33 protein-coding genes and 1 pseudogene (2 of these 34 running past the window's edge) are annotated in these 57,671 nt (G+C 73.7%); 10 read left to right on the forward strand and 24 right to left on the reverse strand.

Going from position 1 to position 57,671, the window contains the following annotated elements; translation table 11 throughout:
• Positions 1-769: the 3' portion of a non-ribosomal peptide synthetase gene (locus ACY34K_RS12805; protein WP_462746377.1), read on the forward strand. Its footprint begins 1,061 nt before the window's first position; the window shows 769 of its 1,830 coding nt (coding positions 1,062-1,830); the start codon falls outside the window, past its left edge; its stop codon occupies positions 767-769.
• Complete coding sequence (locus tag ACY34K_RS12810) at positions 762-1,568, forward strand: hypothetical protein (protein ID WP_462746379.1); 807 nt, start codon at positions 762-764, stop codon at positions 1,566-1,568. Before ACY34K_RS12805 ends, ACY34K_RS12810 begins: the two co-directional genes overlap by 8 nt.
• Here the strand turns inward: ACY34K_RS12810 and ACY34K_RS12815 are convergent.
• On the reverse strand, positions 1,546-2,298 hold the full coding sequence (locus ACY34K_RS12815) for a thioesterase II family protein (RefSeq protein WP_462746380.1): 753 nt from the start codon (positions 2,296-2,298) through the stop codon (positions 1,546-1,548). The genes ACY34K_RS12810 and ACY34K_RS12815 overlap by 23 nt on opposite strands.
• Positions 2,299-2,427: 129 nt before the next feature.
• On the opposite strand from ACY34K_RS12815, the gene ACY34K_RS12820 reads away from it, so the two are divergent.
• Together ACY34K_RS12820 and ACY34K_RS12825 are read left to right on the forward strand one after the other, a co-directional pair.
• The gene (locus ACY34K_RS12820; protein WP_462746382.1) at positions 2,428-4,797 is read left to right on the forward strand and encodes a cytochrome P450; all 2,370 of its coding nucleotides are present in this window, start codon (positions 2,428-2,430) and stop codon (positions 4,795-4,797) included.
• Between the two features lie 25 nt (positions 4,798-4,822).
• Positions 4,823-6,148: an MFS transporter gene (locus ACY34K_RS12825; protein ID WP_462746384.1), complete on the forward strand. Its 1,326-nt coding sequence runs from the start codon at positions 4,823-4,825 to the stop codon at positions 6,146-6,148.
• Positions 6,149-6,237: 89 nt separating this feature from the next.
• Here the strand turns inward: ACY34K_RS12825 and sbnB are convergent, their stop codons facing one another.
• The 15 genes from sbnB to ACY34K_RS12900 all read right to left on the reverse strand — a co-directional run bounded on the left by sbnB (position 6,238) and on the right by ACY34K_RS12900 (position 42,328).
• Positions 6,238-7,263: a 2,3-diaminopropionate biosynthesis protein SbnB gene (gene sbnB, locus ACY34K_RS12830; RefSeq protein WP_462746385.1), complete on the reverse strand. Its 1,026-nt coding sequence runs from the start codon at positions 7,261-7,263 to the stop codon at positions 6,238-6,240.
• Between the two features lie 4 nt (positions 7,264-7,267).
• Complete coding sequence (locus ACY34K_RS12835) at positions 7,268-8,416, reverse strand: pyridoxal-phosphate dependent enzyme (protein WP_462746387.1); 1,149 nt, start codon at positions 8,414-8,416, stop codon at positions 7,268-7,270.
• A complete protein-coding gene (locus ACY34K_RS12840) occupies positions 8,413-9,969 on the reverse strand; it encodes a condensation domain-containing protein (protein ID WP_462746388.1) in 1,557 nt (518 codons plus the stop codon). Before ACY34K_RS12840 ends, ACY34K_RS12835 begins: the two co-directional genes overlap by 4 nt.
• Positions 9,969-20,360, reverse strand: a complete 10,392-nt coding sequence (locus tag ACY34K_RS12845) for an amino acid adenylation domain-containing protein (RefSeq protein WP_462746389.1) — start codon at positions 20,358-20,360, stop codon at positions 9,969-9,971. Before ACY34K_RS12845 ends, ACY34K_RS12840 begins: the two co-directional genes overlap by 1 nt.
• Positions 20,357-24,772 (reverse strand): type I polyketide synthase, encoded by a 4,416-nt coding sequence (locus tag ACY34K_RS12850; protein WP_462746390.1) that lies wholly within the window; start codon positions 24,770-24,772, stop codon positions 20,357-20,359. Before ACY34K_RS12850 ends, ACY34K_RS12845 begins: the two co-directional genes overlap by 4 nt.
• Positions 24,765-28,211: a non-ribosomal peptide synthetase gene (locus ACY34K_RS12855; RefSeq protein WP_462746391.1), complete on the reverse strand. Its 3,447-nt coding sequence runs from the start codon at positions 28,209-28,211 to the stop codon at positions 24,765-24,767. Before ACY34K_RS12855 ends, ACY34K_RS12850 begins: the two co-directional genes overlap by 8 nt.
• A 3-nt stretch (positions 28,212-28,214) precedes the next feature.
• Positions 28,215-33,860 carry a type I polyketide synthase gene (locus ACY34K_RS12860; protein ID WP_462746392.1) on the reverse strand — a complete coding sequence of 1,882 codons (5,646 nt, stop codon included), beginning with the start codon at positions 33,858-33,860 and terminating at the stop codon, positions 28,215-28,217.
• A complete protein-coding gene (locus ACY34K_RS12865) occupies positions 33,857-34,219 on the reverse strand; it encodes a hypothetical protein (RefSeq protein WP_462746393.1) in 363 nt (120 codons plus the stop codon). Before ACY34K_RS12865 ends, ACY34K_RS12860 begins: the two co-directional genes overlap by 4 nt.
• A 64-nt stretch (positions 34,220-34,283) precedes the next feature.
• Positions 34,284-35,084 carry an SDR family NAD(P)-dependent oxidoreductase gene (locus ACY34K_RS12870; protein WP_462746394.1) on the reverse strand — a complete coding sequence of 267 codons (801 nt, stop codon included), beginning with the start codon at positions 35,082-35,084 and terminating at the stop codon, positions 34,284-34,286.
• Between the two features lie 5 nt (positions 35,085-35,089).
• Positions 35,090-36,460 (reverse strand): class I adenylate-forming enzyme family protein, encoded by a 1,371-nt coding sequence (locus ACY34K_RS12875; RefSeq protein ID WP_462746395.1) that lies wholly within the window; start codon positions 36,458-36,460, stop codon positions 35,090-35,092.
• A 26-nt stretch (positions 36,461-36,486) separates the two neighbouring features.
• Entirely contained in the window at positions 36,487-38,604 is a 2,118-nt protein-coding gene (locus tag ACY34K_RS12880) for a non-ribosomal peptide synthetase (RefSeq protein WP_462746396.1), read from the reverse strand.
• Position 38,605: 1 nt separating this feature from the next.
• Complete coding sequence (locus ACY34K_RS12885) at positions 38,606-39,799, reverse strand: acyl-CoA dehydrogenase family protein (protein ID WP_462746397.1); 1,194 nt, start codon at positions 39,797-39,799, stop codon at positions 38,606-38,608.
• A gap of 35 nt (positions 39,800-39,834) precedes the next feature.
• Positions 39,835-40,101, reverse strand: a complete 267-nt coding sequence (locus ACY34K_RS12890; protein ID WP_462746398.1) for an acyl carrier protein — start codon at positions 40,099-40,101, stop codon at positions 39,835-39,837.
• 15 nt (positions 40,102-40,116) lie between these two features.
• The gene (locus ACY34K_RS12895) at positions 40,117-40,980 is read right to left on the reverse strand and encodes a 3-hydroxyacyl-CoA dehydrogenase family protein (RefSeq protein WP_462746399.1); all 864 of its coding nucleotides are present in this window, start codon (positions 40,978-40,980) and stop codon (positions 40,117-40,119) included.
• Between the two features lie 118 nt (positions 40,981-41,098).
• Complete coding sequence (locus ACY34K_RS12900) at positions 41,099-42,328, reverse strand: ACP S-malonyltransferase (protein ID WP_462746400.1); 1,230 nt, start codon at positions 42,326-42,328, stop codon at positions 41,099-41,101.
• A gap of 395 nt (positions 42,329-42,723) precedes the next feature.
• Here ACY34K_RS12900 and ACY34K_RS12905 point away from each other — a divergent pair.
• Together ACY34K_RS12905 and ACY34K_RS12910 are read left to right on the forward strand one after the other, a co-directional pair.
• Positions 42,724-43,925, forward strand: a pseudogene (locus ACY34K_RS12905) (DUF885 domain-containing protein).
• A gap of 83 nt (positions 43,926-44,008) precedes the next feature.
• Complete coding sequence (locus ACY34K_RS12910; protein ID WP_462746401.1) at positions 44,009-44,365, forward strand: DUF1844 domain-containing protein; 357 nt, start codon at positions 44,009-44,011, stop codon at positions 44,363-44,365.
• Between the two features lie 2 nt (positions 44,366-44,367).
• Here ACY34K_RS12910 and ACY34K_RS12915 read toward each other — a convergent pair whose 3' ends face one another.
• From ACY34K_RS12915 to ACY34K_RS12925, 3 genes are read right to left on the reverse strand one after another with little or no spacing between them, the layout of a single operon-like run.
• Positions 44,368-45,099: an SseB family protein gene (locus ACY34K_RS12915; RefSeq protein ID WP_462746402.1), complete on the reverse strand. Its 732-nt coding sequence runs from the start codon at positions 45,097-45,099 to the stop codon at positions 44,368-44,370.
• A gap of 20 nt (positions 45,100-45,119) precedes the next feature.
• Positions 45,120-46,307 carry a type VII secretion-associated serine protease mycosin gene (mycP, locus tag ACY34K_RS12920; protein WP_462746403.1) on the reverse strand — a complete coding sequence of 396 codons (1,188 nt, stop codon included), beginning with the start codon at positions 46,305-46,307 and terminating at the stop codon, positions 45,120-45,122.
• Complete coding sequence (locus ACY34K_RS12925) at positions 46,304-47,167, reverse strand: hypothetical protein (protein WP_462746538.1); 864 nt, start codon at positions 47,165-47,167, stop codon at positions 46,304-46,306. The genes mycP and ACY34K_RS12925 overlap by 4 nt, the downstream gene beginning before the upstream one ends.
• A gap of 801 nt (positions 47,168-47,968) precedes the next feature.
• On the opposite strand from ACY34K_RS12925, the gene ACY34K_RS12930 reads away from it, so the two are divergent.
• Entirely contained in the window at positions 47,969-49,171 is a 1,203-nt protein-coding gene (locus ACY34K_RS12930; protein ID WP_462746404.1) for an amino acid deaminase/aldolase, read from the forward strand.
• 24 nt (positions 49,172-49,195) lie between these two features.
• On the opposite strand, the gene ACY34K_RS12935 is transcribed toward ACY34K_RS12930, so the two are convergent.
• From ACY34K_RS12935 to ACY34K_RS12950, 4 genes are all read right to left on the reverse strand, one after another.
• Positions 49,196-50,110 carry a DUF2510 domain-containing protein gene (locus ACY34K_RS12935; RefSeq protein ID WP_462746405.1) on the reverse strand — a complete coding sequence of 305 codons (915 nt, stop codon included), beginning with the start codon at positions 50,108-50,110 and terminating at the stop codon, positions 49,196-49,198.
• A gap of 161 nt (positions 50,111-50,271) precedes the next feature.
• Positions 50,272-51,063, reverse strand: a complete 792-nt coding sequence (locus ACY34K_RS12940) for a 3-oxoacyl-ACP reductase (protein ID WP_462746406.1) — start codon at positions 51,061-51,063, stop codon at positions 50,272-50,274.
• 5 nt (positions 51,064-51,068) lie between these two features.
• Positions 51,069-52,442 (reverse strand): aldehyde dehydrogenase family protein, encoded by a 1,374-nt coding sequence (locus tag ACY34K_RS12945; RefSeq protein WP_462746408.1) that lies wholly within the window; start codon positions 52,440-52,442, stop codon positions 51,069-51,071.
• A gap of 7 nt (positions 52,443-52,449) precedes the next feature.
• Entirely contained in the window at positions 52,450-53,814 is a 1,365-nt protein-coding gene (locus ACY34K_RS12950; RefSeq protein ID WP_462746410.1) for a glutamine synthetase family protein, read from the reverse strand.
• Between the two features lie 57 nt (positions 53,815-53,871).
• Here ACY34K_RS12950 and ACY34K_RS12955 point away from each other — a divergent pair, with 57 nt between their 5' ends.
• From ACY34K_RS12955 to ACY34K_RS12965, 3 genes are all read left to right on the forward strand, one after another.
• Positions 53,872-54,630, forward strand: coding sequence for a FadR/GntR family transcriptional regulator (locus ACY34K_RS12955; RefSeq protein ID WP_462746411.1), 759 nt, complete (start codon positions 53,872-53,874; stop codon positions 54,628-54,630).
• A gap of 139 nt (positions 54,631-54,769) precedes the next feature.
• Positions 54,770-56,209, forward strand: coding sequence for an ethanolamine permease (gene eat / locus ACY34K_RS12960; protein ID WP_462746412.1), 1,440 nt, complete (start codon positions 54,770-54,772; stop codon positions 56,207-56,209).
• A gap of 22 nt (positions 56,210-56,231) precedes the next feature.
• Positions 56,232-56,906, forward strand: a complete 675-nt coding sequence (locus tag ACY34K_RS12965; protein WP_462746413.1) for a gamma-glutamyl-gamma-aminobutyrate hydrolase family protein — start codon at positions 56,232-56,234, stop codon at positions 56,904-56,906.
• A gap of 118 nt (positions 56,907-57,024) precedes the next feature.
• Here the strand turns inward: ACY34K_RS12965 and ACY34K_RS12970 are convergent, their stop codons facing one another.
• Positions 57,025-57,671: the 3' portion of a LysR family transcriptional regulator gene (locus ACY34K_RS12970; RefSeq protein WP_462746414.1), read on the reverse strand. The gene runs 259 nt beyond the window's last position; the window shows 647 of its 906 coding nt (coding positions 260-906); its start codon lies off the right edge, out of view; the stop codon is at positions 57,025-57,027.

Consider the following 57,671-nt stretch of genomic DNA (forward strand, 5'->3'; position numbering starts at 1 on the left):
CTCGGGGCCGCAGCTGGCCGACGGCTACCTCGGCAACGAGGCGCTCACGAACGAACGTTTCGTCACTGTGGACGGAGAGCGGGTCCACCTCACCGGCGACAGCGGTCTCGTCGGTCCGGACGGCGCCATCCGCTGCCTCGGACGCCTCGACGACCAGGTGCAGATCGACGGCTTCCGGGTGGAGCTCGGGGAAGTGGAGGCCGCCGTCGGCCGCGCCCCGCACGTGAGCCAGTGCTGCGCCTTCGCCGTCACGGAGGCCGACGGAACGACCACGCTGCACGCCGCCGTGGTCCTGGACCCGGCCGCCGGGACCGTCGACGTGGCGGCCACCGTCACGCCCTGGCTGGAGCGCACACTGGCCCCGCACATGCGGCCGCGGCTGCATGTGCGGGCGGGCCTGCCGCTCGCGGCGACCGGCAAGGCGGACGCCCGCGCGGTGCGGGACGAGATCCTCGCCGACCGCGAGCGGACCGAGCGGGACCGGGCCGGACACCGCGACGCCGCGGCCGGCCCGGCCGGGGAGGCGGAGACGGTCCAGGACGCGGTGGCCCGCTTCTGGCGCGAGCTGCTCGGAGTGGACTCGGTGGCGCCCGACGACGACTTCTTCGCGATCGGCGGGAACTCCCTCCGGGCCGTCAAGTTCGTGCTGCGCGTGCGCCGCGAGCTCAAGGCCGAGCTGCCGATGACGCAGTTCTTCGGCGGCTCCACCCTGCGCCTGTGCAGCGAGCGCATCGAGGCCCTCCGGGAAGCCCCGGGTTCCGATGGCTGAGCTCGACCGGGTCGTCAGCGCCTGGGAGGGTGTGCGGCCGGGAGCGGGCGGACGCGTTCCGGCCGCCGTCGGCGGGGACTTCGCGCCGGCGACCCTGCTGGACGCCTACCGGCTGGGGCTCTTCTGCCAGCCCACCGGGGACGAGGCGCAGATCTGGCTGAACCGGGAGATCTACGGACCGGATGTGGCGGGCGGGGCGATTCCCCTCCTGCCCACACCGGCCGGCAGCGATCCGTACGGCCTGCTGTGGTGGGCGCCGGCGCTGCGTGCGCTGATCCCGGTCGACGACTTCCGGCTGGGCCGCCGCGGGGCCAGGCACCACCGGCGGAACCCCGAGGTCACGAGCCGGGTCGACACCGCCTTCGCGGAGGTGGTCGAGCGGTGCCGCAAGGACCGGGAACCGGTCTGGCTGACCGATCCCCTGGTGGGCTCGCTGACCGGGCTGCACCGGGCCGGGGCGGTGCGCAGCCTGGAGATCCTGCGGGCCGGTGAACTCGTCGCCGGGCTTTTCGGGTACGCCTTCCCGAGGGTTTTCGTCGTGGATTCCGCTTTTCAGGCCGAGGAGCACGGGCTCAAGGCGCTCTATCTTGATCTCGCGCTGCGCGCCCGGGCCGCCGGTATGGAGTTCATCGACCTCCAGGTCGACGCCGAACACAAACGCAGACTCGGTGCGACGCTGTTCGAGCGGAATTTCTATCAGGGGCTGCTGGAGGACGCACGGGGCACTCTGGCAACCGAGCCGCGCACCCTCTCGCAGAACCTCGACGAATACCTCGCTACCGAGGCAGGTGCGAGATGACGAGCCGCACCACGGATTCCCTTTCGTCGGCCAGGAAGAAATGCCCTCCCGGAAACAGCCGGACCGCCGCTTCGCCATTCGTCACATCTCCCCAGGAATACACCGAATCGAGCCGCACGCTGCGATCAGCGGTTCCGGTGAGCGCGCTGACCGGGCAATTCACCGACGTCGCCTCGCGGGGTCCGTACGTCTCGGCGACGCGAAAGTCGGAGCGCAGTCCGGGGAGAATGATTTCACGCAGGTCATGGATTTCAAGAACCGCTTCGTCCATTCCGCCGAAGGCGAGCACGGCTTCCCAGAATTCATCGTCGCCCCGGGTCCAGACCGTACCGCCGCGAACGGCGTGCGGCGCCGCGCTGCCGGATACGAAGAGATGAGCGGGTTCCCGGCCGACGGCTTCCGTACGCAACGCGACCTCGTAGGCGACGAGGGCTCCGAGGCTGTGCCCGAACAGCACGAAGGGCAGGTCGGGGCGGTCGCCCAGGGCCTCCACCACGGCGTCGGCGAGTTCGTCCGCATCGCGGGCGGGTTCTTCGGTGATGCGCTCGATACCGCCGGGATAACGCGCCACGACCAGCTCGACATCATCCGGTATCAGCTCGCGCCAAGGGCGGTAAAAGGAGGTGCTTCCCCCCGCGTGCGGAAAACAGACCAGGCGCACTCGGGGCTCGGCCGGGCCGTGGATGACGCACAGTCGGCGATCCGAGTCGATCGCACCCGTAGGTCCCATTTGCGCTCCCTCTCATTCCAGGACACCCGGGCGGGCCAACCCCGCCCCGCCTCTGACGGGGTCCATACAACCATGCGCCCCGATTTATGTGCCACCTCCCACTTGCGCGATTCTTGAAGGGTCATTCCCGTGCGGGCAGCACCAGACCATCCCGTTGTCGTTCCCCTGTCGCCCACCCACAGTGACACCGGAACCGCATTTCCCGTCGTACTGTGTCCGCATGCGGTGAGCGGCAGCGCGTCCGTGTACGGGCTTCTCGCGGCGAAATTGAAGAACGAATTCTCCGTCGTTGCGTTCCAGTCCGCCGGATTGACGGAAGGCGGGGCTCCGCACACCTCCGTCGAGGAAATGGCGGAAGAGTACATCGCCGGCATGAAAAGCGAGTCGCTGCCCGAGTCGATCGGGCTGCTCGGATGGTCGATGGGCGGGGTCGTCGCCTATGAGATGGCCCGTCGGCTGGTCTCCGCCGGGCACCGTGTGCGGCTCGTCATGGTGGACAGTGAATTCCCCGAACCCTTCTCCGCGGAACCGGCGGAGAGCGAGTTCCTGGAGTGGTTCGCCGAGGACACGCTCGGGTCGCTCGGTCTGGGGCTCGGCGCCTGGCCGTCGGACCTGTCGGTGGACGGGGCCCTCACGCTGCTCCTCCAGCGGCTGGGGTTCGCCGAGGGCACACCCGCGGAAGGCCTCCTGGACGACTTCCGCCGCCGGTTCCGGATCTTCCGGCGGAACCTGCTCGCCGCGACCGGCTACCGGCCGCGCCCGCTGGAGGCGGATGTACTGCTGATCCGGGCGGCCGACGACGATCTGCCCCTGGCCGGCTGGCGGCAGGTGGTGCGCGGCACCCTGACCGACCGGGCCGTCCCCGGCGACCACTACGGGGTGATGGGCGCGGGCGCGGTCGCCACCGTGGCCGGGCTGGCCAGGGCGCACCTCACCGCGCCGGCCGGGGCGGTCGGGGCGGCGGGAGCTGTCGGGGCGGTCGGGGCGGTCGGGGCGGTCGGGGCGACGGTGGCAGAGGGGGCGGCCAACGCGGCGGGGGCGGCCGCACCGCGGACAGCGGCCACCCCGCGGACAACGGCCGCACCGCGGACAGCGGCCACCCCGCGGACAACGGCCGCACCGCGGACAGCGGCCACCCCGCGGACAACGGCCGCACCGGGGACGGCGGTCCCGGCCGCTCACGGCTGCCCCGTCCACGCGACCCACCGGCCCGCGGCCGGGGCGCCCGGCACGGCCCGGGCGGAGAGCCCCGGCCCCACCCCCCGCCCCACCGACCGCGCCGCGAACGCCGCCGCCGACGCGGCCTTCCTGGAGCTGCAGACCCCCGTCGGGCTGCGCGATCCGTACCCCTGCTACGACCGGCTGCGCTCCACCGCCGCGGTGCACCGCAGCTCGTACGGGCCGGTCCTCGTCACCGGGTACACCGCGGCCGGGCAGGCACTGCGCTCCGCCGACCTCGCCGTCGAGGACGCCGCCTGGATGGATGTGCACGACCCGCAGTGGCGGTCCAGCCCCACCAGCGTGGTGATGGGCGAGTCGTTGCTGCACCGCAACCCGCCGGACCACACCCGGCTGCGCCGCCTGGTCAACGGGGCGTTCGTGCAGCGGCGGGTCCAGGCGCTCAGCGGCCGGATCGAGGACCTGGTGGCCGAGCGGCTCGACGCGCTGGCGGAGCAGGGCGCGGGCGGTGCGGTCGTCGATCTGCACGAGGTGCTGGCGCACCCGCTGCCGGTGGCGGTCATCGGGGAGATGCTCGGGGTCCCGGCCGCCGACCGGGACTGGCTGCGCCGGTCCACGGCGGCCGTCTCCGTCGTGTTCGACATCTTCACCTCCGACGACGACTACGCCCGCTCGGACGACGCGATCCGTACGCTCACGCCGTACTTCGAGGAGCTGATCGACGAGCGCCGCGCCGCGCCCAGGAACGACATGATCTCCGCGTTGCTCGCCTCCCACGACGGCGCGGGCACACTGGCGCGGGACGAACTGCTGCAGATCGTCCTGCTGTTGTTCATCGCGGGCTTCGAGACCACGGTCAATCTGCTGACCAACGGCGTGGCCGAGCTGTTGCGCCACCCGGACCAGTTGGCGCTGCTGCGCTCCGACCCGGGTCTCACGGGCGCCGCGGTCGAGGAGACGCTGCGGTTCCAGTCGCCCGTGCAGGCCACCGTCCGGCACGCCGTCCGGGACACCGAGATCGGCGGGGTGCCGGTCCCGGCCGCCGCGCCGGTGGTGGTGTTCATGGGAGCGGCCAACCGGGATCCGGCGCACTTCGAGGCACCCGACCGGTTCCGGATCGACCGGGTGGGCCCGAAGAACATGACGTTCGGCGGCGGCATCCACTACTGCCTCGGCGCCTCACTGGCGCGTCTGGAGGCGGCGATCGTCTTCCGTGCGCTGCCGGCCCGCTTTCCCCGCCTGGCCCTGGCCGGTGACCCCGGCCTCCGGCCGATCTTCAACCTCCGCGGCTATTCGACCCTGCCCGTCACGATCGGCTGACCGGCCGGAAGGACGCATCCGACACATGCGCAAGAAATCCGTACTCTCGTCGACCGGGTTCTACCGGCTGTGGGCGGCCGAGTCGATCTCGCTGACCGGTGCTCAGATCACCACGTTCGCACTGCCGCTGGTGGCGGCGATCAACCTCAACGCCTCGCCGTGGGAGATGAGTCTCCTCGTGGCCGCCGCGGGGCTGTCCAGCCTGACGGTCGGTCTGTCCGTCGGTGTGTTCGCGGACAAGTACGAGCGCACCGGGCTCATGCACATCGCCAACATGGCCCGGCTGGCGGTGCTGCTCACGGTGCCGCTGCTCTACTGGGCGGACGCGCTGAGCGTCTGGGTCCTGGCGCTGGTGACGTATGTGATCAGCGCGCTGACCCTGCTCTTCGACAGCGCGATGACGCCGTACATCCCCCGGCTGGTCGGCCGGGACAAGGTGGGACCCGCCAACTCGTGGCTGGAGGCGAGCGAGGCGGTCGGTGACGTCGGCGGTCCCGGGCTGGCCGGTGTGCTCGTCCAGACCCTGGGCGCCCCGGTGGCCGTGCTGATCGACGCGTGCAGCTATGTCGTCAGCAGCGCCGCGCTGCTGGGCCTGCCCAAGGCGCACCCGAGGGACAACGAGGGCGCGGACAGCGCCGACGAGACGCACATGGCCGCCATCCGCAGCGGACTGCGGCTGCTGCGGCGGGACCGCTACCAGTGGCCGATCGCCGTCACCTCGGTGTTCTTCAACTTCTTCTGTTCGATGTTCATGGCCACATACATGCTGTACGCGCTCCGGGTGGTGGGGCTCAGCCCGGCGCTGCTCGGTGTGATGACCATGCTGGGCGGGGCCGCGGGTCTGGCGGCCGCCGTGGTGAACCAGCGGATCATCGCCCGGTTCGGCATCGGACCGACGCTGATCATGGGGTACGCGCTGCCGGGCATCACCGCCCTGCCGGTCGGCTTCGTCCACCACTTCGACCTGCCGGTGACGCTGACGCTGATCGGTGTCTCGCAGTTCTCGTGGGTCTTCGGCATCGTCGTGATGCACATCTGCGTCGCCACCATGCGACAGACGATGATCCCCGAGCACCTGCAGGGCCGGATCATCTCGTCGGCCCGGTTCATGGGCTGGGGTGTCGAGCCGCTCGGCGCGCTGGCCGGCGGTGCGCTGGCCACGACCGCGCTGTTCGGCCTGCCGGGGACCATCTTCGCCTCGACCGTCGGGTTGCTGCTGGCGGCCCTGTGGCCGCTGTTCTCGCCGGTGCGCGGGCTGCGCACGGTGGACGACGAGACGCCCGCGGACGCCGGGGGCGCCACGCCGACGGACACGGAGGACGAGAAGCCGGCGGCGCCCGCGGGCGCCTGACGCGCGCCCGGGCCGGACCCGGGCATGCGGGAGGCCCGCACCCCACCACGGGGTGCGGGCCTCCTGTGCCGCGTACCGCCGGCGCGGTCCTAGGGCGCGGGTGTTCCCCCGGCGAGGCCGAAGAAGTCGTCCGCGGTGATCGCGAGCCCGAGGCGGTCCGCCTCGTGGTGGATGAACCGGGCCAGGGCCAGGTCCAGGACGCCGAGGCCGAACGGCGAGAAGACGCGCGGGCGCTCCGGGTCCGGCTGGATGCGGCCCTCGATGAGGTCGGAGATGGTCCCGGCGACGAAGTCCCGGTCGCCGGTGGCCTGTTCGGCCAGGTGCGGTGAGGTGTTGGCCTTCATGCAGTGCTCGACGTCGTCCAGGACGTTCTGGGCGGCGAGGACGACGGGGACGCCCAGGTCCCGCAGGGAGACGTTGAGGACGGTCTGGCCGGCCGTGAACAGACCGGGATCGGTCAGCCAGGGCGTGGCGGCGGTGGTGGCGAGCGCGACGAGCCCCGAGCCGCGGATCGCGTCCTCGGCCGAGGCGGTCACGGCCTCGGCCTCCACGCCGAGGGCGGTGAGCTCGTCGCGGAACGCCTCCGCGCGGGCCGGGACCATGTCGTGGACGCGGTAGCGCCCCGGCTTCCAGCCGGTCTGCCGCAGGTACTCCACGATCTGCCGGGCGATCGGTCCGGCGCCGATGACGGCCACCGCGTCGGGGGTCTTGTCGGGGTGCAGCAGGTGGGCGGCGAGGGCGGCCGACGCGGCCGTCCGGTTGGCGCTGATCGCGGAGCCCTCGATACAGGCGAACGGAAAGCCCGTCTTCATGTCGTTGAGGATCACGACGGCGGACGCGCGGGGCAGTCCGGTGTTCTTGTGGTTGCCGGGGAAGCTGGCGATCCACTTGATCCCGGCGACTTCGTCCTCGTCCTCGATGCGGGCCGGCAGGGCGATGATGCGGGCGTCGGGCCGCTCGGGGAAGCGCAGGAAGTAGCTGTCGGGGTTGGTGGTCCGGCCGTGGCCGTGCTGCCGGTACGTCTCCGAGACGAGGTCCATGACGTCCTGGTGGCGTCCGTTCAGCACCCGCGCCACCGCGGTGGCGCCGATCAGCTGGAACTCAGGTGCCTTCAAGTGTTCACTCCATCCATGGAACGGGGTCGTGCGCGGCGGGGGCCGCCGCGGTGCGGTGCTCGGGCCGCCGGGCCTCCAGGACTTCCCGGAGGGGGCCGCACAGCGGCGGGCCCGGGAGGCCCGGGGCCGGCAGGCCGGGGCCCCCGGGCTCCGGGCCGGCGGGTTCGGGGCCGGCGGGTTCGGGGCCGGCGAGGTCGGGGCCGGCGAGGTCGGGGAAGTTGCCGGCCAGCCATTGCGGGTCGTACACCGTGTCCAGGTACTTGTCGCCGAGGTCCGCGGAGACGCCCACCACGACGCTGGTCTCCTGGAAGGTGTCGGCGTCCTGGGTGATGGCGTGCAGGACGTGGCCGGTCGAGCAGCCGACGAGCAGCCCGCGCTCGGACAGGACCTGGTGGCAGCGGCGGACCGCGTCCCGCTCGGCGATGTGCACGATGCGGTGGACGCGGGTGGCGTCCGCGATCTCCGGGGGCCGGCTGGTGCCGACGCCCGGGAGGGTGCGGCGGCCGGGCCGGCCGGTGCCGAAGGTGACCGAGCCCTCCGGTTCGACGGCGACGAGTTCGGTCTTGGGCGACCGCTCGGCGAACCTCCGGGCGATGCCCATCATGGTTCCGGTGGTGCCGGTGCCGACGTACAGATGGGTCACGTCGGGCACGGACCGCAGGATGTCGTCCGCCGTCCACTCGGCGTGCGCGGCCACGTTGGCCTGGTTGGCGTACTGGTTGAGCCAGACGCGGTCCCCGTCGGCGCCGACGAGCCTGCGCACCAGGTCGAGCCTGGTGCGCAGGTAGCCGCCCTGGGAGTCCTTGGCGGTGACGGTCTCGATCCGCCCGCCGTACGCCCGGATCGCCTTGACGTTCGCGGGCGAGGCGTTGGGGTCCATGACGCAGATGAACCCGTAGCCGCGCATCCGGCAGATCAGGGCGAGGGCGACGCCGAGATTGCCCGAGGAGGATTCGACGATCGTCGACCGTCCGGGGAAGAGCCGCCCCTCCCGCTCCAGCAGATCCACCATGAACAGGGCCGACTTCAGCTTGATCGAGCCGGTGATGTTGAAGCCTTCCAGCTTCAGCAGGGTCCGCCGGGCCGTTGTGAAGCCGGTGAGGTCGAAGAAGACGTCGGGGAAGTGGAGGTCGAGGGGGTTGGCAGTGATCACGTGGCGGCCTCCGGGGGCCTGGCGAGCGCGCCGAGGGGAGTGTCGGGGGCCTCGGTGACCGTGTCGATGAGGAAGGCCAGGTCCCCGACGATCCGTTCGACCGTCCGCTGCTCCAGCAGGGCGGTGGTGCAGTCCAGTTCCAGACGCAGGCCGTCCGGGGCCTCCAGGACGCTCAGGGTGAGGTCCAGCCGGCAGGTGAGGCAGGGCAGCTCGGGCAGGGCGGCGCGCGGGTCGCCCGCCACCCCGGTGAAGCCGCCGTCCGCCCAGGGGCCCGGGGCCGCGGGATCGGCCGTGACCATGTTGAAGAAGCCGTCGACGAGGGGGTCCTCGCTGACGTTGCGCCGGGCCGAGGCCCGCTCCACGATCGCGTCGTAAGGGTACTGGCTGTGGTCGAGACCGGCGAGGATGCCGTCGCGCACGGACTTGGCGAAGGCGGTGAAGGGCAGGGCCGGTTCGGGGAAGCTGCGCACCGGGACCGTGTTGACGAAGAGCCCCACCTCGTCGTCGAGGCCGGCGTCGGCCCGTACGTCGACGGGGAAGCCGATCACGACCTCGCCCTGGCCGGTGAACCGGTGCACGGCCAGGTGGTACACGGCCTGCAGGAACATGGCGGTCGTCAGCCCCTGCGACCGGCAGAAGGCGCGCAGGGCGGCCGTCCGCGCCGCCCCGAACTCCACGTAGGCGCGGCGGGAGTCGGTTCCGAACAGCTCCGGGTGGAGCTGGGCGGGAGCGAGGTCCACGCGCGCGTCGGAGGCGAAGACACCGTCCCAGTACTCGCCCGCACGGCGCAGGTCCGGTCCGTCCAGCCGGCTCTGCCGGACGGCGAAGTCCTTGTAGCCGGGGCCGAGGGCTTCGAGGGGCTCGCCGCGGTGGGCGCGGACGAAGTCGCGGGCGAAGACGGGCCGGGACGCGGCGTCGAAGACCAGGTGGTGCTTGTCGGTGAGGAGGTAGTGCAGGTCGGCGCGGACTTCCACGAGGCGGGCCCGCAGCAGCGGCGGGCGTTCCAGGTCGAAGGGGCGGACGAAGTCCCCGGTGTCCCCGTTCTCCTCGGGACGGAACGCGGGGTCGCGCACGTGCTCCAGCCGCAGGCGCACCTCCTCGTGGACGGTGGCCGCGGGCTCCTCGCCGTCCAGGTCGAAGCTCGTGCGGAAGCCTTCGTGCCGACGGATCAGGGCGTTGAGGGCGCCCTCGATGTGCGCGGGGTCCACCGGCCCGTCCAGCCGCACCACGTCCAGGATCTGGTAGGTGACGGACTCGGGGTAGAGCAGCTGGGTGTAGTAGAGCCGCTGCTGCCCGTGGGAGAGCGGGTACGAGGCGGCGGGCGGGGCGGGCGGGATGCGGGAGACGGCCCCGCGCGCCGTTCCCGCCCCGGCCTCGGTCACCATCCGCAGCAGGTCCTGCTTGTGCTCCCGTACGAGGGCGAGCAGGGCGTCGTCCACGCTGCCCCGGGGGGCGTCCAGTACGAGCCGGCCGTTGTCGGCCCGCAGCTGGACGCCCGCGGAGCGCAGCCGCGACATCAGCCGGGCGAGATCCACGTTCGAGGTGCCCCTCATCAGATGTAGAACTCCTCGTGGTCGCCCTCCGCGGCGGCGGTGGCGCCACCGGTCTCGAGCCACCTCAGGTTGTCGATGTGCTCGGCCAGACCGCGGGCGGTCGGCGTCGGGAAGAAGTCCATCAGCCGGACCTCGACACCGAACGCCTCACGCACCTCGGCCATGAGGGCCACGGCCTTGAGGGAGTGACCGCCCGCCTCGAAGAAGTTGTCGTCGAGGCCCGGGGCGTCCGTGGCCAGCGAACGGGCCCAGATGTCGAGCACCTTGCGCTGGGTCTGCGTCCTGGCCTCCGCCGGCCCGGTCGCCGGGGCGGCGTGGGGCTGCTCCGCGGGAGTGGGGAGCGGCAGGGCGCCCCGGTCGAGCTTGCCGCTGGCGTTCAGCGGGAGCCGCTCCAGGACCACGTAGGCGTGCGGCTGGAGGTAGGACGGCAGCCGGTCACGCAGGTGGGCGCGGGCGGCCTCGGCGACCGACTCGTCGCCGGACACCAGGTAGGCGCACAGCCGCGTCTCGCCGTCCGCGGCGCGGGCGACGACCCGGGCGTCGGTGACACCGGGGCAGCCGCGCAGCGCCTCCTCGATCTCGGCGGGTTCCACGCGGAAGCCGCGGATCTTGAGCTGGTCGTCGGTGCGGCCCATGAACTCCAGTGCTCCGCCGGGGAGCCGGCGGGCCAGGTCGCCCGTGCGGTACATGCGCTCGCCCGCGACGAACGGGTCGGGCCGGAACGGCCCGTCCGCGGCGTCCTCGGCGCCGAGGTAGCCGCGCGCCACGCCGTTTCCGGCGATGCACAGCTCGCCCGCGATGCCGTCGGGTGCCGGTTCGCCGTGCGGCATCAGCAGATACACGCGGGTGTCGTCGACGGGCGTGCCGATCGGGACGGAGACCGCGTCCTCCTCGACCGTGTCGACACGGTGGGCCGTGGCGTAGACGGTGCCCTCGGTGGGGCCGTAGGCGTTGATCAGCCGGCCGGGGCCGCAGCGCTCCACGATCCGGCGGGCGTGGTCGGCCGAGAGCCGTTCACCGGCCACCACCAGGGTGCCGATGGGGTCGAGGCACTCGGGCGCCAGGTCGGCCAGCAGGTGGAAGTGGCCGGTGCTGAAGAACGCCAGGCCGACCTCCTCGGCCTTGACGAGCCGGTGCAGGCTTTCCCGGTCCAGCAGTTCCTCGTGCGAGGGGCAGACCAGCGTCGCGCCGCCCAGGAGGGCGGTGTACATGCTGGCCGCGGAGACGTCGAAGCCCCAGCTGGTGGCCTGGAGGACCTTCTGGCCCTCCCGGACGGGCACGTACCGCGGGTTCAGCGTGATGCGGCGCAGGCCGGCGTGCTCGACGAGGACACCTTTGGGCCGGCCGGTGGAGCCGGAGGTGAACATGATGTACGCGAGGTCTGCGGGGCCGCCCACCGGCTCGGGGCGCTCCGCGCTCTGCCCGGCGATCCGGGCGTCGTCGGGGGTGATGAGCGCGAGCCCGTCGGGCAGGGCGGACGCGTCGGCGAGGTCGCTGATGAGCACACCCGCCCCGGCGGAGCCGAGCAGCTCGGTCACGCGGGCGAGCGGCGTGGACCGGTCGAACGGCACGTAGGCGCCGCCGGACTTCAGCACGGCGAGCATCGCGGTGACGGTGTCGTGCGCCGAGTCGAGGAGGATGCCGACGGGCTGCTCGCGCCGCACGCCGCCTTCGGCGCGCATCAGGTGGGCGAGGCGGTTGGCCCGCTCGTCGAGTGCGGCGTAGGTGAGCCGGACGCCGCCGCTGACGACGGCGGTGCGCTCCGGGGAGCGGTCGGCCGCGGCCTCGAACAGGGCGTGCAGGGTGGGGCCTTCGGTGCGGTCGGGGAAGTCCGCCGCGGGGCCCGCCGTGCCGGTGGTGAGCTCGGCCCGCTCCTCGTCGGTGATCAGCCGGTGCTCGGCCATCGGGGCGTCCGGGGCGGCCAGGGCCTGCTCCAGCAGCCGGGTGTAGTGGCGGCCCATCTGCTCGATGGTGTCCTCGTCGAAGACGTCGACCGCGTACTCCTGGATGACCTCGACGGAGTCCTCGCGCTCGTAGGCGGAGAACGTCATGTCCATCTTGGCGACGCCGATGCTGACCGGTTCCGGGGTGCCGATGGCACCGTCCATCTCGAACCAGGACTCGGCCAGGTCGGTGAAGACGAACATGAAGTCGAAGAGCGGGTTGCGGCTGGGGTCGCGCGGCAGGTTCAGCTCGCGGACCAGCTCCTCGAACGGGTAGGCCTGGTGCTGGAGCCCGTCGATGACGGCGGAGCGGACCTCACCGACGTACTCGCCGAAGGTCTTGCCCGCAGCGGGGGTGGTGCGCAGCGGGAGCGAGTTGCCGAACATGCCGATGATGTCGGCGCACGCAGGGTGGTAACGGCCGTCGACCGGCGTGCCGACCACCAGCTCCTCCTGGCCGGTGTACTTGGACAGGAGCAGGTTGAAGGCGCTCAGCAGCACCATGTACGGCGTGACGCGGTGGGTCTTGCAGTGTTCGCGGAGCCGGGCGGTCAGGTCGGTGCCCAGGGAGAAGGAGTGCCTCCGGCCCTTCATCTCCAGCACCGCCGGGCGGGGCCGCAGCGGGAAGGCCACGGGGCTCGGCGGGTTCTGGAACCGCTCCAGCCAGTAGGCGCGGTCGCCGGCGTAGGCCTGGGAGGTGCGGTAGAGCTGCTCCCACTCGGCGAAGTCCTTGTAGGTCAGCTGCGCGGGTTCCAGCGTCTCGCCCCGGTAGGCGGCGGACAGGTCGCGGAAGAGGACGCCCATGGAGCCCTCGTCGAGCACGATGTGCGGCAGGTCGAGCAGGACGACGTACTCCTCGCGGCCGGGCCGCTTGGCGAGGCCGGCGCGGATCGGCGGGCCGACGCGCAGATCGTGGGGCTCGGCCCAGGCGTCGACCAGGTCCTCCAGCGACTCGTCGGTGACGCCGAGGTCGGACAGCTCCACGTCGGCGGCGGGCGGGATCCGCTGGAGGAGCCGGCCGTTCTCCATGTGGAAGGTGGTGCGCAGGATGTCGTGCTTGGCCACCACGGCGTTCACGGCCCGGCGCAGCCGGTCGTGCTCCACGCCGCCGCGGACGATGTAGGCCATGGGGATGTTGTAGAGCCGGCTCTCGGGGTCCAGCGTCCACAGGAAGTACATCCGCTCCTCGGACGCCGACGCCCAGTAGGCGTCCTTGTCCCGGCTGCGCGGGATGGGCGCCAGCGGGTCGAAGACCCGGGCGGCCACGGCGTCCGCGAACTCCCGGAGGGTCGGGCGCTCGAAGATGGTGATGCCGGGCAGTTCGATGCCGAACGCCTCGCGGACGAGCTGGATGAGCCGGACGGCGGAGATGGAGTTGCCGCCGAGCTCGAAGAAGTCGTCGTCCATGCCGATGTCGGAGTGACCGAAGAGGGTGCGGGCGCAGCGCAGGACGGCCTCGTCCACGTGGTGGCGGGGCGGGGTGGCCGCCTGGCGGCGTCCGGTGTGGGCGCGCGGCTCCTCCAGTGCCTTGCGGTCGACCTTGCCGCTGTCGTTCAGCGGCAGGGCGTCCATCAGCACGATGTGCGCGGGAACCATGTAGTCGGGCAGCTGGGCGCGCAGGTCGGTGCGCAGCCGCTCGGGGACGAGGTCGGTGCCCTGTGCGGCGACGACGTAGGCGACGAGGTGGGAACCGCCTCCGTCGGGCTCGGGGAAGTCCTTGACGACGGCGTCGGCGACGTGCGGCAGGGCGTGCATCGTGCGCTCGATCTCGCCCAGTTCCACCCGCTGGCCGCGGACCTTCACCTGGTGGTCGTTGCGGCCGAGGATCTCTATCTGGCCGTCCTCGCGCCAGCGGGCCATGTCGCCGGTGCGGTAGACCCGGCCGGGCCGCTCCGGTTCGACCGGGTTGTGGTCGAGGAAGGCGTGGGCACCCGTGGGGGTGTCGGTGAGGTAGCCGCGGCCGACCGGTACGCCGGCGACGAGCAGCTCGCCGCGCACGCCCGGCGGCAGCAGCTGGAAGTCGTCGCCCACGATGTAGACGGAGGCGTTGCGGATGGGCTTCCCCGTCGGCGTGAGGTCGCCGTCCGGTACGGGGGTGACGGGGTGCAGGACGTCGTCGGCGGTCTCGGTGGCTCCGTAGGCGTTGGACATCACGATCCCGGGGAACCGCTCGTACCAGCGGGCGACGAGCGCGGGCTTGAGCGGCTCGGCCTGCAGGACCACGTGGTGCAGGGCGGCGAACATGCCGTCGCGGCCGCCGAGGTCGAGCTCGTCGAGCATCATCGCCAGGTAGCTGGGGACGAGTTCCAGCACCGTGACGCCGTCGCGGTCGATGTGGCGGATGAAGGCGGCCGGGTCCTCGACGACGCTGTCGGGATAGACGCGGACGGTGCCGCCGGTGAGCAGCGGTGCCACGAACTGCCACACGGAGATGTCGAAGGAGCTGGGCGCGTTCTGCGCGAGGACGGCCTCGCCGTCGACGCGGTAGTCCTCGATCTTGGCGAGGACGTGGTTGAGCATCGCCCGCTGCTCGATGACGATGCCCTTGGGCTCGCCGGTCGAGCCGGAGGAGAACATGATGTACGCGGCCGCGTCCATCGGGCGCGGCAGGGCGGCCGGGGCCGGGTCGCGGTCGCGCGACGCCTCGGCGAGCAGTTCGGAGAAGCGCAGCCAGGTGACCGTGCCCTCGGGCCGCTCGGGCTCGTGGGCGGCCTCGGAGACGACCGCGGCGGCGTTGCTCAGGCGCAGCACCTTCTCGTGGCGCTGGAGCGGGTGCCTGGGCTCCAGCGGAACGTAGGCGGCCCCGCACTTCCACAGCGCGAGGATCGTCACCAGGAAGTCCTCGGAACGGGGCAGCCGGATGCCGACCACGGTCTCGGGGCCGATGTCCAGCCGGCGGCGCAGGGCGGCGGCCAGCCCGCCGGCGCGCTCGTCGAGTTCGGCGTACGTGAGGGCGCGGTCCTCGCACACCACGGCGGTGCGGTCGGGGGTGCGGGCGGTCTGCTCCTCGATCAGCTCGCCGACGGTGCGCGAACCGAGCTCGGTCTCCGGGCCGCGGCCCCAGCGCAGCAGCCGGGCCCGCTCCTCGGCGTCGAGGAGGTCGAGCGCGGACAGCGACTGGCCGCTGTCGGCGGTCATCTCGACGAGGAGGTTGCGGAAGAGCGCGGGCAGCTGTTCGGTGACGGCCTCGGAGAGCGACTCCAGCTGGGTGTCGAAGTCGCAGCGGTACCCGGCGCCGGTGTCGGTGACGGTGACGGTGAGCGGGTAGATGGCGTGCCGGACGGGGGTCACCCCGGCCTCGGTCATCCGCAGGCCGTCCATCACCGGCAGGGTGACCTCGCGGTCGAAGGCCAGCACGGTGCGGAAGACGCGGCCGGCGCGGCCGGGCCGGGCGGCGCCGCGGTCCAGGGCGTGGACCGTCTCCGCGAACGGGTGCGCCTCGTGTTCCATGGCGTCGAGGATCTGGCCCTGGATCTCGTCGACGGCGGTGCCGATCTGCGCGGCGCCGTCGACCGAGAAGCGCAGGGGCAGCAGGTTGGTGCAGTAGCCGATGGTGTCCGTGAACTCCGGCGTGCGCGCCGCCGACGGGACGAGGAGCATCACGTCGCGCTGGTCGAGGAGGCGCTGCAGGAGCGCGCCCCAGGCGGTGACCAGGTAGGCGAAGACGGTCACGCCCTGGGCGGCGGCCTCCCGCCTGAGGGTTTGCAGCAGCTCTCCCTCCAGCTGCATGGTGCGGCGCTCGCTGCGGAAGGTCGGCAGGGCGTGCTGGGCGGCTGCCGGGAGCTCGATCTCGGGAGCGTCCCGGGTGAGGTCCGCCCAGTGGCGGCGGTGGTCGGCGGCCTCGGGAGCGGCGGCCGTCCGTGCCTGGTGGGCCAGGAAGTCGCGCAGCTGCGGTACGGGGGCGAGCCCGGCGTCCCTGCCGGTGCGGGCGGCGTTGTAGAGAGCGGCCAGGTCGCCGAGCGCGGGCACCGTGGACCAGCCGTCGGCGGCCAGGTGGTGCACGGAGAGGTGCAGGAGGTGGCGCTCGGGAGCGGTGCGGACCACGGTGACCCGGAACAGCGGGCCGTTCAGCAGGTCGAAGTGGCGGCCGGCCAGTTCGCCGGCGAGGGTGCGGAGGGCCTCGTCGTCGGCGGCCTCCTCGAAGTGGAGCACCGCGTCGAGCGGGACGTCGGCGGCGGCGCGCACCAGGATGGTCTCGCCGTCGGCGCTCATGGTCATGCGCAGCGACTCGTGGCGGGCGAGCAGCCCGCTGACGGCGGTGCGCAGGGCGGCCTCGTCGAGCGGGCCGTCGAGCCAGAAGTCGGCGTTCAGGTTGTAGGCGAGGGAGCCGCCGTCGTTGAGGTTGGCCAATGCCCAGAGCTGCTTGTGGGCTCGGCTCGCCGGAAAGGAGACGGCCCCGGCGGGGGTGCCGGCCGGCGCGGAGGCGGCGGGGGCGGAGGCCGCGGGCGCGAGGGCCGGGAGCGGGGCGCCGGAGGCCGCGGAGCTCAGCGGCGGAAGCAGTTTGTGCTCGCGCAGTTCACCGACGGAGTCGCTGATCGCCTGCCGGACCCTGGTCAGGTCGTCGTCGTCGTGCGACGTGGACAGGAAGCAGCAGCGCCACTCCCAGATGTACACGCCCTTGTGCAGGAGGTTGTAGAAGAACAGGTCCATGTTCGCGTCGTGCTCGAACCGGAACAGGGACGTGAAGCGGTCGACGGTGATGGGGACTTCGAGGGCCTTGAAGTCAGCGTTCAGGGCGTCCGTGAAGCGGGCGGTCTTCTCGGCGAGGCCGGCCTGGAGGGCGGGGCCCTTCGCCTTCAGCTCGTCGAGGACGGTCTTGGCCGCCACCATCGACAGCGGGTGCTGGCAGAACGTACCGCCGAAGAAGGTGGACTCGACGGTGGGGAAGGAGTCGTCCCCGAAGTGCCAGACACCGCCGTCGATGGCGTCCATCACGCCGCCCCGGCCGGCCACCACGCCGAGGGGCAGGCCGCCGCCGATGACCTTGCCGTAGGTGCAGATGTCGGCCTGGATGTCGTACAGGCCCTGGATGCCGCCGGGGTGGGTGCGGAAGCCGGTGACCATCTCGTCGAAGATCAGCTTGGCGCCGTGCTTGTGGGTGAGGCGGCGCAGCGCCCGCAGGAACTCGGGCTGCTGGTCGCCGGGGTGGCGCGTGGTGACGGGCTCGACCATGACGGCGGCGAGTTCGCTGCCGTGGCGGTCGATGAAGGTGAGCGCCTCCTCCGTGCCGAACTCCAGGACGTAGACGTCCTCGATGCTGCGCTGGGTGACACCGGTGGCGATGGGCTTGGTCCGCAGGTCGCCGTCGACCCAGGTCGGGGCGGCGAGCACGCCGTCGGAGTGCCCGTGGTAGCTGGTGGAGAAGATGACGATCTTGTCGCGCCCGGTGGCGGCGCGGGCCAGCCGCACCGCGTTCATCACGGCCTCGCTGCCCGTGTTGACGAAGGCGACGCGGTCCATGCCCGTCAGTTCGAGGATGGAGGCGGCCACCTCCTCGGCCAGCTCGGTGCGCGGGCCGAGGCCGAAGCCGACGTCCATGCGCTCGCGCAGGGCGCTCACGATCGGCTCGTGCTGGTGGCCGAAGAGGTGGACACCGAAGCCCATGGTGAGGTCAACGTACTCATTGCCGTCGAGGTCCCACAGGCGGGCCTTGCGGCCCTGCTCGGCCACGATGGGGTAGAGCAGTTCCTTGGTGGACATGCGGAAGCCGATGGTGGACCGGCTGTCGGCGATCACGGGGCGGAACTTCTGCGCGTAGTCCTTGGACTTGCGGGTGCGCTCGGAGAACCGCTTGATGAAGCCGTCCAGGTACTCCTTGCGGGCCACGGTGTCGGCCGGGAGGTTGGCGGCGGCACGCATCCGGGGCGCGAGCGGCACCTTGGGGGTGGGTGCGGCGCCCCCGGCGGCCGGGGCAGGGGCCGGGACGACTGCGGGAGCCGCGGGAGCCGGGACGGCCGCGGGAGCCGCAGGGGCCTGCTCGGCCGGGGGCGCGACAGCCGCGGCGGGAGCGCCGGTGTGGCTGCCCTGGAGGAGATCCAGCTGACGGCTCATCAATTTCAGTTGCTCGGCCGCGATCCGCTCGATCACCGACACGGGCGCGCCCGGCACCGCGTCCCGGGCCGCGGCGGGCACGGGTGCGACCGGTACGGCGACGGGTGGCACAGGCGCGGCCGGAGCGGGGACGACCGGCGCCACGGGGGCGGGCGCCACGGCAACGGGCGGCGCAGCGGCGGGCGCGGGGGCCGGCGCCGCGGCCACGGGGGCGGCGGCAGCGGGCGCGGCGGGGGCCGCCTCTGCGGGCTGGGCACCACCCGCGCCCGGCAGGCGCTGCGGGTCCGCGTTCTCGCCCAGGTAGTCGGCCAGTTCGTCCAGCGTCTGGAACTCCCGGAAGAACTGACGCATCGACAGTTTGCAGCCGTACCGCTCCTCCAGTGGCTGGAGGATGCTCAGCAGCAGCAGCGAGTCCGCGCCCATCTCCAGGAAGGGGACGTGGGCGTCCAGGTCGTCCGGCTCCATCTTGAAGCGGGCGGCGACGATGGTCCGCAGCTCGGCGAGAAGAAGGTCCTTCATGGTGTCGTCCTCAGTCGGTTCGTCTGCGGGCATCGGCTCGGACCGTTCGGCGACCGGCGCGGCGGGCTGGGGAAGTGCGGCGGCCGGCGCGGCGGGCTCGGGCCGGGCGGCCGTCACGGCCCGAGCCGCCGTCACGGCCGGCTCGTCCACCGGACCGGTGTCGGGCCAGTGGCGCTTGCGGATCATGGGATGGGTGGGCAGGGGCAGCCGGCGGCGCGTCTCCCCCGCGTACAGCGCGTCGAAGGCGACGGTCCGGCCGGCGAGCCAGCGGCTGCCGAGTTCGGCGAGCGGTCCGGTCCCGGCGTACGGAACGGTGACCCGGCTCTCGCCGGACGGGACCGCCTCGCCCTCGCCGTAGCGGCCCTCGGCGATGGCCGCCGCGGCCGCCTCCCCGTCGGCCGCCACCAGCATCCGCCGGTAGCGGTAGGACTGGCGGCCGCTCTGGAGGGTGTGGGCCACGTCCGCGGGCGCGGCCTCGGGGTGGTCCTCCAGGTAGCGGCGCAGGTTGTCGGTGGCGAGGTCGAGCGCCTCGGGGCTGCGGGCCGACCACACGAAGAGGTGTTCGGCGCCGGCGGTCGGACCGCTGACGGGCTCCGGTGCCTCCTCCACGATCACGTGCGCGTTGGTGCCGCCGATGCCGAGGGAGTTCACCCCGGCGATGCGGCGGCCCCGCACGGGCTCCCACTCCATCGCCTGCGCGGCGACGAAGAAGGGGCTGCCGAGGAAATCGATCTCGGGGTTGGGCCGGTCGAAGTGGAGGCTCGCGGGGATGCGGCGGTGGCCGAGTGCCAGCACCGTCTTGATGAGCGCGGTGACGCCCGACGCCGAGTCCAGGTGGCCGACGTTGGACTTGACCGAGCCGATCGCGCACACGGCGCGCCGGTCGGTCCCGAACGCCTGGGTGAGCGCCTTGAACTCGACGCCGTCGCCCAGTGGCGTCCCCGCGCCGTGCGTCTCCACGTACGAGATGTCCCCGGCGCTCACGTCAGCGGCGGCCAGGGCCTCGCGCACCGCCCGCGCCTGGCCGTCGACGCCGGGCGCGGTGTAACCGGCGCGCTGCGCGCCGTCGTTGTTCACCACGGAGGCGCGGATGACTCCCAGCACGGTGTCCCCGTCCTCCAGGGCGTCCTCCAGGCGCCGCAGGACGACGACGGCGGCGCCGTCTCCGAAGATCAGTCCCCTGCCGTCGGCGTCGAAGGACCGGCAGCGGCCGTCCGGCGACAGCGTGCCGCCCGCCCGGTGGAGGTAGCCGGTGTGCTGCGGCAGGCGCAGGGCGACGCCGCCGGCGAGGGCGATGTCGCACTCGCCGTCGAGCAGTTGCTGGCACGCCAGGTGGACCGCCACCAGGGAGGTGGAGCAGTAGGTCTGCACGGTCAGCGCCGGCCCGGTGCAGTCGAGCCGGTAGGCGACCTTGGTGGCGAGCGCGTCGGGCTCGTTGCCCGCCTTGACGAACGAGTCCGTCACGTTGTCGTACTCGGGACGGTCGAGAAGGTCCTGGTAGCCGCTGCGGCGGGTGCCCGCCACGACGCCCACGGGCCCGTCGAAGGTGCCGGGCCCGTGCCCGGAGCGTTCCAGCGCCTCGTGGCAGATCTCCATGAAGATCCGCTGCTGCGGGTCGGTGAGTTCGGCCTCGCGGCCGGTGCAGCCGAAGAAGGACGCGTCGAAGTACTCGACGTCGCGCAGGTGGGCGCCGCGCTTGACGTAGTCCGGGTGGGCGAGCGAGTCCGGGTCGACACCGGCTCGGATCAGCTCGGCGTCGGTGTAGGTGCGTACCGTCTCCCGCCCCTCGTCGAGCACGCGCCACAGCTCTTCCACACTGTCGGCGCCGGGAAAGCGCCCGGCCATCCCGATGATCGCCACACTGGGGTGCTCACTCACGCGTCCCGGTCCCTTCTGCTGTCGCGGCGGGCGGAACGCCTGCGGGAGCGCAGGTCCGCCCGCTGTTCCGCCTTCGCCATCGAGTCGTCGGCGGGGGTCTCCCCGCCGGACGTGACACCCGCGTCGGCCCGGATCCGGGCCGCGAGGTGGTCCACGGTGGGTGCCGCCAGCACATCGGTGGCCTGCAGCGGGATGCCCAGTCGCGCTTCGATCCTGAGCGCGAGTTCGACGACGAGCAGCGAGTCGCCGCCCATGTCGAAGATGCTGCGGTCGTACTGGTCGACCTCGGTCCTCAGCACGTCGCCCCAGACCTCGGCCAGCCGCCGCTCCAGCCCGGGTCCGAGGTCGGGTGCGCCGGCGGCGGGTGCCGCGGGGGCGCTGTCCGGGGCGTCGCCCAGTGGCGCGGCCCAGCGGCGCCTGCGGGCGTCGAGGTCGACGGTGGAGACCGCGACCCGGCGCTCCGCGGTGTGCCGGAGCACCAGGTCGAAGGCGGCGACGCCCTCGTCCGGCCGCAGGGCGAGGGAGCGCAGTTCCTGCCGTGCCGCACCGCCGGCGGCGGGTGAGGCCGGGCCGGAGTCCGTGCCCTCGGCCGAGGGGACGTCCCAGCCCTCCCAGTCGACGCTGAGCCGGCGCTCGCGGCCGAGGGCCAGGGTGTCGAGGAAGGTGTTGGCGGCCGCGTACGCCGCGTATCCCATGCCGCCGACGACCGACGACAGCGAGGAGACCATGCAGCCGAAGTCCGGTTCCCGGCCGGCGAACACGTCCTCCAGGACGAGGGCGCCGAGGACCTTGGGCGCGAGGGTGGCGCGCCAGTCGTCCCGGCCGGTGGCGCCGATCCACTGGACGGCGTCGGTGAGCGGGACGCCGGCGGCGTGGAACCAGCCGTCCACCCGGCCGAACCTGCGGGTCGCCTCCGCCACCACCGCGGCCATGGCGGTGCGGTCGGTGACGTCCGCGGCGGCGGTCATCACCCCGCCCGCGTCCCGGGCGAGTTCGCTCAGGGCGGTGACCCTGGCGTACTGCGGGTGGTCGGGGGTGTGGGCGGCGAGCCAGCGGTCGTACGCGTCCGGTTCGGGCACGGCCGTACGTCCCGTGAGGACGAGCCGGGCGCCGTACCGCCGCGCGAGATGGCCGGCGAGGGCGAGCCCGATGGCGCCGAGGCCGCCGGTGATCAGGTAGACACCGCCGTCCTTCAGGGCGACGGGGCCTTCGGCCGCCCGCTCGGGGGCGATCCGTGCGAAGGACTGCGTCCAGCGGTGGCCCCTGCGCAGGGCGACGAAGGTGTCGCCGGCCGCGGGCGCGGCGCCGAGTTCGGCGAGCAGGGTGCCGGCGTCCAGCGGCCCCTCTCCCGGGTCGAGGGCGTCGCAGCTGATGCCGGCGTACTCCTGGGGGATCACCCGGACGGCCGCCGTCACGGTGGAGGTGGCCGGGGCGAGCGGCTCGCCGCCCAGGACGTCGAAGAGGTGGCGGGCGACGACGGAGAGGCGGGTGGTTCCGGTGCGCTTGGCCCGGCCGAGGGCCGCCGCGGTGTCCAGCAGGCCGTACAGGCCACGCTGGTGGGCCCGCTCGGTCTGCTCGGGGGTGGGCAGGCGGCCGTCGCCGGCGGGGGCCGCCTCGTCGTCCAGCGACCAGAGGTGCACGATCCGGTCGGGCAGCGAGCCGTGCTCCGCCAGCCGGGTGAACAGGGAGCGGTAGCCGTCGGCGTCGGCCGGGTCGAGGGTGTAGGTGTGCGGGCCGGTGCGCTCGTAGCGGTCCCCGGCCCGTACGGACACCGCTTCGACGCCCTGCGCGGCGAGGGCGGCGCGCAGGCGTTCGCCGAGGCCCGACCGGTCCTCGAAGAGCAGCCAGGGCGAGCCGGTGGCGGGGGTGGCGTGGACGGCCGTGCGGACCGCGCCGGCGCGCTGCCAGGACTCCGTGTGGAGCCATTCCTCGGGCCGTTCCGCCCGGCGGGGCGCGGTGTCGGCCGGGGCGTCGGGCTGGCGCAGGAGCCGCCGGCGGTCCAGCGGGTGGGTGGGCAGCGGCACGCGGCGCCGGGTTCCGCCCCACCACTCCGACCAGTCCACGTCGGCGCCGGCCGACCACAGGGCCGCCGCGGTGTCGAGGAGCCGGGCGGGCAGGTCGCCGGGGGCCGCCCCGGTGCCGGGCAGCGCCAGGAGGCGGCTCTGGAGGCGTCCGTGGGCGTGGATCGCCTCGGTCTCGTGGGCGTCCGGGGCCATCGCGAGGACCACGCCCCCCGGCCCGGGGTCGGCGGCGGCGACGGCTTCGGCGAGGCGGGTGCCGGCCGTCAGGGCGTCGTCGGTCCAGTGCCGGGCGTCGGTGCCGGCGGGGTCCAGTTCCTGGCCGCGCACGGCGGAGAAGAAGGGCACCGAACCGGGACCGATCCGCAGCTCCGGGAGCTGTCCCCGCCCGCCGCCCGCACCGGCGGCGTCCGGCGGCCCGGCGCGCAGGGCCAGTCGGGCGAGGACTCCGGCGAGCGGGAGCACGCCGGTGGCGCAGGCGGCGGCCAGTTCCCCGGTGCCGGCGCCGGCGACCGAGCCGGGCCGGAGCCCGGACCTGGTCCACAGGGCGGCCAGCGTGTACGAGGACAGGAAGGAGGACAGCTCCCGCAGCCCGGGCTCGGGCCGCCCGCTGAGCGCGCCGGACACGACGGCCGCGGCGTGCTCCGGGGTGAGGCCGCTCTCGGTCAGCAGCCGTTCGGCACGGTCCAGCCGGGCCCTCACCGGGCCGCCGTCCTGGGCGAGCCAGGCCAGCGGCGTGCAGCCGCCGCCCAGTACGAGCGTGACGGGCGGGGCGAACTCGGCGGCCCGGTCGTGGGGCAGCCCGGCGGCGGCCCGCAGCTGGGCCGCGACCTGGCCGTGGGTCGTGCCGCGCACGGCGTACCGGTGCGGGAAGGAGCGCCGTCCGGTGCGCAGGGTGTGGGCGACGTCCGCGAGCGGCGGGGCGTCCGGGGCTTCGAGCCGGTCGGCCAGCGCGGTGAGGGCGGTGTTCAGCGCCTTCGGGGTGGTGGCGCTCACCGGGACGAGCTCGGGCAGTTCCGTGGCCGGCCGGGGCGGGGGCGCGATGGCCGGGGCCTCTTCCAGGACCGCGTGGGCGTTGGTGCCGCCCATGCCGAAGGAGCTGACGCCGGCGCGGCGCGGGCCGTGGACGGCGGGCCAGTCCAGCAGCTTGTCGTTGATGTAGAAGGGGCTGTCGTCGAGGCCGAGTTCGGGCAGCGGCCGGGTGAAGTGCGGATGGGGCGGGATCTTGCCGTGGTGGAGGGCGAGGACCGCCTTGATGAAGCCCGCGATGCCGGCGGCGCCGGCCAGGTGGCCGATGTTGGCCTTGACCGAGCCGAGGGCGCAGAAGGCGGTGTCCGGTGTGCCGGCGCCGAACACGTCGCGCAGTGCGGCGAATTCGACCGGGTCGCCGAGCGCGGTCCCGGTGCCGTGGGCCTCGAGGAGGCCGATGCTGCGGCTGTCGACCTCGGCCACGGCGTGCGCCTCGCTGATCGCGTCGCGCTGCCCGGCCGTACCGGGCGCGGTGAAGCCGACCTTGCGCGCGCCGTCGTTGTTGACGGCGGTGCCCTTGACCACGGCGAGGATGCGGTCGCCGTCCTCGATCGCGTCGCTCAGCCGCTTGAGCGCGGCGATGCCGACCCCGTCACCGAACGCCGTGCCCGAGGCCTCCGCGTCGAAGGGGCGGCAGCGGCCGTCGGGCGAGAACATCAGCCCGTCCTGGTACAGGTAGCCGGGCCGCGGGGCGACGTGCACGGACACCCCGCCGGCCAGCGCGATGTCGCACTCCCCCGCCACCAGGCTCTGTACGGCGAGGTGGACGGCGACCAGCGAGGTCGAGCAGCCGGTCTGGACGTTGACGCTCGGGCCGGTGAGCCCGAGCTTGTAGGACACCCGCGTGGGCAGGTAGTCCTTGTCGTTGGTGAGCATGAGCTCGGTGCCTTCGAGCGACAGCAGGTCGACGGTCCGGCCCAGCACGTTGGTGAGGTAGGTGTTCATGGACGACCCGGCGAACACGCCGACGACGGGCTGTCCGTCCGGGTCCCCGGCGTAGCCGGTCGTCTCCAGCAGTTCCCAGGCGGTCTCCAGGAAGAGGCGCTGCTGAGGGTCGATCAGCTCGCCCTCGCGGGCGCTGTAGCCGAAGAACTCGTGGTCGAAGTCGTAGGGGTGGTCGAGGCCGCCGCGGGTGCGCACGTACCGCTCGTCGCCGAGCAGCGCCTCCGGTACGCCGGCGGCGCGCAGCTCCTCGTCGGTGTGGAACGTCACGCAGTCGTCGCCGGCGCTCAGCCGCCGCCAGAACTCGTCGCAGTCGCGGGCGCCGGGGAAGCGGCCGTGCACCCCGATCACGGCGACGTCGCCGGGACGCACGCCGTCGGCACCGTCCTCGAACGCCTCGGAGTGGTCCGTCTGCTCAGTCATCGTCTTCGCCTCCGGCGGTGTCGGTACGTCGGGCCCGGTGGCCGCGGCGCAGTGCCGCGCGGTTCACGTCTCGGTTGGCCGCCCGCCGGCGGGCGGCGCGGTCCCGCCCGCCGCGGTCGGTCTCCTCCGTCGCCGGCCGGCCCTCGCCCGGCTGCGCCGCCGGGGCCAGCCGGGCGGCCTGGCTGGCCACGGAGGGGTGGCCGAAGAGCTCGGAGACGGTGATCCGCCGCGCCTCGGGGATGTCCAGCAGCCGCCGGTGTACCTGGAGCAGGAGCAGCGAGGTGCCGCCGATGTCGAAGAAGTTGTCCAGGGCCCCGATGTCGTCCCGGCGCAGGACGTCGCGCCAGACGGCGGCCACGGCCTGTTCGAACCGGTTGCCGGGGGGCCGGGCGCCGGCGGGCGCCTCGCCGTTGCCGCGGGTGGCGGCCGACCGGGCCCGCGCCTCCGCCACGCCGCGGGCCAGTTCGCCCCGATCCACCTTCTGGTTGGGGTTGAGGGGCATGGAGTCCACGAACACGAAGGACGTGGGGACCATGTACGGCGGCAGGGCGTCGTGCAGGCGGGTCCTCAGCTGTGCCTCCGCGGGTGGGGCCGCCGGGTCCGCCGGCGCCACGCATGCGGTCAGCCGGCGTCCGGCGCCGCTGCCGTCGCCCTCCACCAGGACGATGGAGCGGTCGACGCCGTCCTGCCGGTCGAGGACCGCCTCGATCTCCTCCAGTTCGATGCGGTAGCCGCTGATCTTCACCTGGTTGTCGACCCGGCCGAGGATCTCGACGAGTCCGTCGGCGGTGACGCGGGCGAGGTCGCCCGAGCGGTACATGCGACCGCCGCCGCCCGCGAACGGGTCCGGGAGGTAGCGCTCGGCGAGCAGCTCGGGCCGGTCCAGGTAGCCGCGGGCCACCGCCTGTCCGCCGATGTAGAGCTCCCCGGGCACCTCCGCCGGGACCGGCCGGCGCCGGGCGTCGAGGATGTAGACGGAGGCGTTGGCGAGCGGTGTGCCGACGGGCACCGACGTGCCGGTGCAGTGCTCGGGGCGCACGTCGTGGGCGGTGACGCACACGGTGGTCTCGGCGGGGCCGTACAGGTTCCAGAGGGTTCCGCACCAGGGCAGGGCCGAGCGGGCGAGGTCCGCGGGGAGCAGTTCGCCGCAGGCGAAGGTGTGCCGGAGCACCAGCCCGGCGCTGCCCGAGGCCGCCACCTCGGAGGCGAGCCCGTGGAGCGCGGAGGGTGTCTGGTTGAGGTGGGTCACCGCCTCGTCGACGAGCAGCCGGCGGAAGGCGTCGGGGGCCCGGGCGACGTGGGCGGGGACGACGACCAGGCGGGCACCGGAGAGCAGGGAGCCCCACAGTTCCCACACGGAGACGTCGAAGGCGGTGGAGTGGAACAGGGTCCATACGGCGTCGGGGTCCGGGGTGACGTGCTCGCGCATCGCCTCCACCAGGCTCAGGACGTTGCGGTGCTCGACGTCGATGCCCTTGGGGACGCCGGTGGAGCCGGAGGTGTAGACGGTGTAGAGCAGGTCGCCGGCGGTCGGGCGCACCGGAGCGCCGGTGGCCGCGCCGGGCTCCTTCGCGGTGGGCGGCTCGCCGTCCACGTGGAGGACCCGTACGCTCTCGCCGGCCTGTGTGAGGAGGCCGGCGAGAGACCGGGTGGTCAGGACCACGGACGCGCCACAGTCGCCGAAGAGGAACGCGAGCCGGGCCGGCGGGTGGTGAGGGTCGAGCGGGACGTAGGCCGCCCCGGCCTTGAGGGTGCCGATCAGCGCGACGAGCGTCTCGACGGACGGTTCGATCAGGAGGGCCACCCGGTCGCCGTGCCGCACCCCGTGCGCCCGCAGCGCGGCGGCCCACGCGGTGCCCAGGGCGTCGAGCTCGCGGTAGGTCAGTTCGCGCCCGCCGCAGCGCACGGCGACGCGGTCGGCGTGGGCGAGGGCGGATTCCTCGAACCGCCGCAGAAGGCTGTCGTCTTCGGCGACGACCGGTTCGGGCGCCGCGCCCGCGGCCCGCGGGGCCCCGGGCTCGGCGACCAGCGGGAGCTGGGCCACGGCGCGCGACGGGTCGTCGAGTGCGGCACCGAGCAGGACGGAGAAGTTCTCGATCAGGCGGCGCATGGCCGTCGCGGAGAACAGCGCCGGGCGGTACTTGAGCGTGCCCAGCAGGCGCTCGCCGTCCTCGACCATCTCCAGCTGGAGGTCGAGCTGGCCCTCCTGCTGCGGCAGCCGCCACGGGCTCAGCTCCAGGTCCGCCCAGGGGACCGGGGGCCGGTCGCCCGCCTCGTCGCCCCAGTGGAGCGCCGCGAGGCCGGGGAAGACCGCGGGCTTCTGGTACACGAACATGCTCTGGAAGACCGGGTTGACGCCGGGGGTGCGGCGCGGCGCCAGCTCCTGCACCAGCCGCTCGAAGGGGTAGTCCTGGTACTCCAGCGCCTCGGTGACCGTGGTCCGGGTCCGCCGGACCAGTCCGGCGAAGGACTGCTCGCCGCTCAGGTCGGCACGGAGCACCACCGGGTCGGTGAAGTAGCCGGCGCAGCCGAGGAACCGCGGTTCGGTGCGCCCTGCGACGGGCACGCCGACGAGGACGTCGTCCTGTCCGGTGTAGCGGGCGATCAGCGCCTGGAACGCCGCCAGCTGCACGATGTAGGGGGTGGTGTTCTCCTGCCGGGCGAACGCCACGAGCCGCTTGGTGAGTTCGTCGTCGAGGGTGAAGTACTCGGAGGCTCCCGGCTCGGCCGCGGCCTGCGGGTCGGTGCGGAAGGCGGGCCACCGGGTGGTCTCCAGTTCCCCGGAGAGCCGCGCGTGCCAGTAGGCGGCGGCGCCCGGTCCCCGTTCGTCCGCGAGGTAGTCGCGCTGCCAGGTGACGAAGGAGTGGTACGGGGTGTTGCCGGCGGGCAGGCGGCCCTCGCCCCGGCCGCGTTCGGCGAGGTAGAGGGTGCCCAGTTCGTCCAGCAGGAGCTCCAGGGTGCGGAAGTCCGCGACCAGGTGGTGGATCACGAGGAGCAGTACGGCCCGGTCGGGGGCGGTGCGGAACACCTCGGCCCGGACCGGCGGTCCCTTCACCGTGTCGAAGGGCTGCCGGTAGGAGGCGCGCACGGCCTGCCGCAGCCGCTCCGGCGACCAGCCGGTGGCGTCGGTCTCGGCCCAGCCCGGCTCCAGCCAGCCGTGCACGATCTGCCGTGTGTCCCCCTCGCGTTCGGCGAAGGTGGTGCGCAGCGCCTCGTGGCGGCCCGCCAGTGAGCGCAGCGCGTCGCGCAGGCCCGCGGGGTCGAGGGGGCCCGCGACGCGGGCCGCGAAGGAGATGTTGTACGAGGCTCCGTCCGGGTCCATCCGGTTGAGCAGCCACATGGAGCGCTGCCCGTACGAGAGGGGGTGTTCGGTGCGGAGGGACGCGGCGCGGCGGCGGAGTTCGGCTTCGATCCGCTTGCGCAGGGATAGGTCGGCCATGTCTCAGCTCTCCTGTTCCGGTACGGCGAGCAGGGTCGCGAGGGCTTCGAGTTCGGCGTCGTCGAGCCGGTGCACGGACGCCAGCAGGTCGGCGGCGGCGTCGGCGGTGATCCGGTCGTCGCCGGTGCGGCCGGTGTCGCCGGCCGCCGCGGTGTCCGTCCGGTGCGGTCCGGCGTCCGCGGTGCCGGTGGCGGTGCCGGTGCCGGTGGCCCGGTTCAGCCCGTCGTGCAGGGCCTCTTCGATGCGGCGTACCGGCTCGTCCTGGAGGAGCAGGGTGAGCGGCAGGTCGACGCCCAGGTCGGAGCGGACCTGACTGCGGATCTCGATGGCGATCATCGAGTCCACGCCGAGCGCGGTGAGCGGGGTGTCGGTCCCGGCCGCCGACACGTCGGTGCCGACGCGCTGGGCGAACACCTGGGCGAGGTACGCGGCGGCCAGGGTGCGGCGCCTTTCCTCCGGCGCCGTCTCCCAGTCGCGCAGCAGCCGGTCGGCGGCCGCCGGCTGTCCGCCGGTGCCGCCCGCGCCGGGCGCGGTGTGGCCGTGTGCGCCGGCCGGGCGGTTGGCGGGGAGCCGGTCGGGCGCGAAGCGGGACAGGTGGACGTCCCAGTCGAGTTCGAAGACGCCGTGCACCGGATCGTGGCCGCCGGCCAGGAGCCGCCCGACGGCCGTGAACACCCGGCGGGGATCGACCAGGGTGAAGCCGGAGGCGGCCATGCGGTCGCGCAGCCGCCGGTCGAGCCGGGCGGTCATACCGGCCGTGACGGGGCCCCAGGCGATGCTGAGGGCGGGCAGGCCGCCGGAGCGCCGGTGGTGGGCGAGGGCGTCGAGGTAGGCGTTGGCGGCGGCGTAGTGGGCCTGCCCGGCGGAGCCGAGCAGGGCGGCGGTCGAGGAGTACAGGACGAAGTGGTCCAGGTCCTCGCCGGCGGTGGCGAGGTGGAGGTTCCAGGCGCCGGCGACCTTGGGTGCCAGGACGCGCTCGAAGGCGTCCCAGGAGAGCCCGGAGAGGGTGGCGTCCTCGACGACCCCGGCGGAGTGGAACACGCCGCGCAGCGGGACCCCGCGTTCCCGGATCCGTGCCACCAGCTCGTCGGCGGCGGCGCGGTCGGAGATGTCGGCGGTGTGGACGGTGACGCTCGCGCCCGCGGCCTCCAGCCCGGCGATGACGCCGAGGGCCGTCTCGTCGGCGGGCCGCCGTCCGGTGAGGACGAGGTGGCGGGCACCGTGCTCGGTGAGCCAGCGGGCCGTGCCGAGACCGAGCGCGCCCAGTCCGCCGGTGATCAGGTAGGTGCCGTCGGGGCGTGCGCGGAACTCCGCCTCGGGGGTGGTGCGGTGCACCTCGACGCCGGGCACGTGGACGCGCCCGTCGCGCAGCACGGCCTCGGTGCCGGCGCCGCCGGTGAGCGCGTCCCGCAGACCGTCCGGGCCCGCGCCGGGCGCCGGGTCGAGGTCGACCAGCCGGACGGCGGTGTCCGGCAGTTCGTGGGCGGCGCTGCGGCCGGTGCCCCACAGGGTGAACTGCTGGGGGTGCGGCGCCGGCCCGACGGCGTCGCCGGACACGGCGCCCCGGGTGAGGATCGTGAGGACGGCGGGCGCCGGCCGGCCGGTGCGGTCGACGGCCTGGAGCAGCGCCGGGACACTGCCGAGGGCGCGGCGCAGCAGGGCGGTGTCCGGTACGGCGGTGGTCAGGTCGAGTCCCGCACAGTGCACGACACCGACCGGTGCGCCGTCCGTCGGAGCCGGCGGGAGGGCCTCGGCGAGCCGTTCGGCGTCCGCCGGATCGGTGACGTGGCGGACGGCGTCGGTGGCCTCGTCCGGGTCGCCGTCGTACAGGACGGTGCACACCGCGCCGTCGGACTCCAGTTCGGCGGCGATGTCGCGCCAGCGGCCCTGCCGGTCCGCGAGGACGAGCCAGTGGCGGGGCTGTGGACCCCGGTCCTCCGCCGGGCCGTCGGCCGACTGCCAGGTCTGGGCGTGGACGGTCGCGGGCTCGTCGGCGGTGCCGGTCACGGCGTGGGGCGGGACGAGGCGCAGTTCGAGGCCCGTGAGTTCGGCCAGGGGGCGGCCCTCGGAGTCCTCGACCCGGATGTCCAGCAGGGCACGCAGCGCTGCGCCGTCCGCCGGGTCGGCGGCACCGCGCACGACGGCCCGGATCCGCCCGGTGCGGGGTACGGCGGCCACGGGGTGGAACACCGCCCGTTCGGCCCGGAACGGCAGCAGCAGGCCGTCGATCCGGTCGAGGTCGCGTACGGAGACGCCGATCGCCGTCTGGACGCAGACGTCGATGAGCACGGTCCTGGCCGCCCGGCCCGCCGGGTCGAGGAACTCCGGCACCGTGATGTCGGCCTCGATGCTCGGGCCGTCCTGCCGGAGCTCGCGGATCCAGCGGAAGGCGGGGCCGAGCCGGTAGGACAGCCGGGCGAGGTGGGCGTACAGCTCGTCGCCGGAGACCGTACGGGCCCGGGCGCCCGCGTTCGCCGCCCCGCCGGATGCCGCCGGGGTGCCGGATCCGCCGCCGGCCGCCGGGTACGCGCCGGCCGGCGGTCCCGTGGCGGGGACGGTCGCCGGCGTGCTGACACGGCCCTGGGCGTGCACGGTCCAGGCACTGTCCAGGTGGGCGGGCGCGCCGGGGCGCAGCCCGAGCACACGCGCCTCGCCGGCGCCGTCCCGCGGCGCGTCGAACACGACCTGGACGCTGCTCGGTTCCTCGCCGGCGACGAGCGCGCGCGGGAAGACGAGGTCCTCGACGAGGACGGGGCGCCGGGCGCCGTAGGCCTCCAGCAGGCACGCGGTGTGGTAGGCGCCGGGGACGACGACCTCGCCGAGCAGCACGTGGTCGCCGAGGAGCGCGGGCGTCCGGGCGTCGGCGCCGGTGGCCCATCTGCGCTGCGGGGACTGGGGCAGCGGGATGCGGGTGAGGTCGTCGAGCGCGGCCGGGACGCCGGGGGCGGCGGCCGGGGCCGGGTCCGTGGCGCGGGCGGCGGTGGAGCCGCCGTCGGGGATCCAGTGCCGGTCGCGGGCGAAGGGGTAGCCGGGTGCGGGGACGCGCCGGCGGCGCAGCGGGGCGTGGAAGGCCGCCCAGTCGACACGGACACCGTCGGTGTCGAGGACGGCGAGGGCGTGCTGGAGGGTGTCCCAGTCCGAGCCGCGTGCGGTCAGCAGGTCCAGCCAGGTGGCGGGGGTGTCGCGGCGGGCGCGGCCGAATCCGGTGAGGGCACGGCCGGGGCCGACCTCGACGAAGTGGGTGACGCCGGCGGCGAGCAGGGTGTCGAGCGTCTCGCTGAACAGAACGGGCGAGGTGAGCTGGCGGGCCCAGTAGTCGCCGTCGACGCCGGTGACCGTGCCGGTGACGTTGGTGACCAGGTCGAGCCGGGCGGGGTGGTGCGGGGTGGCGCCGGCGGCCCGCAGCAGCCGCTCGGCGGCGGGGGCCATGAGCGGTGAGTGGAAGGCGTGGGTGACGTCCAGGTCGACGACCGCCCAGCGGCGGTCGCGGCACTGGGGGCGGATCGCGTCGATGGCCCGCCGGGTGCCGGAGAGGGTGAACAGGTCGGGTGTGTTGCGGCCGGCGACGGCGAGTTCGTCGCCGTGGGGCGCGATCAATGCGCGCAGGGCGGCGGGGTCGGGGCAGCGCACCGCGACCATGCCGCCGGGGGCGGCCGACTCGGCGATGGCGGCGCCGCGCTCGGCGACGAGCCGCAGGCCGTCCTCGGCGCGGAGCGCTCCGGCCGCGTACGCGGCGGCGAACTCGCCCAGGCTGTGTCCGGCGACCGCCTCGGGGCGTACGCCCCAGGAGACCAGCAGGTCGTGCAGGGCGACCTGGAGGAGGAAGGTGGCGGGCTGGAGGATCTCGGCCCGGCGCAGCAGCCCGGCCCCGCGCTCCCGGTCGCACAGCGCCTCCTCGGGCGACACGCCGGTGAGTTCGCGGAAGAGGTCCGCGTGCCGTTCCAGGGTGGCGCGGAAGCCGCTGTGCCGCTCGTGGAGGTCGGCGGCCATGCCCGCGTACTGCGAGCCCTGGCCGGTGAAGAGGAAGCCCACCTTCGCGGTCCGGTCGCCGGTGCCGTGCACCGTGGTGGCGCCGGGGCTCCGTGCGAGCCAGCTCTCCAGCTCGTCGGCGGCCTCGCGGGCGGAGCCGGCGAGGACGCTGACGCGGTGGGGCAGCCGGCGCCGGCCCACCTGGCTGGTGTGGGCCAGGTCGGCGAGTTCGCCGTCGTGCCGCTCGCGCAGGTCGTCCGCCCAGCGGCGGGCGGCGGCCCGCAGGGTGTCCTCGGTCTTCGCGGAGACGGTGAGTACTTCCCGGGGCAGCGGTTCGGGGGCGGGGGCCGGACGGTCCGGGGCCTGTTCGAGGACGGCGAAGGCGTTCGTGCCGCCGATGCCGAGGGAGTTGACGGCGGCCCGGCGCGGGGTGGCGGCGCCGCTCCAGGGCTCGGCCTCGCGGTTGATGCGCAGTCCGCTGCCTTCCAGGCGCAGCCGGGGGTTGAGCTCCTCGACGTGCGGGCTGGGCGGGAGAACGCCGTGGTGCAGGGACAGCACGGTCTTGATCAGGCCGGCGATGCCGGCGGCGGCCTCCAGGTGGCCCACGAGGGCCTTCACCGATCCGATCGCGGTGCGCGCCTCGTCGCCGAGGGCACGGCGGACGGCGGCGACCTCGAGCGGGTCTCCGAGGAGGGTTCCGGTGCCGTGCGCCTCGACGTATCCGATGGTGGCGGGGGGTGTCTCGGCGACCATGAGGGCCTGGCGCATGGCGGCGAGCTGGCCGTCCAGGGTGGAGGCGCCATAACTGGTCTTGCGGTCGCCGTCGTTGTTGACGGCCGTTCCGCGGATGACGGCGTGGACCGTGTCGCCGTCGCGCAGCGCGTCGGCCAGCGGGCGCAGGACGACCGCGCCGGCGCCGCTGCCGAACACGGTGCCACGGGCGCGGGCGTCGAAGGGGCGGCAGCGGCCGTCGGGCGACAGGATGCCCTGGTCGTGGTGGAGGTAGCCGGTGAGGGAGGGGACCCGGATGGTGACGCCGCCCGCGACGGCCGTGTCGCACTCGCCGAGGAGCAGGCTCTGGCAGGCGAGGTGGACGGCGACGAGTGAGGTGGAGCAGGCGGTCTGGACGGTGAGTGCGGGGCCGGTGAGGCCGAGCTTGTAGGAGACCCGGGTGGCCAGGAAGTCCTTGTCGTTGCCGAGGTGTTCCGGCGAGGCGGTGGGGTCGAGGAACCGGCCTCCGGAGGCGAGCACGTCCGGCAGGTAGCCGGCCAGGACGCCGCCGGCGCCGCCGAACACACCGACGGAGGACATGCCGCGTGAGCCGCTGCCGTACGGCGCGAGCCGGCCCGCGTGCTCCAGCGCCTCCCAGCAGGTCTCCAGGAAGACCCGGTGCTGCGGGTCCATCAGCGCCGCCTCGCGCGGGGTGATGTCGAACAGCCCGGCGTCGAACCGGTCGGTGTCGTCGAGGACGGCCGCGGTCCTGACGTAGTCGGGGTGGTCGATCCACCGCCGGGCGACCCCGCCGGCCCGCAGTTCCTCGTCGGTCAGGTCCCGCATGGCCGTCCGGCCGGCCAGGATGTTGTCCCAGTACCGCGAGAGGTCGGGGGCGTCGGGGAAACGGCCGGCCATGCCGACGACCGCGATCGCGCCGGGAGCCGCGTCCACCGTCTGCTCGGTCATGCCTCGTCCCTTGCCCTGCTGCGCAGTTCACGGGCGCGCAGTGCGGCGGCCCGGCCCGCGGGCGGCTGGGCGGCGGGTGCGGGCTCCGGCGCCTCGGCGGGCCGGCCGGCGTCGCCGGCGGCCAGGTCGTAGGCGCGGTAGAGGTCCGCGACCGTGCGGATACTGGTGATGGGGACGAGCTCGCTGAACGGGTCGAGGCCCAGCTCCACTTCCAGGATCGCGGTGATCCTGGCGAGGTGCAGGGAGCGCAGCCCGAGCTGGTCGACCAGCAGGTCGCCGTCCTTGACCTCGCGGGGTTCGCCGGCGACTTCCTCCACCATGTCGAGGACGACGGCCTTGATGGCTTCTTGGCGACTCAACTGTGGCCTCCGGGACCGATGGGGCTGAGGGAGCGGGCGGACGGGAACGGGCGGCGGTGCGCGGTCAGCATGTGTAGCCGCCGTCGACGGTGATGGTCTGGCCGGTGATGAACCGCGCCCGGTCCGAGACGAGGAAGTCGAAGACGTCGACGATGTCGTCGACCGTGCCCAGCCGGCCCAGCGGGGTGCGGCGGGTGAGCCTGCGGCGGGTGTCCTCGGGCATTCCGGCGGTCATCTCGCTGTCGAAGTAGCCGGGGGCGAGCCCGACGACCCGGATGCCGGCCGGGCCGACCTCCTTGGCGAGGCTGCGGGTGAGCCCGTCGAGCCCGGCCTTGGCCGCGCTGTAGGCGGCCACGCCCTGCTGTCCGCGGACGGCGTTGATGGACGAGATGTTGACGACGCAGCCGCTGCCGCGCGCGAGCATCGGCTTGAGGCAGGCGCGGGTGAGGTGCACCGGCAGGTTCAGGTTGACCCGGAGTGCCTGGTCGAGGGCGGAGGGCGGGGTCGTGGACAGCAGCCCCTCCAGGCCGGTGCCGGCGTTGTTGACGAGCAGGTCGACCCGCCCGTGCCGGCGTACGACGTCCCGGACGAACTCCGCCGCCGCGCCGGCCTGGTCGTCCGCCCCGTCCAGCGGGCTCCAGTGGAGCCGGGCGGGGTCGTCGAGGGAGGCGCGCAGCTTGGTCAGGCCCTCCGACTCGGTGCGGCTGAAGGTGGCCACCCGGTGACCCCGGTCCAGCAGACGGGCGATGATGGCGAGCCCGAGGCCGCGGCTGCCGCCGCTGACGACGGCGACGCGCCCCTCTCCGTCCGCGGGGCCCGCTCCGGGCTCCCGGCTCCCGCCGCTGTGGTTCGTGCGACTCGTCACGCTGCTCATCCGGTCCGTCCCTGGCGCTTGAAACGACTGCCGTGGAGCTTGTCCTCGGCCTGGGTGATGACTGCGGGCACCTGGTGCGGCGCGAGCCGCCCGGCGCAGTGGGCACGCAGCCGTTTGGCCATCGCCCTGGGGTCCTCGGGGTCGATGACCTCGACGGTGGCCGTCACGATCTGTCCGGTGACGGCGTTGGCGCGGCCCCCGACGACGGCGTCGCGGACGTTGGGGGCCTGCAGCAGCACGTTCTCGACGTGGGCCGGGTAGACCTTCTCGCCGCCGACGTTGATGCACAGGGAGCGCCGTCCGACGATCCGCAGCAGTCCGTCGCCGGCCTCCTCCACGGCGTCCCCCGTGTCCATCCAGCCGTCCTCGTCGAACGGGTCGGGGCTGTTGAGGTAGCCGAGCATGCTGCTGGCCGAGCGGATGTGGAGGGTTCCGTCGACGATCCGGGTCTCGAAGCCCTCGCCGCCGACGCGCATCAGCAGTGAGCCCGACGACTCCGACCGGGTGGGCAGGATCCCGGTCTCCGTCAGGCCGTAGGTCTGCTTGAGCCGTACGCCGGGGAAGGTCTCGGCCAGATGGGCGAGCGTGACGTCGCGCATCGGCTCGGTGCCGTAGGTCATCAGCCGCAGCGAGGACAGGTCGTGGTTCTTGTGCGCCCCCGAGATCAGCAGCATGTTCAGGAAGGTGGGCGTGGTGGGGAGGAGTTCGGCCCGGTGCGTCTCGACGGTGCGGCAGATCTCCTCGGCGGTGCGCCGGTTCTCGACGATCACCGTGCCGCCGCTGGTGAGCGTGTGGAAGAGGGTGTTGATGCCGCCGATGTGGTCGAGCGCCATGAACTGCACGGTCCGCAGGGGCCGGCCCTCGGTCGTGCGGAAGCGGTCGAGGAGCCGGGGTAAGGAGTGGACCGCCGCCTTTACCTCGCCGGTGCTGCCGGAGGAGAAGAGGATCAGTCCGGCCTCACCGGCGCGGCGCAGCGAGCGCAGCAGTTCGTGGCTCTGGCCGCCGGGTGCCGGGCGGTGGCTCACCTGCCAGCCGTCCGGTGCGGAGAACTCGAAGACCGTCTCCACTTCGGCGACGTCGAGCCGGGGTGCCCGTGCGTCCGGCGGCGGATCGGCGGGGGCCAGGGGCACCACCACACAGCCGGCCCGGATCAGGGCGAGCACCAATGAGACCGTGCCGACGGAGGTGTCGCCGATCACGGCCACGGAGCTGCCGGGGCGTACGCCGGCGGCGGTCAGTTCGTCGCGCCAGGCGGAGACCCGCGCGGTCAGGCCGGTGTAGTCGGCCCGGCCGCCGCGCCCGGTGACGGCCTCCCGGGCCCCGAAGCCGCTCAGCCGCGTCAGCAGCCAGTCCATGTTCCTGTCCACGTTCACGTCCCCATGCCGGTCGGTGGTCACAGTCGGGTCCCCCGTGCCTGCGTGTCCGGGTCCCCGGCGAGCAGCCGGCGGTCGATCTTGCCGCTGGAGGTGCGCGGCAGGCTGTCGTAGCGGTCGTACGTCGCGGGCACCATGTAGGCGGGCAGACGCTCCGCCAGATGGCCGCGCAGGGCCGCGCGGTCGAGCTCGCCGGTTCCCGTGACCGCCGCGCGGAGGATCGCGAGGGCCGGTCCGGGCTCGTCGAGGCGGACGGCGCACTCGTCGACGCCGGGGGCCTCCAGCAGGACGTTCTCGATCTCCTGGAGGTCGATCCTGATGCCCCGGATCTTGACCTGCTGGTCCTGGCGCCCGAGGAAGTCGACGTCGCCGGACGGCAGCAGCCGGGCGATGTCGCCGGTGTCGTACATCCGCTCCCCCGGCCTGCCGTACTCGGGCACGAACCGCCGGCGGGTGAGCTCCTCGTCACCGAGGTAGCCCCGGGCGACGCCGGCCCCGGCGACGTGCAGGGTGCCGTACACGCCCTCGGGCACGGGCCGTCCGTGCCGCAGCACGTACAGCCGGGTGTTGTCGATGGGGCGTCCGATGGGGACGCGCGCGGCTGGGTCGCCGGGCGGGCAGTCGAAGGCGGTGACGTCGACGGTGGTCTCGGTCGGGCCGTACAGGTTGACCAGCCGGGTGCCGTTCGGGCCGCCGAGGGTGGTGTGGAAGGCCTCCACCATGTAGCCGGTGAGGGTCTCGCCGCTGGAGAACAGCACCCGCAGCCCGCGCAGGGCGCCGGCCAGCCCGGACCTGGCGGCCTCGGCGAGGAAGACGTTCAGCATCGACGGCACGAAGTGCATGACGGTGACGCGGTGCCGTTCGACCGCCTCGGCGAGCGCGAGCGGGAACCGCTCGGCGCCGGGGGCGGGCAGGTACATCCGGCTGCCGGTGAACATCCACCAGAACAGCTCCCAGACGGACACGTCGAAGATGGCGGGCGTCTTCTGGATGAGGGTGTCGTCGGGCCCGATGGGATAGGCGCGCTGCATCCAGCACAGCCGGTTGACGACCGAGCGGTGCTCGACCATGACGCCCTTGGGCGTGCCGGTGGAGCCGGAGGTGTAGATGACGTACGCCAGGTCGTCCGGCGCGGCCCGGTCCTCCAGCGGCTCCGGCGCGGGGCCCCGGGCGACCTCCGGTGCGTCGGGTGCCAGTACCTGCACCGGCAGGCCGAGTCCTTCGGTGAGGGCGGGCGGTCCGACGACCGCGCGGGCGCCGCTGCGCCCGACGATGTCCTTGATGCGCAGGGCGGGGGCCTGCGGGTCGAGCGGGAGGTAGGCGTACCCGGCCTTCAGGACGCCGAGGAGGGCGACCGGCAGGTCGAGCGACCGCTCGGTGAGGACGGCGACGATCTGGTCGCGGCCGTCCCCGAGGCGGCGGCGCAGGGCGTGCGCCAGCCGCTCCGAGCGCTCGTCGAGTTCGGCGTAGGTCAGGGAGGCGTCGTCGGTGCGGACCGCCTCACGGCCGGGGGTGGCAGCGGCCTGCCGGCGAAACACCTGATGGAGGGTCAGGTCGATCGGGAAGGGCCGGTCGGTGGCGTTGTGGCCGCGCAGGACCCGGTCCTCCCGGGCGGGCGGGAGGACGGGGAGCCCGGCCACGGTCCGCTCGGTGCCGGCCGCCGTCTGCGCCAGGAGGTGGGCGAACATCTCGGCGAGCGCCGTGCGGGCCGGCTCGTCGTCGGCGTGGGCCGCGACGAGGCCTTCGGCCGGGTCCAGGTACAGGTGTTGTGCGCCGCCGGTGTCCGGTGCGGCGTCCAGGCGGGTCGCGCCGGGTCCGACGGTCAGCCGGAAGCCGGGACCACCGGGGGCGGTCGTCTCCCGCGGGTCCGGCGGGGTCAGCGCGCCGGCCAGCCGTTCGGCGTACGCGGTGAACGGTTCGGCGGGGTCGACGGCGGTCCGCGCGGTCAGCGTCTTGCCGCCCGACGCGTCGGCCGTGCGGGGCAGGTCGACGAGGTCGACGAGCAGGTCGACCTCGCGGACGAAGCCGGCGTAGTGGAACGCGACGGCGGCGGCCGCCGCGATCGTCCCCAGTGGCACGGGGAGGGGGTCGAGTCCGCGCGGCAGGCCGGTGACGAGCGGGGTGACGGCCCGTGCCATGTCACGCACCCCCCTGCGTGCCGGACCGCAGGACGGCGGGGGCGAGCGCGCGCTCGATGATCTGCGTGGTGCCCTCGATGATGTTGAGGACCTTGCTGTCGCGGTACGCGCGGGCCGTGACGCCCGACTCCAGCACGCCGCGCGAGGCGAGGAGCTGGACGGCCTGGGCGGCGTGCTCCTCCAGGACCCGGCAGACGAAGTACTTCGCCATCAGGATGCGGTCGGAGGCGTCGAGCCGCTCCTCGTCGACGGCGCGGGAGGCCGCCACGCACATCAGTTTCGCGGCCTCCAGGTCCGTGCCCATCCGGGTCAGCAGGTGCTGGATCTGGCCGTGTTCGACGAGGTCGCGACCGAAGGAACGCCGCCCGGACACGAACGCGGCGACCTCCTCGAAGGAGGCGCGGAGCATGCCGAGTGCCATCCACGCGACGGCGTGCCGCCCGTGTTCCAGCGCCTGCGGCACGAGGAAGTTGAGCCCGAAGCCCTCGCGGCCGACGATGTTCTCGGCCGGGACGGCGCAGTCCCGGAACTCCACGCGGGCCAGGGCTGCGGCCCGCAGTCCGAGCGTCTCGCCCATCGGATGGGTGGTGACGCCGGGATCGTCCCGGTCGACCAGACAGGCCACGGACCTGCCCTCCCGCTGGGCGAAAACGAGGAACACGTCCGCGAGGCCGCCGAAGGTGATGAACACCTTGGTGCCGTTCAGCACCCACCCTCCGCCGGACCCGGACCCGGACCCGGGCCGGGACTCGGACGCGGACCCGGCCGCGGGGGCGAGCTCGGTGCCGATGGCGGAGAGGTCACTGCCGGCCTGTGGCTCCGTCATGCAGACGGCCGCGACGCGCTCGCCCGACGCGAGGGCGGGCATGACCTTCCGCCACTGGTGCTCGGTGCCCCAGCGGGCCAGGGTCTGGGCCGCCATGCCATGGACGTTGACCAGGGAGGCCAGGGAGGCGCTGACCCTGCCGAGCGCCTCGTACCGCAGCCCGGTGCGCACCGCCGTGATGCCACCGCCGCCGAACCGGGCGGGGAGCGCGGCTCCCATCAGGCCCTGTTCGGCGCACCAGCGGACGACGGGGCCCGGCAGGGTGCCCGCCCGTTCCCAGTCGGCCGCCGAGGCGGCCCAGGTCTGCGCGACGTGCCGGACGAGATCCGCGTGCTCGCGGTTCTCCTCCTCGGTCAGCAGGTGCTTCACGTCATTCGCCCCATCTGTTGTGCCGCTCGCGGCGGTTACGCGCCCGTGGTGGTCGCGGACTTCGCGAGCACGAGGTCGGCGACGCGGTTGACGGTGGAGAAGTTCTGCAGGTCGAGGTCGGTGACGGTGATCTTGATCCGGAAGGTGGTCTCCAGGAACCCGACCAGCTGGATGGCGAAGAGGGAGTTGACCCGCCCCGTCTCGAACAGGTCCTCGTCGAGCCCGGGGGCGCCACTGGTGTCGTACTGGGCCAGGTAGTCGAGAACGACCTGGATGACTTCTTCACGGTCCGCACGTGCCACGGCGAATCGCTCCTCTCAGTCCTTCGACGGTTGAACGGGGTGAACCGGGCGGTAGCGATAGAACCCTTCTCCGGACTTGCGCCCCAGCCGCTCGGTCTTCACCATTTCGCGGAGCAGGCCGGCGCAGCGGAATTTCTCATCGCCGTACGAGTCGTACAGGTGGTCCAGGGTGAGTGCCACGGTGTCGAGGCCGATCAGATCGGCCGTCTCCAGCGGCCCCATACGGTGACCGAAACATTTCTTGAAAACGGCGTCGACGGTGGCCGGGTCGACTCCCTGTTCCTCGACGACGCGGATCGCCTCGTTGAAGAACAGATGGGAAATGCGGTTGCTGACGAAACCGGGGAAGTCGCCGACGACGACGGCGCTTTTCCCGAGGACTTTCAGCAGTCCCTGGACATATGCGAGACAGGCGTCGGAGGTCTGGTCACCACGCATGATCTCGACCGCGTCCTTGAGATAGGACGGGTTCATGAAGTGGATGCCGATGACATCGGAGGCCCGTTCGGTCTCGGCCGCCAGGCGTCCGATCTGAATGCTGGACGTATTGACCCCGATGCCGACTCCGGGCGGCAGCACCGACTCCAGCTCGCGGTAGAGCCGGCTCTTCACCTCCCAGCTCTCGGTGACGTTCTCCACGACGAATTCGGCGGCCGCCAGATCGGCCGGCCGGGAGGTGAACACGACTCGCTCCAGCGCCTCTTCGGCGGGGATGCGGGGCAGCGAGGGCCGCAGCATCGGGCCGTACAGCACCGCCTCGGCCAGCTCCCGGCGGGCCTGCTCCAGGCGCGACTCGTCGTGGTCGACGAGCACCACGCGAAAGCCGTGCAGGACGAAATCGGCGGCCACGGAGAGGCCGATCCCGCCGGCTCCCACCACGCCGACTGTCCTTGCGGCGCCGTTTTCGGACACACGTCCCCCTCGGTCGTCGATCGCATTGCACTCGTACGCCGGACGAGCCCCGGCTCGCTTCGTTCGGCCGCGTGCGGCCGGTGCCTCAGGCGGCGGTGAGAACGTGCCCGTCGAACACCTGGTGCAGCCGGGCCTCCCGCTCGACCCCCTGCCACCCCTTGGTCTCCAGGATCCGGCCGATCCAGGTCAGGGCGTCGTCCACGTCACGGCGGCCTGCCGAATCACCGGCGGCGGTCCTGCGGTCCAGCTCGCGCAGCGAGGCGTACGCCCGGTCCATGCGCTCGCGCTCCGCGGGCGTGGGCTGGGCGAGGCACCGGGTGCTCGCGGCGAGGGCCAGACAGCGCCGCACCACGTCCTGGTAGTCGTCGGGGCCCAGGGAGAGCGCGGCCATCAGGGCGTCCGGGCCGTCGTGCCGCTCCACGGGCCACGGCCGCACCCGGGTCGTGGTCTTCTGGAGCAGGAACGTCAGCACGTTGCCCGGGCCGAATTCCAGGGCGATCGGGACGTGCGCGTCGGCCAGCCTGCGCTGGACGGTGAGCCACTGCACCGGAGAGGTGAGCTGGTCGGCCAGGAGGAGCCGGCTGCCCTCGCCGCCGGGGTGCTCCTGTCCGCTGACGGTGGAGAGCACGGTGCCGTTCGGCCGGGCGATGTCGACGTCCCGCAGGACGCCGGCCATCTGCCGGGCGGCCTCGGCCATGAGGGGGCTGTGGTAGGGGCCTTCCATACGCAGCGGGAACACCCGGGCGCCGCGCGCCTCCAGCAGTTCCGCCGCCCGTCCGGCGAGCTCCGTCTCGCCGGAGATGGCCACCTGGCGGGGCGCGTCGACGGCCGACACGGTCAGCCCCGGGCCCCCGCCCGCGACGCGGCGGCACACCCGCTCCACGGCCTCGGCATCGATGTCGATGACCCACATCATGGTGCCGTTCAGCGTCCTGGCGGTGTTCCGGATGATCCCGGCCCGCAGGCGGACCAGGTGCAGCGCTTCGGCGAAGCCGAGGGCGCCGGCGCAGCAGAGCGCGGAATACTCACCGAGGCTGTGCCCGGCCAGGTGGTCGAATCGCAGATCGAGTTCGGCGGCGTACGTGCGGTACATCGCGACGCTGGTCACGAAGGTGGCGAGCTGCGCCTCCTCCTGGCGTGCGAGGCGCGCCTTGTTCGACGCGTCGAAGATCAGGGCGGGAACGTCCTGACCCAGGTGGTCGGAGGCCTCGGTCAGAGTCTCTCGATAGCTGGTGAATCGATCGAACAGCTTCTTTCCCATACCGACGCGTTGAGCACCGATCCCCGGAAAGAGTGCGGCCAACCCCGTTTGCACGGCTCACTCTCACTCTCGATGTTCGCGATTGTTCCACTGGTCAAGGCATGCCGATCCGGTAAGACGGGCATACACATGTAAGGGGTTTGGTCTTTTCCGCGAATGTGTGGTGTGCGAGCCTCGCACCGCCGCCCCCGTAGTGCCCCCCTGCTCGAAACACCCTCCGTCAAGCAAAGTGTCAAGTCAACCCTTGACTTCCACATCTCACTCAGGGCTGCATACGGAGCTGAACATTCCGCCCGCGCATGTCAACCCCGCGCGTTCAGGGGCTTTTTGACGCATCATCGGACGAACCTGTCGGGACAACTCCCCCTCCCTGTCCGGTCATCGTCCACTGTTGTCCACAATTCCCCTTGCCTACAACGCCAATGACTTCCACTACTCTTCGGTAGAGGATGCCCGTCGTGGTCATGCATGAAGAATTGCTTCCGCGTCGGACAGCCGATGCCCACCTCGCGGCATGCACGGCCCTTGACCCCGTCAGCGGGGTCTTCCTGGGCATCGAGGGCAGCGAAGTGGCGCTCCCCGATTTCTCCCCCGAGTGGCAGGAGTCGCTCGCAGAACTGGCCCGCGCCACACTCGCCCGGCTCGACACCGCCGAGCGGCAGCCGGGGGCGGCGGACCCGGCGGAGCGGCGGTGCGGCGCGCTCCTGCGGGAGCGCCTCAACGCCGAACTCGCCGTCCACGAGGCGGCGGAGGGTCTGGGGCGGTCAGCAACATGGACACCCCCGCGCACAACGCCCGGGAGATGTTCACCCTGGTCCCCACCGAGAACGCGGACGACTGGGCCGCGGTGGCGCGCCTGCTGCGCGACGTGCCCTCGGCCCTCGGCGGCTACTGCGAGTCCCTGACGCCCGGCCTGGAGCGCGGACTGCTGGGCGGTCCGCGCTCCACGGGCGCCCTCGTCGGCCGGCTCGGCGACTGGCTGGAAGACGGCGACCGCGGCTGGTTCCACGAGTTCGACCAAGGACGGCCCCGATGCGCTGCGGTCCGAGCTCGAGACCGGCGCCACCAGGGCCACCGAGGCGGTCGCCGCCCTCCGGGACTGGCCGCGCGACACCCACGCGCCGGCCGTCGCCGACGCGCCCGACACCGTCGGCCGCGAGCGCTGCGCCCACTGGGCGCGCTACACCCTCGGCTGGGTCAGCGCCAACTGCGAGGGCTGGGCGCTGTACGCGGAGCGCCTGACGGACGAGCTTCCTGACCGACCCCGAGCACCGGCTCGGCCACCTGGACGCCCGGATGATGCGGGCCATGCGGGTGATCGTCGACATCGGCATGCACCTGGGACTCCCGATCCCGGCCGACTCGCCCTTCCGTCCGGGCGAGCGCTGGACCCCCGAACTGGCGAGCGGCTTCCTCGCGGCCCACAGCGGCCGGTCCGCCGGCTACCTCCGCAGCGAGCTGGTGCGCTACCTCTCCACGCCGGGCCAGGCGATCGGGTACAAGCTCGGGGAGCGGGGCCTGGCTCCTCGACCGCGAGAACGCCCGGCGAGCCCGGGGGGACGCCTTCGACGCCAAGGCCCGGCACATGGCGGCCCTGTCCCTGGGCTCCCTCGGCCTGGACGACCTGGTCACGGAGCTGTCCGCGCTCTGACCGCGGCCGGCGGCCGCGGCGACGGCCCGCGACGGCGGTCAATTACGCTGAGGGGGTTACGCGCCCTGAGAGAGATGTGAGCGATGACCGACAGTACGCAGCCGCCGGCCGACTTCGACGCCATGACCCGCGACATCGCGGAGGTCCCGGCCGTCGAGGTGATCGTCACGGTCGCCGTGAACCTGATGAGCGCCGCCGCGGTGAAGCTGGGGCTGACCGAGGAGGGCGACGCCTACAAGGACCTGGACGAGGCGCGCAAGCTGGTGCACGCGCTCGCCGGCCTGCTCGACGCCGGCGCGACGGAGATCAGCTCGTTCCACGCGGCTCCGCTGCGCGACGGCCTGAAGTCGCTGCAGCTGGCGTTCCGCGAGGCGTCGATCGTGCCGGACGAGCCGGGTCAGGGGCCGGGTGAGAAGTACACCGGTCCGGTCTTCGGCTGAGGTCAGTCCCGCACGTAGAAGGGCTCGCCCGGAGGCGTGGCCGAGGCCGGCAGGAGTGCCAGGTCCAGGCCCCGCACCAGGCGGGCCCTCAGTGTTTCGTCGGCCGCCAGGGCGCGCGCGACCCGCTGGGCGGTCTCGGCGGGCGCCGCGTCAGGCGCCAGCACCAGCGCGAGCGTGCCGTCCGCCGTGCCGGGGCCCAGGTGGGCGCGGAGCACGGCGGGCTCGGCGGCGACCACGGCCCGTACGGCGGCGGTGACCGCCGGATCGGCGAGCGGGTCGGTGCTGGTGCGGCCCTCGGCGAGGGCCAGCAGCGCCTGGCCCGTCAGCTGGTAGGGCACCGGGCCCGCGAGGTCCAGCACCAGCGTGTCGGCCTTCTCGTGGGCGGCGGCCTGCAGGGCCTGGTGCAGCGGTACGGCGACGGGGCGGGCGGCCGGGTCCCACAGCGCGAGCGAGGCGATCGACGTGAACGCCGGCAACGCCCGGCGGTCTCCCGCGGTGAGCGTCGGCACGGCCATGTCGCTGGTCTTCTCCCGGCGCAGTCCGTTCTCGTCCTCCTCCACCTCGCCGAGGACGGCGACGACGGGGACCAGCAGCCGGGCGTCCTTGAGTGCCGCCAGCACGCGCGGTTCGGCGGCCCGGTCCCGGGCCCAGGCCGCGAGGGCCTCCGCGAGCTCGGGGTCGGCGGTGCCGTCGTCGTCGGAGAAGCCGGGATCGGGGATGTTCTTGAGCGCCACGCGCCGAGCCTATCCGGAGCTCAGGGGCGCGCCGCGCCGCCCCCGCGCCACAGCACCACGGCGGCGGCCAGCAACAGCACACCGATGCCGCCGGCGACCGGCGCGAGCAGGCCGGGCCCCTCGTCCGCCTCGGCGGCGGCCTTCGGCCCGGGCCCGAAGTACGGCTTGCCGTAGCCGGAGGTCGCGGCCTTCAGGTCCGCCGGGCGCAGTTTTCCGCCCGCCTCGAGGGCGGCGGCGGGGTCGACGGTGCCGTACCCCTTGTCGTCGTCGTGGCCGCCGCCCTCCGGCCGGTCGCGGGCGGTGTCCGTGAGGAGCTTCTTGATCTGGCCGGGGGTGAGTCCGGGGTGCGCCGAGCGGACCAGGGCGACGGCGCCGGAGACGAACGCGGCGGCGGCGCTGGTGCCCCAGCCCTGGTAGTACTTGCGGTCCGGGTCGGGGATGACGATGTCGACGCCGGGCGCGCTGACCGTGGCGTACCAGCGGCTGGTGGAGAAGGCGGCGTGCGTGCCGTACCGGTCGACGGCGGTGACGGCGATGACGCCGGGGTAGGCGGCCGGGTACGAGATGTGGTCGCCCTTCTCGCCGCCGTTGCCGGCCGAGGCGACGACGGCGACGCCCTTGGCGAGGGCGTACTGCACGGCGGCGTCCTCTCCCGCGTCGGGGTGGGCCGACTCGCTGTCGTCCCCCAGGGACAGGTTGATCACGTCGGCGCCGTGGTCGACGGCCCAGCGGATGCCCTCCGCGAGGGCGGTGCCCCGGGTGTTGCGGGCCCTGGCGCGGGCGGGGTCGCCGCCCTCGAGGATGACCCGGACGGGCAGGATCCTCGCCTCGGGCGCGATGCCGAGCACACCGTCCTCGCCGCCGGTCCCGTGTCCGTGACCCGCGATGATGCCGGCCATCGCGGTGCCGTGGCGCGCCCACGCGCGGTCGCCGCGCTTGGCACCGAAGCCGATGAGGTCCTTGCCGGCCAGAACGTTGCCCACCAGGTCGGGGTGGGTCGCGTCGACGCCGGTGTCGAGTACGGCGACGGTCACGCCCTCGCCCTTGGTGGTGCGCCAGGCCTGCGTGGTGTGCATGGCTTCGAGGCCCCACTGCTGGGTGCGGATGGCGTCCGCGTGGGCGGGGGTGGCGGGCAGGACCGCGAACGCTGCGGCGGCGAGGGCGGCGACGGCGGCCGTGAGGGTGCGGTGGCGGTGGCGACGGCTCACTGGGGCTCCTCCGTGGCCTGGGCGACCGTCTTGCGCAGGCCGCGCTCGATGCGGTCGGCGATGCCCTTCGCCTCGTGGCCGAGGCCCGCCTGTGCGGGGGCGGTCGTCTGGCCGGCGGCCATCGCCTCGGCGGCGGGCTGGGGGTCGCCGACGGTGCGTCCGTCGGCGAAGCCGGAGACGGCGTAGACCACGACCGGCGCGTCGGTGAGCACGCTCACCCGCCAGCTGGCGCGCTGCTCGTCCCCGAATCCGGCGGCGACGGTGCCCGCCGCGGGCAGGGTGCGGGGCATGAGGTCGGCGCGCTCGTCGAGGGACTCCCCACCGAAGCGGGTGCGCAGGGCGGCCATGGCACGGGCGTCGCCCTCGGTGAAGACCAGCCCGACGGTCGTGACGCTGGTGGAGGTGGCGTCGGTGTAGGTGGCGCGCAGCACGCGCTCGCAGCCGACCGGGCGGAGCGTCTTGACGAGCAGCGGGTCCAGGGCCTGCGCGCAGGTGTTCTCGGGCGCGACGGCGACGCGCGTCCAGACGCGGTCGGCCGCGCCGGGGCCCGCGCCGTTGCCCTGGAGGGTGCGCGGGAAGAGCGTGTCGACGGGGACGCTGTGCCAGAGGGTGGCGGCCTCGGTGTAACCGTCGCGCGCGGACGGCTCGTCGCCCCCGTCCCCCACGAGCCAGGCTCCGGCGGCGGCGCCTCCGACGAGGCCCAGGCCGAGCACCGCGCAGACGACGGCGGCAGCCGTCCGCGCGGGACGCCGGGTACGGACGGGCCGCAACCGCGTGGTGGTCTCGGCGGGCGCCTCCGGAGGGGCCCAGTAGTTCGGCGCGGACGCGCTCCCGGTTCCGGCTCCGGGCCGCGGCGTCATGTCCACGGCCCCGACGGGCCGCCTCCGCGTGGGCGCGGCCGGAACGGGCCGCAGCCTGGTGGTGGTCTCGACGGCCGGTGCGCCGGCCCCGTCGCGGACGGGCCGCAACCGGGTGGTGGTCTCCGCGGCCCCGGCATCCGCCGACGGCGGCCGGGTGACCGGCGTCGTGGCACCGGCCGCGGGAGCGGCGGACGGCCGCCGCGGGGGCACCGGCGGGCGGGCGTCGTCGGCTCGCGGCGGCACGGCGGGCGCGGCACGGCCCGCCTCCGGCGGAAGCGGAGCGGCGGGCCGGACCGGCGCCGCCGGGTTGGGGGGAGTGGGCCGAGGCCCGCGCTCCGGAGCGGCGGACGGCCGCTGCGGGATCACCGGCGGGCGGGCGTCGTCCGCTCGCGGCGGCACCGCGGGGCGCTCCGGGGGTGCCGGGGGTGCCGAGGCCGCCGGGCGGGGGCCCTCGGCGGCGGAGCTCGTCTCCGGGGGGAGTTCCGGAGGAAGGGGCGTGGAGGGTCGGGGGGTCGCCGGGCGGGCGTCCCGCACGGGCGGCCGGGGCACGGCCGGGGATATCCGCGCGGGGTCCTGGGGGAGCAGGGCGTCGGTGATGCGGGAGGGCGGGCGTTGTGCCTCGGTGCTCATCGGCCCCCCTCGTTGTCGTCCGGATCGCCCCTCGGGGCAGGCCCGTTCGTCAGCGCGTAGGCGTACTCTACGGGCTGGGCGGGCCTCCACGGGAACGTGCCCGCAGGTCGGGGTTGATCTGACCGGAACATCCCCCTACCCCCAGGTAGGCGGGTCTGGCAGGCTCGGGCCATGACTCCCCGTGCCGCTGACCGCGCCCGGTACGACCGGGCCACCGCCCATCTCGACGCTCCCTTCGCCGTCGTCGACCTGGAGGCGTTCGACGCCAACGCCGACGACCTGGTGCGCCGGGCGGGCGGGAAGCCGATCCGGGTCGCGAGCAAGTCCGTTCGGTGCCGGGCGCTGCTGGAACGCGCGCTCGCGCGGGACGGGTTCGCGGGGATCATGTCCTTCACGCTGGAGGAGTCGCTGTGGCTGGCGCGCGCCGGGTTCGACGACGTGCTGCTGGCGTACCCGTCGGCGGACCGGGCCGCCTACGCGGAGCTGGCCGGGGACGCCAAGCTCGCGGCCTGCGTGACCGTGATGGTGGACGACCCGGCGCAACTGGATCTGATCGACCGGGCCCGTGACGGCGGCGGTGAGGAGATCAGGGTGTGTCTGGAGCTGGACACGTCGCTGCGCCTGCTGGGCGGCCGGGTGCGGATGGGGGCGCGGCGCTCACCGCTGCGGGAGCCCGCCCAGCTGGCCGAGCTGGCCCGGTCCGTCGACCGGCGGCCGGGTTTCCGGCTGGTGGGGCTGATGGCGTACGAGGGGCACGTCGCCGGTGTCGGTGACGCCGTCTCGGGGCGGCCGCTGCGGTCCCGGGCGGTCCGGCTGATGCAGGCGGCGGCCCGCCGGGAGCTGGCGGCGCGCCGGGCGGCGGTCGTGTCGGCGGTTCGGGCGGTGGCGCCGGATCTGGAGTTCGTGAACGGCGGGGGGACGGGCAGCGTCCAGCACACGGCCGCCGAGGACGCGGTGACGGAGATCGCGGCGGGCTCGGGACTGTACGTGCCGCGGCTGTTCGACAACTACTCCTCGTTCTCGGGGCGCCCGTCGGCGCTGTTCGGGCTGCCCGTGGTGCGCCGGCCGGGCGTGGGCGTGGTGACCGTGCTGGGCGGCGGGTACCCCGCGTCGGGGGCACCGGGCAGGGACCGGCTGCCGGCGCCGTATCTGCCCGAGGGGCTGCGCTACGACCCGCGGGAGGGGCCGGGCGAGGTGCAGACGCCGCTGCTGGGCGCGTCGGCCGACGATCTGCTGATCGGCGACACGGTGTGGTTCCGGCACGCGAAGGCCGGTGAGCTGTGCGAGCGGTTCGACGCGCTGCACCTGATCGAGGGCGACCGGGTCACGGCGGCCGTACCGACGTACCGGGGCGAGGGCCGTACGTTCCTGTGACGGCGCCGCCCGGACCTCGGCCCGTCAGGGGCCGAGGGTGCTGCCGACCCCGCCGTTCGTGGCGCTGCCGATGGGGCGGATGCCCTCGGTGATCTCGTCCATGAGGGCGAGCGGAGGTCCGTCCGGTCCGGCGTCGAAGGCGAACCGGACGGCGACGGGCGAGCCGCTGCCCAGGGGCGAGGGGAAGACGAGCGTCTGGACGTACCCGCCGGGGCCGGCGCCGGTGGTGACGCGCCAGCGGACGAGGTGGCCGGTGCGTCCCGCGACGACGGCGGGCCGGTCCGCGAGCACCTCGTGGGAGCGGATCCCGCCGTGGAGCCGGTTGCCGAGGGCGTCCTCGTCGTAGGCGCTTGCGGCGGCCTCCTCGATGTCCTGCCGGGCGAGGGCCGTGGGGTCCTGGCTGTCGGTGACGGTGAGGGTGCGGGAGGAGACCGTGCCGTGCTTGCAGAAGCGGTTGGCCGAGCCGGGGCACTCGCTGTCGCCGGCGGTGGTGACGGTCGGCACGTCGTCGGTGGTGTTCTCCGCCCTCTCCCAGCCCGCGGGGACCGGCAGGGTGATGCCGTTGAGCTGGTCCACGACGGTGTCCGGGTCGCCGGAGGAGGCGGTGGGCGAGGCGGACCCGGACGCTGGGGCGGACCCGGAGGGCGCGGTGCCGCCGGTGGCCCGGGCGGTGCCGGCGGGACCGGTGGACGCCGGTGAGCCCCCGGCGTCGTCGGCCGGTTCGTCACCCGGTCCGAGGAGCACGGCCGCCGCCGCGACCACGGCCACCAGGGCGACGCCGCCGGCGGCGAGCGGGACGACCCTGCCGGTCCGGCGCGCGGCCGGCGGCGGGGAGGCGGGCCGGGTGTGAGCGGTCCAGGCCGTGCCGTCCCACCAGCGTTGGCCGGCGGGGTCGCCTGCGTCCGGGTACCACCCCGGGGGAGGGGTCGTCATGCTCATCCGGACACCATAGGGGCCCGGTTCGGGGCGCGTACACGGAGTGCCGCTGATCCCTGACGACGCTGCCGCCGGCCGGCGGCGGGTCCGGCGGCCGGGGTCCGCGCGGGACGACCGGGCGTCGTCGCGACGCCCGGCCGCCGGGTCGGCGGAGCTGGGACGGACTACAGGGGGGTGACGTACGCGCCGGAGATGCCGCCGTCGACGAGGAAGTCGGTGGCGTTGATGAAGGAGGAGTCGTCGCTGGCGAGGAACGCGACGGCGGCCGCGATCTCCTCGGCCTCGGCGAAGCGGCCGACGGGGATGTGGACGAGGCGGCGGGCGGCCCGCTCGGGGTCCTTGGCGAACAGTTCCTGCAGGAGCGGGGTGTTGACCGGCCCGGGGCACAGGGCGTTGACGCGGATGCCGTCGCGTGCGAACTGGACGCCCAGCTCGCGCGACATCGCCAGCACGCCGCCCTTGGACGCGGTGTAGGAGATCTGGGAGGTGGCCGCGCCCATGACGGCGACGAAGGAGGCGGTGTTGATGATGGAGCCCCTGCCCTGCTGCCGCATGTAGGGGATGGCGGCTTTGCAGCACAGGTAGACCGAGGTGAGGTTGACGTCCTGGACGCGCTTCCATGCCTCCAGTCCGGTCTCCAGGATGGAGTCGTCGTCGGGCGGGGAGATGCCGGCGTTGTTGAAGGCGATGTCGACGCTGCCGTAGGTGTCGTACGCGGTCTTGAACAGCGCCTCGACCTGTTCGGGGTCGGTGACGTCGACGCGGACGAAGGTGCCGCCGACCTCGTCGGCGGCGGCCTTGCCCGCCTTCTCGTCAATGTCGCCGCAGACGACGTGGGCGCCCTCGGAGGCGAGGCGGCGCGCGGTGGCCAGGCCGATGCCGCTGCCGGCGCCGGTGATGACGGCGGTGCGGCCCACCAGGCGGCGGCAGATGGTCTCTTCGGTGCGGTCGGTCATGGTCGTCAGGCCTCCGTGCTGATGAAGACGTTCTTGGTTTCGGTGAAAGCGGTGAGTGCGTCGGGGCCGAGTTCGCGGCCGAGTCCGGACTGTTTGAAGCCGCCGAACGGCGTCCAGTAGCGGACGCTCGAGTGGGAGTTGACGGAGAGGTTCCCGGCCCGGACGGCGCCCGAGACGCGCAGGGCGCGGCCGACGTCGCGGGTCCAGATCGAGCCGGACAATCCGTACTCCGTGGCGTTGGCGAGCCGTACGGCGTCCACCTCGTCGTCGAACGGGAGGAGGACGGCGACCGGCCCGAAGACTTCCTCGACGGCGGCGGGCGCGTCGGGTGCGAGGCCGGTGAGGACGGTCGGCGGGAACCAGAAGCCGGGGCCCTCGGGTGCCTTGCCGCGGATGCCCTCGGCGTCCTCGGGGACGTAACCGCGCACCCGGTCTGCTTGCGTCCTGGAGATCAGCGGGCCCATCGCGGTCTCCTCGTCGGCGGGGTCGCCGACGACGATGCCCTCGATGGCGGGGATCAGGAGCTCCAGGAAGCGGTCGTACACGGTGCGCTGGACGAGGATGCGGGTGCGGGCGCAGCAGTCCTGCCCCGAGTTGTCCAGGAACGACATGGGGGTTGCCGCGGCGGCGGCCTCGATGTCGGCGTCGGCGAACACGATGTTGGGGCTCTTGCCGCCGAGTTCGAGGGTCACGCGCTTCACGCGGTCGGCGCACTTGGCCATGATCTGCTTGCCGACGCGGGTCGAGCCGGTGAAGACGATCTTGGCGACGCCCGGGTGTTCCACGAGGGCGTCGCCCACGACCGCGCCCGCGCCGGGCAGCACCTGGAACAGGCCCTCGGGCAGTCCCGCCTCCAGGGCGAGCTCGGCGAGGCGCAGGGCGGTGAGGGGGGTGGCTTCGGCGGGCTTGAGGATGACGGCGTTGCCCGCCGCGAGCGCGGGGGCGGTGCCCCAGGCGGCGATGGGCATGGGGAAGTTCCACGGGGCGATCACGCCGATGACGCCGAGGGGTTCGAGGACCGTGACGTCGAGGCCGCCGGGCACCGGGATCTGCCGGCCGTTCAGCCGCTCCACTCCCCCGGCCGCGTAGTCGAGCAGGTCACGGACGTTGCCCGCTTCCCAGCGGGCGTTGCCGATGGTGTGGCCGGCCTCGCGGACCTCGAGCCGGGCCAGTTCCTCGACGTGGTCGTCGACGACGGCGGCGAAGCGGCGCAGCACGCGGGCCCGGTCGGCCGGGGCCGCCGCCGCCCACCCCCGCTGGGCGGCGGCGGCGCGGCCGACGGCGGCGTCGACGTCGGCGGCCGTGGAGCCGGGAACGGTGGCGACGACCTCCTCGGTCGCGGGGTTGAGGACGACGTGTTCGGTGGGCTGGGTGGTCAAGAAGGCCTCACATGCGTTCGAAGGAGCGGCGCAGCTCCCAGTCGGTCACCGCGGCGTCGAACGCGTCCAGCTCGACCCGCGCCATGTTGCGGTAGTGGGCGACGACCTCGTCGCCGAAGGCCGCCTTGGCGAGCGGGCTGTTCTCCCACAGCTCGGCCGCCTCGCGGAGCGTGGTGGGGACGTGTGCGTACTCGGCGGTGTAGGCGTTGCCCTCGCACGCCTCGGGGAGTTCCAGCCGCTGCTCGATGCCGTGCAGCCCGGCGGCGACCATGCCGGCGACCGCGAGGTGCGGGTTGACGTCCCCGCCGGGAAGGCGGTTCTCGAACCTCATCGAGCGGCCGTGGCCGACCACCCGCAGGGAGCAGGTGCGGTTGTCGTACCCCCAGGCGGCGGCGGTCGGCGCGAAGGACCCGGGCTGGAAGCGCTTGTAGGAGTTGATGTTGGGCGCGTAGAGCAGCGAGAAGTCCCGCAGCGCGACCAGCTGGCCGGCCAGGAAGTGCCGCATGACCTGCGACATTCCGCCGGGTCCGGCACCGGCCATCGCGTTGTTCCCGTCCGTGTCCTGGAGCGAGAGGTGGATGTGGCAGGAGTTGCCCTCCCGCTCGTTGTACTTCGCCATGAAGGTGAGCGAGAGGCCTTCCTGGGCCGCGATCTCCTTGGCGCCCGTCTTGTAGACGGCGTGCTGGTCGCAGGTGACGAGCGCCTCGTCGTACCGGAAGGCGATCTCGTGCTGGCCGGGGTTGCACTCGCCCTTGGCGGACTCCACGGTCAGTCCGGCGGCGGCCATCTCGTTGCGGATACGGCGCAGCAGCGGCTCGATGCGGCCGGTGCCGAGGACCGAGTAGTCGATGTTGTACTGGTTGACCGGGGTCAGGTCCCGGTAGTTCGCGTCCCAGGCCTGCTCGTAGCTGTCCTTGAAGACGATGAACTCCAGCTCGGTGCCGACGTGGGCGGTGAAGCCGTGTCCGGCCAGGCGCTCCAGCTGGCGCCGGAGGATCTGGCGGGGGGCGGCGACGACCGGTGAGCCGTCGTGCCAGGCGAGGTCGGCCACCAGCATCGCCGTACCCTCGTTCCAGGGGACGCGGCGCAGCGTGGACAGGTCGGGGTGCATGGCGAAGTCGCCGTACCCCTTCGTCCACGACGACATCTCGTAACCGTCGACGGTGTTGAGCTCCACGTCCACGGCGAGGAGGTAGTTGCAGCCCTCGGTGCCGTGCTCCAGGACCTCGTCGAGGAAAAAGGGTGCGGCGAACCGCTTGCCCTGGAGCCGCCCTTGCATATCGGGGAAGGCCAGGACGACTGTGTCGATCTCACCACTCGCGACGAGGGCACGCAGCTCCTCGACACCGAGCGGGGGTTTGCGGTCTGCCACGGGATTACTCCTCCTTGGGCCTGCCGGGAGCCATAAGGTATTGCCGAGGACCATTGCTTGGGAAGGGGAAACCGCGAGGTGGCGAAGAAGAACCCGGGGAGCGAGCCGGAGGACCGGCTGGCACCCGTGCTGCGGCCGGTGCGGGCTGGCAACGGCTTCGAGGAGGCGCTGGAGCAGATCCTCCAGGTGATGCGCCTCGGGCTGGTGCCCGGCGGCGAGCGGCTGCCGGCCGAGCGCGAGCTGGCCGAGCGGATGGGCATCAGCCGGGTCACGCTGCGCGAGGTGCTGAAGGTGCTGCAGGAGCAGGGCCTGGTGGAGAGCCGGCGGGGCAGGTACGGAGGAACGTTCGTGCTCCAGCGGCCGCCGACGCCCGGCGAGGGCGAACTGCGGCGGCGGATCGCGGCCGTGGACGTCGAGGACACGCTGCGCTTCCGCGAGGTGCTGGAGGTGGGCGCGGCCGGGCTGTGCGCCGCGCACGGCCTCACCGACGAGGGCGCGGAGCGGTTGCGTTCGGCGCTGCGGGCGACGCACGACGCGCCGCTGGACGACTACCGGCGCCAGGACACCCTGCTGCATCTGACGCTGGCGGAGCTGTCGGGCTCACCGACGCTGACGGCGCAGTACGCCGCGGTCCGGGCGACCGTGAACGACCTGCTGGACTGCATCCCGCTGCTGGTGCGGAACCTGGAGCACTCCCAGCACCAGCACACCGCGCTGGTGGAGGCGGTGCTGGACGGGGACGCGGACGCGGCCCGCGAGGTGATGCGGGAGCACTGCGCGGGCACCGCGGCGCTGCTGCGCGGCTTCCTCACGTGAAGGCACGGTGGGGGGGCGGCGTAACCCGGAAGCGGCGGGCGCCGTAACCCGAAAGTAACGCACGGGTCTTGCGTTCCCGCCTGAGCGCCGCAAAGGTATGGGTCCATTCCATTGGGCCCGATGCGGGAGCTCTGCTGCCATGACGCTCGAAGACACCAAGGACACCTCCGCGCCGGCGGACGACTATCTCAAGCGCCGCGCCCTCCGGCAGGGCAGCGCCGGCTGGCTGCTGCTGACCGGCCTCGGCGTCGGTTACGTCGTCTCCGGCGACTTCTCCGGCTGGAACATCGGTCTCGCCGAGGGCGGCTTCGGCGGGCTGGCGATCGCCACGGTCCTCATGGGCGTGATGTACGCCTGTCTGGTCTACGCGCTCGCCGAGCTCTCCGCGATCCTGCCCGCCGCGGGCGGCGGCTACGGCTTCGCCCGCCGCGCGCTCGGCACCTGGGGCGGCTTCCTGACCGGCACGGCCATCCTCATCGAGTACATCCTCGCCCCCGCCGCCATCTCGATCTTCATCGGCGACTACGTCGAATCGCTGGGGCTGTTCGGCCTGGAGTCGGGCTGGCCGGTCTACCTGGCCTGCTTCGCCGTCTTCATCGGCATCCACCTGTGGGGCGTCGGCGAGGCGCTGCGCTTCAGCCTGATCGTGACCGCCGTCGCGGTGGCGGCGCTGCTGATCTTCGCGGCGGGCGCCTTCACGGAGTTCAGGGCGAGCGGCCTGGACGACATCCCCGTGACCGACGCCGCGGGGGCGAACTCCTGGCTGCCGTTCGGGCTGCTCGGCATCTGGGCGGCGTTCCCGTTCGGCATGTGGTTCTTCCTGGGTGTCGAGGGGGTGCCGCTGGCCGCGGAGGAGGCCAAGGACCCGGTGCGGTCCATGCCGCGCGCGCTCTCGCTGTCGATGCTGATCCTGGTGCTGCTGGCCGTGCTGACGTTCTTCGCCGCCACCGGGGTCCGGGGCTCCGCCGCCATCCAGGACGCGGGCAACCCACTGGTCGTGGCGCTCGAGGGCGACGGCGGGCCCACCGCGCTCAGCCGGTTCGTCAACTACGCGGGGCTCGCCGGTCTGGTGGCCTCCTTCTTCTCCCTCATCTACGCCGGTTCGCGCCAGCTGTTCGCCCTCTCCCGGGCCGGCTACCTGCCCCGTTTCCTGTCGCTGACCAGCCGCCGCAAATCCCCCTACCTGGGGCTGCTGATCCCCGGCGCGATCGGCTTCGCGCTGGCGGCGGGCAGCGGCAACGGGGCGCGGATGCTGAACATCGCGGTGTTCGGCGCCACCATCAGCTACGCCCTCATGGCGCTCTCCCACATCGTGCTGCGCCGCCGGGAGCCGAACCTGGAGCGGCCGTACCGCACCCCGGGCGGGGTGGTGACCTCGTCGGTCGCCTTCGTGCTCGCCCTGTCCGCGCTGGTGGCGACCTTCCTGGTCGACAAGGACGCGGCGTTCATCGCCCTGGGGGTCTATGTCATCGCCCTGGCCTACTTCGCCTTCTACAGTCGGCACCGTCTCGTCGCGAACGCGCCCGAGGAGGAGTTCGCGGCGCTGGCGGCGGCCGAGGCCGAGCTCGAACGCAAGTGAGCACCACCGAGAGGAACCTGCTGTGCCCAAGCCGCTCATCGGCGTGACGACCTATCTGGACCCGGCCAAGTGGGGTGTCTGGGAGATGCCCGCCGCACTGCTGCCGGAGGGGTATCCACGCCTGGTCCAGGCGGCGGGTGGCATCGCCGCGATGCTGCCGCCGGACGCGCCGTCCGCCGCCGCCGCGGTGGTGGCCCGCCTCGACGGCCTCGTCGTGGCGGGCGGCGCGGACGTCGCGCCCGACTGGTACGGCGCCGAGCGGGACCCCCGTACGGGCCCGCCGGCGCCCCGGCGCGACGCCTGGGAACTCGCTCTGATCAGTGCGGCCCTCAACTCGGGCACACCTCTGCTGGGCATCTGCCGGGGCATGCAGCTGCTCAACGTCGCCCTCGGAGGCACCCTCGTCCAGCACCTGGACGGCCACACGGGCGGGGTGGGTGTCTTCGGCGAGCACGAGGTGAAGCCCGTTCCCGGCACGCTGTACTCCTCCCTCGTCCCGGAGGCGGTGCCGGTCCCCGCCTACCACCACCAGGCGGTGGACCGGCTGGGTGACGGTCTGGCCCCGTCCGCCCACGCGGAGGACGGCACGATCGAGGCGATCGAGCTCGCGGAGACCTGGGCGCTGGGCGTCCAGTGGCACCCGGAGATGGGTGAGGACCTCAGGGTGATGACCGGACTGGTGACGGCGGCCGCCTGAGCGGCGTGGCCGCGGGAGCCGGGCCCGTGCGTCGGGGGCCTCGCCGTCGCACGGGCCCGCCGTCGTGCACCACGCCGCCGCACGGGGCCGGGCGGGGCACCAGCCGTGCGCCGGGCGGTCAGGCACCACCCCGGGCCAGGGACAGCAGGTCCCTGGCCGGGCCCGTCGGGAGGGGGCCGGTCGGCCACACCGCCCGCAGGGCCCGGCGGAGGCGCACCCCCTCCACCGGGATCTCCACCAGGCGGCGGGAGGCGAGTTCCTCGGTGACGGCGAGCTCGCTCAGGACCGCCGGGCCGGCCCCGCTCACCGCGGCCGCCTTCACGGCGGTCGTGGAGGCCAGCTCCAGGAGCGGGTCCGCGAGCCCGCCGTGCCCGGCGACGGCGGAGTCGAGGACCTGGCGGGTGCCGGAGCCGTACTCGCGCAGGATCAGCGGGGTGGCCGCCAGCTCCGCCGGGGTCAGCGGGGCACGGCGGCGGGCCCAGCGGTGGGAGGGAGCGGCCACCACCACGAGCCGGTCGTGGGCGACGGCGACCGCGTCCAGCCCGTCCGGCACCGTGAGGCCCTCGACGTACCCGAGGTCCGCCTCGCCGGCGAGCAGGCTGGCAGCGACCGCCGCCGAGTTCCCGGCCTGGAGCGATACGGCGGTGTCGGGCCGCTCCGCGCGCAGGGCGATCAGCCAGCCGGGCAGCAGATATTCGGCGATGGTCATGGAGGCGGCGACCCGCAGCCGGGAGTCACGCCGGTCGCGCAGTGCCTGGGCGCCCG

It is taken from the genome of Streptomyces sp. STAM6, assembly GCF_054963715.1.

Excerpts from the sequence above, each read along its gene's own strand:
- ACY34K_RS12810 (WP_462746379.1), top strand. The coding sequence starts at position 762 with ATGGCTGAGCTCGACCGGGTCGTCAGCGCCTGGGAGGGTGTGCGGCCG.
- ACY34K_RS12815 (WP_462746380.1), bottom strand. The coding sequence starts at position 2,298 with ATGGGACCTACGGGTGCGATCGACTCGGATCGCCGACTGTGCGTCATC.
- ACY34K_RS12825 (WP_462746384.1), top strand. The coding sequence starts at position 4,823 with ATGCGCAAGAAATCCGTACTCTCGTCGACCGGGTTCTACCGGCTGTGG.
- ACY34K_RS12840 (WP_462746388.1), bottom strand. The coding sequence starts at position 9,969 with ATGAGGGGCACCTCGAACGTGGATCTCGCCCGGCTGATGTCGCGGCTG.
- ACY34K_RS12850 (WP_462746390.1), bottom strand. The coding sequence starts at position 24,772 with ATGACTGAGCAGACGGACCACTCCGAGGCGTTCGAGGACGGTGCCGAC.
- ACY34K_RS12855 (WP_462746391.1), bottom strand. The coding sequence starts at position 28,211 with ATGGCCGACCTATCCCTGCGCAAGCGGATCGAAGCCGAACTCCGCCGC.
- ACY34K_RS12860 (WP_462746392.1), bottom strand. The coding sequence starts at position 33,860 with ATGACCGAGCAGACGGTGGACGCGGCTCCCGGCGCGATCGCGGTCGTC.
- ACY34K_RS12880 (WP_462746396.1), bottom strand. The coding sequence starts at position 38,604 with ATGGCACGGGCCGTCACCCCGCTCGTCACCGGCCTGCCGCGCGGACTC.
- ACY34K_RS12910 (WP_462746401.1), top strand. The coding sequence starts at position 44,009 with ATGACCGACAGTACGCAGCCGCCGGCCGACTTCGACGCCATGACCCGC.
- ACY34K_RS12925 (WP_462746538.1), bottom strand. The coding sequence starts at position 47,167 with ATGACGCCGCGGCCCGGAGCCGGAACCGGGAGCGCGTCCGCGCCGAAC.
- ACY34K_RS12930 (WP_462746404.1), top strand. The coding sequence starts at position 47,969 with ATGACTCCCCGTGCCGCTGACCGCGCCCGGTACGACCGGGCCACCGCC.
- ACY34K_RS12935 (WP_462746405.1), bottom strand. The coding sequence starts at position 50,110 with ATGAGCATGACGACCCCTCCCCCGGGGTGGTACCCGGACGCAGGCGAC.
- ACY34K_RS12940 (WP_462746406.1), bottom strand. The coding sequence starts at position 51,063 with ATGACCGACCGCACCGAAGAGACCATCTGCCGCCGCCTGGTGGGCCGC.
- eat (WP_462746412.1), top strand. The coding sequence starts at position 54,770 with ATGACGCTCGAAGACACCAAGGACACCTCCGCGCCGGCGGACGACTAT.